General features: G+C 72.0%; 43 protein-coding genes, 3 tRNA genes and 1 pseudogene (1 of these 47 running past the window's edge). 22 read left to right on the top strand and 25 right to left on the bottom strand.

The window, feature by feature from the left end:
• Nucleotides 1-854, bottom strand: the 5' portion of a protein-coding gene (locus tag C3488_RS06020; protein WP_103838257.1) for an MFS transporter. The gene continues 592 nt to the left of window position 1, outside the view; 854 of the gene's 1,446 nt are visible here — the first part of the coding sequence; its start codon is at nucleotides 852-854; its stop codon lies beyond the left edge, outside the window.
• Nucleotides 855-935: 81 nt separating this feature from the next.
• Here C3488_RS06020 and dusB point away from each other — a divergent pair, with 81 nt between their 5' ends.
• Nucleotides 936-2,078, top strand: coding sequence for a tRNA dihydrouridine synthase DusB (gene dusB / locus C3488_RS06015; protein ID WP_103838256.1), 1,143 nt, complete (start codon nucleotides 936-938; stop codon nucleotides 2,076-2,078).
• A gap of 21 nt (nucleotides 2,079-2,099) precedes the next feature.
• On the opposite strand, the gene C3488_RS06010 is transcribed toward dusB, so the two are convergent.
• The 3 genes from C3488_RS06010 to C3488_RS06000 all read right to left on the bottom strand — a co-directional run bounded on the left by C3488_RS06010 (nucleotide 2,100) and on the right by C3488_RS06000 (nucleotide 7,929).
• Nucleotides 2,100-4,070, bottom strand: a complete 1,971-nt coding sequence (locus C3488_RS06010; RefSeq protein ID WP_374955400.1) for a CDP-alcohol phosphatidyltransferase — start codon at nucleotides 4,068-4,070, stop codon at nucleotides 2,100-2,102.
• 296 nt (nucleotides 4,071-4,366) lie between these two features.
• The gene (locus tag C3488_RS06005; RefSeq protein WP_103838255.1) at nucleotides 4,367-6,304 is read right to left on the bottom strand and encodes a glycogen debranching N-terminal domain-containing protein; all 1,938 of its coding nucleotides are present in this window, start codon (nucleotides 6,302-6,304) and stop codon (nucleotides 4,367-4,369) included.
• Nucleotides 6,301-7,929: a hypothetical protein gene (locus C3488_RS06000; protein ID WP_103838254.1), complete on the bottom strand. Its 1,629-nt coding sequence runs from the start codon at nucleotides 7,927-7,929 to the stop codon at nucleotides 6,301-6,303. Before C3488_RS06000 ends, C3488_RS06005 begins: the two co-directional genes overlap by 4 nt.
• Before the next feature lie 130 nt (nucleotides 7,930-8,059).
• On the opposite strand from C3488_RS06000, the gene C3488_RS05995 reads away from it, so the two are divergent.
• Both C3488_RS05995 and ppdK read left to right on the top strand, forming a co-directional pair.
• The gene (locus C3488_RS05995) at nucleotides 8,060-9,280 is read left to right on the top strand and encodes an ROK family protein (protein ID WP_181138895.1); all 1,221 of its coding nucleotides are present in this window, start codon (nucleotides 8,060-8,062) and stop codon (nucleotides 9,278-9,280) included.
• Nucleotides 9,281-9,795: 515 nt separating this feature from the next.
• On the top strand, nucleotides 9,796-12,489 hold the full coding sequence (gene ppdK, locus C3488_RS05990) for a pyruvate, phosphate dikinase (RefSeq protein ID WP_103838252.1): 2,694 nt from the start codon (nucleotides 9,796-9,798) through the stop codon (nucleotides 12,487-12,489).
• Nucleotides 12,490-12,619: 130 nt separating this feature from the next.
• Here the strand turns inward: ppdK and C3488_RS05985 are convergent, their stop codons facing one another.
• On the bottom strand, nucleotides 12,620-13,234 hold the full coding sequence (locus tag C3488_RS05985) for a hypothetical protein (protein ID WP_103838326.1): 615 nt from the start codon (nucleotides 13,232-13,234) through the stop codon (nucleotides 12,620-12,622).
• Nucleotides 13,235-13,614: 380 nt separating this feature from the next.
• On the opposite strand from C3488_RS05985, the gene C3488_RS05980 reads away from it, so the two are divergent.
• From C3488_RS05980 to C3488_RS05965, 4 genes are all read left to right on the top strand, one after another.
• Entirely contained in the window at nucleotides 13,615-14,832 is a 1,218-nt protein-coding gene (locus tag C3488_RS05980; protein ID WP_103838251.1) for an NAD(P)/FAD-dependent oxidoreductase, read from the top strand.
• Nucleotides 14,832-17,423: a nitrite reductase large subunit NirB gene (gene nirB / locus C3488_RS05975; protein ID WP_103838250.1), complete on the top strand. Its 2,592-nt coding sequence runs from the start codon at nucleotides 14,832-14,834 to the stop codon at nucleotides 17,421-17,423. The genes C3488_RS05980 and nirB overlap by 1 nt, the downstream gene beginning before the upstream one ends.
• Nucleotides 17,420-17,773: a nitrite reductase small subunit NirD gene (gene nirD, locus C3488_RS05970; protein ID WP_103838249.1), complete on the top strand. Its 354-nt coding sequence runs from the start codon at nucleotides 17,420-17,422 to the stop codon at nucleotides 17,771-17,773. Before nirB ends, nirD begins: the two co-directional genes overlap by 4 nt.
• A 150-nt stretch (nucleotides 17,774-17,923) precedes the next feature.
• Complete coding sequence (locus C3488_RS05965) at nucleotides 17,924-18,706, top strand: TSUP family transporter (RefSeq protein ID WP_103838248.1); 783 nt, start codon at nucleotides 17,924-17,926, stop codon at nucleotides 18,704-18,706.
• Nucleotides 18,707-18,740: 34 nt separating this feature from the next.
• Here C3488_RS05965 and C3488_RS05960 read toward each other — a convergent pair whose 3' ends face one another.
• The 3 genes from C3488_RS05960 to C3488_RS05950 form a co-directional block, all read right to left on the bottom strand.
• On the bottom strand, nucleotides 18,741-19,361 hold the full coding sequence (locus tag C3488_RS05960) for a class F sortase (protein ID WP_103838247.1): 621 nt from the start codon (nucleotides 19,359-19,361) through the stop codon (nucleotides 18,741-18,743).
• A gap of 115 nt (nucleotides 19,362-19,476) precedes the next feature.
• Nucleotides 19,477-20,001 carry a hypothetical protein gene (locus C3488_RS05955; protein ID WP_103838246.1) on the bottom strand — a complete coding sequence of 175 codons (525 nt, stop codon included), beginning with the start codon at nucleotides 19,999-20,001 and terminating at the stop codon, nucleotides 19,477-19,479.
• Between the two features lie 481 nt (nucleotides 20,002-20,482).
• Nucleotides 20,483-22,135, bottom strand: a complete 1,653-nt coding sequence (locus C3488_RS05950) for a M4 family metallopeptidase (protein WP_103838245.1) — start codon at nucleotides 22,133-22,135, stop codon at nucleotides 20,483-20,485.
• Between the two features lie 142 nt (nucleotides 22,136-22,277).
• On the opposite strand from C3488_RS05950, the gene C3488_RS05945 reads away from it, so the two are divergent.
• Together C3488_RS05945 and C3488_RS05940 are read left to right on the top strand one after the other, a co-directional pair.
• Entirely contained in the window at nucleotides 22,278-22,709 is a 432-nt protein-coding gene (locus C3488_RS05945; RefSeq protein ID WP_103838244.1) for a gamma-glutamylcyclotransferase family protein, read from the top strand.
• Between the two features lie 385 nt (nucleotides 22,710-23,094).
• Nucleotides 23,095-24,036, top strand: a complete 942-nt coding sequence (locus C3488_RS05940) for an intradiol ring-cleavage dioxygenase (protein WP_258053301.1) — start codon at nucleotides 23,095-23,097, stop codon at nucleotides 24,034-24,036.
• On the opposite strand, the gene C3488_RS05935 is transcribed toward C3488_RS05940, so the two are convergent.
• The 3 genes from C3488_RS05935 to C3488_RS05925 form a co-directional block, all read right to left on the bottom strand.
• The gene (locus C3488_RS05935) at nucleotides 23,984-26,239 is read right to left on the bottom strand and encodes a molybdopterin oxidoreductase family protein (protein WP_103838242.1); all 2,256 of its coding nucleotides are present in this window, start codon (nucleotides 26,237-26,239) and stop codon (nucleotides 23,984-23,986) included. The genes C3488_RS05940 and C3488_RS05935 overlap by 53 nt on opposite strands.
• Before the next feature lie 113 nt (nucleotides 26,240-26,352).
• Entirely contained in the window at nucleotides 26,353-27,822 is a 1,470-nt protein-coding gene (locus tag C3488_RS05930; protein WP_103838241.1) for a membrane-associated oxidoreductase, read from the bottom strand.
• A 2-nt stretch (nucleotides 27,823-27,824) separates the two neighbouring features.
• On the bottom strand, nucleotides 27,825-28,514 hold the full coding sequence (locus C3488_RS05925; protein WP_103838240.1) for a vancomycin high temperature exclusion protein: 690 nt from the start codon (nucleotides 28,512-28,514) through the stop codon (nucleotides 27,825-27,827).
• Between the two features lie 149 nt (nucleotides 28,515-28,663).
• Here C3488_RS05925 and C3488_RS05920 point away from each other — a divergent pair, with 149 nt between their 5' ends.
• The 5 genes from C3488_RS05920 (at nucleotide 28,664) to C3488_RS05900 (ending at nucleotide 35,766) form a co-directional block, all read left to right on the top strand.
• Complete coding sequence (locus C3488_RS05920; RefSeq protein WP_103838239.1) at nucleotides 28,664-29,566, top strand: sirohydrochlorin chelatase; 903 nt, start codon at nucleotides 28,664-28,666, stop codon at nucleotides 29,564-29,566.
• A 73-nt stretch (nucleotides 29,567-29,639) separates the two neighbouring features.
• Nucleotides 29,640-30,968, top strand: a complete 1,329-nt coding sequence (locus C3488_RS05915) for a deoxyguanosinetriphosphate triphosphohydrolase (RefSeq protein ID WP_103838238.1) — start codon at nucleotides 29,640-29,642, stop codon at nucleotides 30,966-30,968.
• Between the two features lie 152 nt (nucleotides 30,969-31,120).
• Entirely contained in the window at nucleotides 31,121-32,386 is a 1,266-nt protein-coding gene (locus C3488_RS05910; protein WP_103838237.1) for an NAD(P)/FAD-dependent oxidoreductase, read from the top strand.
• Nucleotides 32,387-32,484: 98 nt separating this feature from the next.
• Nucleotides 32,485-34,389: a DNA primase gene (gene dnaG, locus C3488_RS05905; RefSeq protein WP_103838236.1), complete on the top strand. Its 1,905-nt coding sequence runs from the start codon at nucleotides 32,485-32,487 to the stop codon at nucleotides 34,387-34,389.
• A gap of 237 nt (nucleotides 34,390-34,626) precedes the next feature.
• Nucleotides 34,627-35,766 (top strand): RNA polymerase sigma factor, encoded by a 1,140-nt coding sequence (locus C3488_RS05900; protein WP_103838235.1) that lies wholly within the window; start codon nucleotides 34,627-34,629, stop codon nucleotides 35,764-35,766.
• A 139-nt stretch (nucleotides 35,767-35,905) separates the two neighbouring features.
• Here C3488_RS05900 and C3488_RS05895 read toward each other — a convergent pair whose 3' ends face one another.
• The 4 genes from C3488_RS05895 to C3488_RS05880 all read right to left on the bottom strand — a co-directional run bounded on the left by C3488_RS05895 (nucleotide 35,906) and on the right by C3488_RS05880 (nucleotide 41,714).
• The gene (locus C3488_RS05895; protein ID WP_103838234.1) at nucleotides 35,906-37,834 is read right to left on the bottom strand and encodes an ABC transporter ATP-binding protein; all 1,929 of its coding nucleotides are present in this window, start codon (nucleotides 37,832-37,834) and stop codon (nucleotides 35,906-35,908) included.
• Nucleotides 37,834-39,567 carry an ABC transporter ATP-binding protein gene (locus tag C3488_RS05890; protein ID WP_103838233.1) on the bottom strand — a complete coding sequence of 578 codons (1,734 nt, stop codon included), beginning with the start codon at nucleotides 39,565-39,567 and terminating at the stop codon, nucleotides 37,834-37,836. Before C3488_RS05890 ends, C3488_RS05895 begins: the two co-directional genes overlap by 1 nt.
• A 248-nt stretch (nucleotides 39,568-39,815) precedes the next feature.
• Complete coding sequence (locus C3488_RS05885) at nucleotides 39,816-41,306, bottom strand: FGGY-family carbohydrate kinase (protein ID WP_103838232.1); 1,491 nt, start codon at nucleotides 41,304-41,306, stop codon at nucleotides 39,816-39,818.
• A 93-nt stretch (nucleotides 41,307-41,399) separates the two neighbouring features.
• Nucleotides 41,400-41,714 (bottom strand): hypothetical protein, encoded by a 315-nt coding sequence (locus C3488_RS05880; protein ID WP_103838231.1) that lies wholly within the window; start codon nucleotides 41,712-41,714, stop codon nucleotides 41,400-41,402.
• A gap of 155 nt (nucleotides 41,715-41,869) precedes the next feature.
• On the opposite strand from C3488_RS05880, the gene C3488_RS05875 reads away from it, so the two are divergent.
• The 3 genes from C3488_RS05875 to C3488_RS05865 all read left to right on the top strand — a co-directional run bounded on the left by C3488_RS05875 (nucleotide 41,870) and on the right by C3488_RS05865 (nucleotide 42,273).
• Nucleotides 41,870-41,942 (top strand) — tRNA-Asn (locus C3488_RS05875).
• Nucleotides 41,943-41,947: 5 nt separating this feature from the next.
• A tRNA-Asn gene (locus C3488_RS05870) sits at nucleotides 41,948-42,020 on the top strand.
• A gap of 176 nt (nucleotides 42,021-42,196) precedes the next feature.
• A tRNA-Ile gene (locus tag C3488_RS05865) sits at nucleotides 42,197-42,273 on the top strand.
• 549 nt (nucleotides 42,274-42,822) lie between these two features.
• Here the strand turns inward: C3488_RS05865 and C3488_RS05860 are convergent.
• Nucleotides 42,823-43,722: a LysR family transcriptional regulator gene (locus C3488_RS05860; protein ID WP_103838230.1), complete on the bottom strand. Its 900-nt coding sequence runs from the start codon at nucleotides 43,720-43,722 to the stop codon at nucleotides 42,823-42,825.
• A gap of 106 nt (nucleotides 43,723-43,828) precedes the next feature.
• Here C3488_RS05860 and C3488_RS05855 point away from each other — a divergent pair, with 106 nt between their 5' ends.
• Nucleotides 43,829-44,566, top strand: a complete 738-nt coding sequence (locus C3488_RS05855; RefSeq protein WP_103838229.1) for an SDR family NAD(P)-dependent oxidoreductase — start codon at nucleotides 43,829-43,831, stop codon at nucleotides 44,564-44,566.
• 34 nt (nucleotides 44,567-44,600) lie between these two features.
• Entirely contained in the window at nucleotides 44,601-44,882 is a 282-nt protein-coding gene (locus tag C3488_RS05850; protein ID WP_103838228.1) for a nuclear transport factor 2 family protein, read from the top strand.
• A 58-nt stretch (nucleotides 44,883-44,940) separates the two neighbouring features.
• Here the strand turns inward: C3488_RS05850 and C3488_RS05845 are convergent, their stop codons facing one another.
• Nucleotides 44,941-46,101 (bottom strand): hypothetical protein, encoded by a 1,161-nt coding sequence (locus tag C3488_RS05845; protein ID WP_103838227.1) that lies wholly within the window; start codon nucleotides 46,099-46,101, stop codon nucleotides 44,941-44,943.
• 441 nt (nucleotides 46,102-46,542) lie between these two features.
• On the opposite strand from C3488_RS05845, the gene C3488_RS05840 reads away from it, so the two are divergent.
• Nucleotides 46,543-46,944, top strand: coding sequence for a hypothetical protein (locus C3488_RS05840; protein ID WP_258053300.1), 402 nt, complete (start codon nucleotides 46,543-46,545; stop codon nucleotides 46,942-46,944).
• 75 nt (nucleotides 46,945-47,019) lie between these two features.
• Here the strand turns inward: C3488_RS05840 and C3488_RS05835 are convergent, their stop codons facing one another.
• Both C3488_RS05835 and C3488_RS05830 read right to left on the bottom strand, forming a co-directional pair.
• A complete protein-coding gene (locus C3488_RS05835) occupies nucleotides 47,020-49,737 on the bottom strand; it encodes a tetratricopeptide repeat protein (protein ID WP_103838225.1) in 2,718 nt (905 codons plus the stop codon).
• A gap of 309 nt (nucleotides 49,738-50,046) precedes the next feature.
• Nucleotides 50,047-50,586 carry a hypothetical protein gene (locus tag C3488_RS05830; RefSeq protein WP_103838224.1) on the bottom strand — a complete coding sequence of 180 codons (540 nt, stop codon included), beginning with the start codon at nucleotides 50,584-50,586 and terminating at the stop codon, nucleotides 50,047-50,049.
• A 613-nt stretch (nucleotides 50,587-51,199) separates the two neighbouring features.
• Here C3488_RS05830 and C3488_RS05825 point away from each other — a divergent pair.
• A complete protein-coding gene (locus C3488_RS05825) occupies nucleotides 51,200-51,418 on the top strand; it encodes a hypothetical protein (protein ID WP_103838223.1) in 219 nt (72 codons plus the stop codon).
• Nucleotides 51,419-51,497: 79 nt separating this feature from the next.
• Here the strand turns inward: C3488_RS05825 and C3488_RS05820 are convergent, their stop codons facing one another.
• A complete protein-coding gene (locus C3488_RS05820; protein ID WP_103838222.1) occupies nucleotides 51,498-52,091 on the bottom strand; it encodes an NADPH-dependent FMN reductase in 594 nt (197 codons plus the stop codon).
• Nucleotides 52,092-52,204: 113 nt separating this feature from the next.
• Here C3488_RS05820 and C3488_RS05815 point away from each other — a divergent pair, with 113 nt between their 5' ends.
• On the top strand, nucleotides 52,205-53,056 hold the full coding sequence (locus tag C3488_RS05815; protein WP_103838221.1) for a helix-turn-helix transcriptional regulator: 852 nt from the start codon (nucleotides 52,205-52,207) through the stop codon (nucleotides 53,054-53,056).
• 112 nt (nucleotides 53,057-53,168) lie between these two features.
• On the opposite strand, the gene C3488_RS05810 is transcribed toward C3488_RS05815, so the two are convergent.
• The 5 genes and pseudogenes from C3488_RS05810 to C3488_RS05790 form a co-directional block, all read right to left on the bottom strand.
• Complete coding sequence (locus C3488_RS05810) at nucleotides 53,169-53,858, bottom strand: DUF305 domain-containing protein (protein WP_103838220.1); 690 nt, start codon at nucleotides 53,856-53,858, stop codon at nucleotides 53,169-53,171.
• A gap of 105 nt (nucleotides 53,859-53,963) precedes the next feature.
• The gene (locus C3488_RS05805) at nucleotides 53,964-54,392 is read right to left on the bottom strand and encodes a DUF6153 family protein (RefSeq protein ID WP_103838325.1); all 429 of its coding nucleotides are present in this window, start codon (nucleotides 54,390-54,392) and stop codon (nucleotides 53,964-53,966) included.
• Between the two features lie 74 nt (nucleotides 54,393-54,466).
• Complete coding sequence (locus C3488_RS05800) at nucleotides 54,467-55,504, bottom strand: rod shape-determining protein (protein ID WP_103838219.1); 1,038 nt, start codon at nucleotides 55,502-55,504, stop codon at nucleotides 54,467-54,469.
• A gap of 157 nt (nucleotides 55,505-55,661) precedes the next feature.
• The gene (locus C3488_RS05795; protein WP_103838218.1) at nucleotides 55,662-57,014 is read right to left on the bottom strand and encodes a carboxyl transferase domain-containing protein; all 1,353 of its coding nucleotides are present in this window, start codon (nucleotides 57,012-57,014) and stop codon (nucleotides 55,662-55,664) included.
• Nucleotides 57,007-57,671, bottom strand: a pseudogene (locus C3488_RS05790) (AMP-binding protein); the annotation flags it as partial. The pseudogene C3488_RS05790 and the gene C3488_RS05795, both read right to left, overlap by 8 nt.

The following is a 57,671-nucleotide window of genomic DNA, read 5'->3' as shown; positions in this document are numbered from 1 at the left end:
GACAGGAACAGGAAGCCGCCGAGGGCCGCGAACGCGCTGATGGCGATCACCGTGGCCCCGCTGAACGGCGCCGAGTGGAAGAAGCGCAGGTCGATGAGCGGTTCGGCGCGGCGCGGCTCGTACCAGAGCAGGCCGAGCAGGGCCGCGAACGCGACCACGGCGAACGGCACGATCCTCGCGGCACTCGCGTCCGGGGCCTCGATGATCGTGTACGTCAGGCAGCCGAACAGGGCGATCACCAGCAGCTGGCCGACCGGGTCCGGGCGACGCGCCTTGGGCGCGCGGGACTCGGGGACGAAGCGCAGGGTGAGCAGGAGCGCGGCCAGCCCCACCGGGAGGTTGACCCAGAAGATCGACCGCCAGCCGACCGACTCGACCAGCAGCCCGCCGACCAGCGGGCCGGCGGCCATGGATATGCCGACCACGGCACCCCACACACCGATCGCGCGGGCGCGCTCACGGGCGTCGGTGAACGTGTTGGTGATGATCGACATCGCGACCGGGTTGAGCATCGAACCGCCCACCGCCTGCACCATGCGGAACACGACCAGCAGTTCGAGGTTCGGCGCGAGCGAGCACAGCAGGGAGCCGACGCTGAAGACGATCAGGCCCGCCATGAAGACCCGCTTGCGGCCGATCCGGTCGGCCGTCGAACCCGCGAGCATCAGCAGCGAGGCCAGGACCAGCGTGTACGCGTCGATCGTCCACTGCAGGCCGGACACGCTCGCATGCAGTTCCCGCTGCATCGAGGGCAGCGCCACGTTCAGGACGGTGTTGTCGAGGCTCACGATCAGCAGGCTCATGCAGCAGATCGCGAGCACCAGCAGACGTCGGCGGTGGCTGAGCTCGGGCATGGGCCCATGGTACGCCGACATTGATAGTGCGTCTAACTAATGAGTGATACATGATCATTGGCGATACGCGACAATGGGGCAATGCCCATGACCGAGTCCCTCTTGCAGATCGGCCCGCACACCGTCCGGCCGCCCGTCGTGCTCGCGCCCATGGCCGGGATCACGAACGCGCCGTTCCGCACGCTGTGCCGAGAGTTCAGTGGCGGCAAGGGCCTGTTCGTGAGCGAGATGATCACGACGCGGGCGCTGGTCGAGCGCAACGAGAAGACCATGCAGCTGATCAAGTTCGACGTGAGCGAGCGCCCTCGGTCGATCCAGCTGTACGGCGTGGACCCGGCGACCGTCGGCAAGGCCGTCCGCATGATCGCGGAGGAGGACCTCGCCGACCACATCGACCTCAACTTCGGCTGCCCGGTGCCGAAGGTGACCCGCAAGGGCGGCGGCTCCGCGCTGCCCTACAAGCGGAACCTGCTGCGGGCGATCCTGCGCGAGGCGGTCAGCGGCGCGGGCGACCTCCCGGTCACCATGAAGATGCGCAAGGGCATCGACGACGACCACATCACCTACCTCGACGCCGGGCGGATCGCCGTCGAGGAGGGCGTGACGGCCATCGCGCTGCACGGACGTACGGCCGCCCAGCACTACGGCGGCACGGCGGACTGGGACGCCATCGCGCGGCTGAAGGAGCATGTGCCTCAGATCCCGGTGCTGGGCAACGGCGACATCTGGTCCGCCGAGGACGCGCTGCGCATGGTGGGCGAGACGGGCTGCGACGGGGTGGTCGTGGGGCGCGGCTGCCTGGGGCGGCCGTGGCTGTTCGCGGACCTGGTGGCGGCTTTCGAGGGGCGGACGGAGGACATCGCCAGGCCGGCCCTCCGCGAGGTCGCCGACGTCATGGTCCGGCACGCCACCCTGCTCGGCGAGTGGCTCGGCGACGAGTCGCGCGGTGTCATCGACTTCCGCAAGCACGTGGCCTGGTACCTGAAGGGCTTCGCGGTCGGCTCCGAGATGCGCAAGCGGCTCGCGATCACCTCCTCCCTTCAGGAACTGCGGGCCGGCCTCGACGAGCTGGACCTCGACCAGCCCTGGCCGTCCGGCGCCGACGGGCCCCGGGGCCGTACGTCAGGCAACAACCGGGTGGTGCTGCCGGACGGCTGGCTGAAGGACCCGTACGACTGCGCGGGGGTCGGCGAGGACGCGGAGCTCGACACCTCCGGAGGCTGACTCGACACCTCCGGAGGCTGATCAGTCCTCGGACGGGTGCGGCGTGGAGCCGTACGCCGTCAGGAAGCGGTCGCGGAACGAACTCATCTTCCACACGGGTGCGTTGTGCGCGGGCCGCAGGCCGTCCGTCCAGCCCCAGCTCGCGATCCTGTCGAGGACCTTCGGGTCCTTGGCGACGATCGCGCAGGGCACGTCATGGCTGGCGTGGTCGCCGCTGACGTGGGCGTTCGCCTGGTGGTCGCCGAGGAAGACGAGCACGGTGTCGTCGGTGCCGTAGCGCTGGAGGAACTGGGTGAGGGCGGTCACCGAGTACTGGACGGACTTGCCGTACTCCTCCTTGGAGTGGATGTCGCTGGTGTAGGTGTAGTCGGGCTTGTTGCCCGCCTTCTGGATGGCGTCGAAGACCGAGCCGTCGCCCAGCTGGTTCCAGCCGACCATCTTGGGGATGGGGGCCCAGGGGGTGTGGCTGGAGGTCAGGATGATCTCCGACATCAGCGGCTTGTCGCGCTGCCTGCCGTGCTCCAGGCGCTGGAACGCCTCGAGCGCGTACTGGTCGGGCATGGTGGACCAGCTGAACTTCGGGCCCTTGTAGCCCATCTCGAAGGCGTTGTAGACCTTGTCGAGGCCGTAGAACCTCTGCTCCGGCCAGCCCTTCTGCACGCCGGGCATGATGCCGACGGTGTCCCAGGCGCCGGTCTTCTTGAACGCCTTGGTGAGGCTGAGGTGGTCGCTGGTGGTGACGGTGCGGTAGCGGTTCTGGTTGTCGATCCACAGGCCCGACAGGAACGTCGAGTGGCCGAGCCAGCTGCTGCCGCCGTACGTCGCCGAGGTCAGCCAGCCGCTCTTGGCGTGGAAGCCGGCCTCGGCGAGGGCCTGGGTGCTGGTGTCGAGGGTCTTGTCGACGCCGGGTGCCATGATCGGGTCCTCGATGGCGCTGCGGCCGTAGCTCTCGATGAACGTGAAGATCATGTCCTTGCCCCGCAGGCCGGGCACGAGCTGCGAGCCCGGGGTGGCGCCGAAGGCGTCGACCCTGGCGGTCTTCGCGAAGTCCCGCTCGTCCCTGAGGGTCTGACGGATGAGGTCGGAGCGGACCTTGAGCATCGTGACGGTGCGCTCGGCTGCCAGCGGCACACCGCCGAACTGGAGGCCGAGGACCGTGCACGTCATCCACACCATGCTGAGCACGAGGACGGTACGGGTGGCGGTGGCGCGGTGCCGGGCCATGACGTTGCCGAGCCGCACGACCGAGAGTGCCGACACGGCGAGGACGACGAGGACGATGACGACGGCCGCGAGCAGGACTCCCAGGGCGCCCGCCCCGCCGAGGGTGTCCTGGAGGTAGGAGTAGGCGTCGCTGAGGAGGGGCCAGTCGAGGACGGCGTTGAAGTCGCGGCCGAGGTACTGGTAGAAGCCGGCGTCCAGCAGGTTGAGCATGGTCTGCACGCCGAGCGCGACACCGCCGACCCAGGCGACGACCAGCCGCGGCCGTCGGGGCAGGGCGGTCAGCACGACGCCGCCTATCAGCACCTCCACCGGGATCCGCGTGAACATGGCCGGCCGGAAGCTCCCGAGCCTGTTGGGCATGACGAGCGAGACGACGAGGAGGACACCGGCGAGCACGGAGACCGTGACACCGAGGACGCGGGCGGCGAGCGGGTGGTCGGCCCGCCAGGTGCGCAGGCGGAAGCGGGGACGGGGGCCGTCGGCTATGCCGGCCCGGTTCTCCGCGGCCTCGCTTTCGGTGGCTTCGGCTTCGGTTTCCGTGGTCTTGGTTTCCGCGGCTTCGGTTTCGGCGGCATCGGCTTCCGCCGTCTCGTGCTCGGCCGTGGGGCCGTCCTCGGTGTCCGGCTCCGTCGTACGGTCGGCGGGCCCGTCCGCAGCGGCGGATGCCGCCTGCGACACCGGTCGCTCGTCCTCCTCCGCCGGCATGACCCCGTCGGTGGCCGCCCCCGCCTTGCTCGTCGTGTGTGGTGCGCGCGTGTTGAGAGGCAACCCGAGGGTCCTTCCGTGCGAAGCCCGTGGTGGAGGGCGGGCCGCACTGGGGAGGCCGGCCCGCCGTCATCCCGTACGGGTGGCCGGGTACATGCGTTCACCACGACGTCCCAGCGCCCGGCAAACACCCGGCAAATCCCAGGTCAACCAGTCCGGGAGCGCGTCGGGTCGCACACGCGGTCGCACACGCGAGGCGTCGGGAGCAAGTCGCCCCGGGGCCGCGCGCCGCCCGCCCATTGGCTCCGCGCGGTCCCGGGTGTCCGTGGGGCTACGTCCTGCTCACCGCAGGAGCCGGACTACGCCCCGCCCACCGCCGTGAGCAGGGCGAGCGGTGTCGCCGCCGAGCGGGACTCGCGGACGCAGGCGTGCGGGTACGGCACCGGCTCCGGGTGGTTGTCGCGGCCGTACCCGGCGAGCACCTCCGGCAGCCGGTGGCCCGTCGCCGTCGCCGCGTCGACCAGGGCGTGGGCGACCGCACGGGCCTCGTCGTGCAGGCCGTAGCGGGCGAGGCCCAGCGTGATCAGCGCGTTGTCGTGCGGCCAGACCGAGCCGCGGTGGTACGACATCGGGTGGTACGCCGCCTGGTCCGCGGCCAGCGTGCGGACGCCCCAGCCCGAGAAGAAGTCGGGTTCCAGGAGGCGGCGGCCCACCAGTTCGCCGTACTCCTTGTCCAGCAGGCCCGACCACAGCAGATGCCCCGCGTCCGAGGCCAGCGCGTCCACCTGACGGCCCTCGCCGTCCAGCGCCAGCGCCGGGAACGCCCGGTCGTCCATCCAGAAGTCCCGCTGGAAGCGGTCACGCAGATCCGCGGCCGCCTGTTCCAGCAGCGCCGCGTACACCTCGTCCTCCCACACCGTGCGCGCCAGGTGCGCCGTGCGGCGCAACGCGTCGTACGCGTACCCCTGCGCGCCCGCCGCCATCACCGGCCCGGTGGGGCGGCTCCCGTCGGCGGAGCAGATCGCGCCGGGGGAGTCCTTCCAGTTCTGGTTGGCGAGTCCGCCCTGGTCGGCGCGGTAGACCAGGTAGCCGCGCGAGGTGAGGCCGCCGTGGTCCAGCATCCAGCCGATGGCCGCGCGGGCGTGGGGCTCCAGGCGGCGAGCCATCGCCGTGTCCCCGGTCTGCTCGACGTAGGCCCCGAGCAGCACCAGGAAGAGCGGTGTCGCGTCGACCGAGCCGTAGTAGCGCCCGTACGGCACCTGCCCGAAGTGTGCCAGCTCCCCGTGCCGCACCTCGTGCACGATCTTCCCCGGCTGGGCGACCGAGCCGGTGGCGACCTCGGTCGCCTGGGTCGCGGCGAGGGCGGGCAGGGTGGCCGCCGCCGGCTCGGGGCGGTAGGGGAGCAGGAAGAGGGAGGTCAGGAGTGCGTCGCGGGCGAGGAGCGTGAGGAACCAGGGCGCGCCGGCCGCCGGGACGCGCAGCTCCTCGCGGTCGGGGCCCGTCGCCGGGACCTGGAGCGAGGCGAGGTCGGACAGGCCCCGCGCACAGGCCGCGGCCAGCTCGGGCCAGCCGGTGGGGAAGGCGATGCCTTCCATGAACTCGCCCTCCAGGCGGAGGAGCCGGTGGTTGGCGGCGGCCGGGGACGCGGGGACCGGGGGAGCCTGCGCCGCCCCGTGCGGCCGGGCGGCGACCCGCAGGGACAGTTCCGCCGAGCCGTGCGGCTCCAGCTCCAGTGTCCACACCAGGCGCCGGGCCCCCGTGCCCGTCTCCTCGACACCGTCCGGCGCGGGCTCCGCCGTGACCCTCGTGCAGGAGCGCCACTCGCCGCGCCGGTAGCCGAACTCCACGCCGTCCTCGAGCACCCGGCGGAAGCGCACGGCCCCCGTCTTGGCGTACGTACGGTGGTCGGAGCGCAGCTCGAACTGGTCCGTGAAATCGGCGTCCGCGGTGACGGCGACACGGACCGTGGTCGGCACCGGGCGGTTGCTGGTGACGCGCAGCGACTCCACGAACGCACCGTCGACGACGGCCTGTTCGCGGAAGAGCGTGTGGGCGGGCGGCTCCTGGCGGCCTCCGCGCGGCACGAGGACGCAGCGCGCCGTGTCTCCGTCGGCGACCGGCGTGAGCGTCTCGGGCACCGCGCCGTTCACCGTCAGCTGCCAGCGACTCAGATGGCGTGCGTCCCGCACGAACAACCCGGACGGGGAGGTGACGCCCCGAACCCCGCTGATGTCCCCGCTGTCGCTCACGGCGGCGAACGTCCCGCCGCACACGAGCAGATGATGCCGGTCCGTCATCCCCGGCCCCCTCCCTTGTCGCTCCTGTCGAACGTGCCGATGCCCGTCGGGGACACGCCCTGTCCGGGGTGGTCGTGGAGCAGGTCGAGCGTGAGGGCGGCGGTCCAGCCGAAGCCGACCGCTCCGCACGCCTCACCGGTGTACGGATCGACGTACTCCGCGAAGTCGGAGGTGCCCGCGGTCTCCAGCAGGGCCTCGCGCAGCGCGTCGGCGTCCGCCCGCTCGCCGTGCACGCGCAGGCCGCGCTCCAGCAGCCAGCCGGTGTTGAACCAGGCGGGCCCGCGCCAGTACCGGTGGGGATCGAAGGACTCGCCGAGCAGGTCGTAGCTGGGTACGAGCCGGGTGTTGTCGCCGAGCGAGAAGTGCGGCCCGCGCAGGGTGCGGACGAGGGCGGTGGCGATGTCGCGCGGGAGCGTGGGCAGCAGCAGGGGGATGAGGCCGGAGACGGTGCGCTCGGGGACGAGGGTGCCGGTGGGGGAGCGGCGCTCTTGTCCGAGAGCGCTGCTTCCAAAGCGCCGATCTCGATCGAGAGCACCGCTCTCCCGCGCCTCGCCCCCATAGACGTCCCGGCAGAAGAACATCCCCTCCACCGGGTCCCAGAGCCGGTCGATCAGAGCCTCCGTCAGGCGCTCCGCGCGGGCGTGCCGTGCCGTCCCCGGTGCGCCCAGCTCCTGTGCGATCCGGGCCAGCGCGTGCTCCGACGCGATCAGCAGAGCGTTGAACGCCGGGTCCTCCACCGCGAAGCGGCCCACCCGTCTCCCACCAACCTCAACCGAGGCCCTACGGGCCGCCCCCTTGTCTGCTCCGTCGGCGTATCCGCCGTCGCGGTACTCCGTCGCCAGTCGTACGTACCGCCCGTAGTCCAGATCCGTCGGCCGGTCCTCCGCCGCGCCGTGGGCCAGGTCGGCGCGGCGGAACGAGCGGGCCGGGGCCGGGGTGATCCGGGACAGCGGAGCGTCCCAGGCGGGGCTGTTGTCCATGCCCTGCTCCCAGGGGTGCACCACCGAGGCCAGCCCGCCGCCGCCCAGGTCACGGCGGTGCAGCAGATAGCGGTGCCAGGCCGCCAGGCGCGGGTGGACCCGGGCGAGGAAGCCGCGCGCCAGGGACAGCCCCGGGTCGGCCAGATGCACCAGCCAGGCCGCGAGCGCGTGTACCGGTGGCTGCACGATGCCCGAGGTCTGTACGGTGCGCGGGGCGCCCGCGGCGCGCCCGGCCGTGGAGGAGCGCCAGAAGTCGGGGCTCGGGAAGTACGCGTCGAAGGGCACGGAGGGGTTGAACACGATGTGCGGGATCCGCCCGTCCGCCCACTGTGCGTCCAGCAGCGTCTCGAGCTCGGTCTGCGCCCGTAACGGGGAGATGTGGCGCAGCCCGATCGCGATGAACGCCGAGTCCCAGGACCACTGGTGCGGGTACAGCCCGCGCGAGGGCACCGTGGACGTCCCCGTCCAGTTGGCGTCGAGTACCTGCGCCGCCCTGACGTGCAGCGATCCGGGAACGTCCGGTTCGTATACACGTGTTCCGGAAGGGGTGGCCTCACGGGGGCGGGACGTGGTCGGTGAGCTCGAGTGGCGGGCGGGAGGTGCCGGTTCCGTGCGGCGGGCGGTGAGTTGGGTCGTGCGCTCCACTCAGGTCTCCCCGTAAGACGTGTGGCCGAAGGGTTCGGCGCGGTTCGGCAGCGGCTACCGTAGGGTTACGTCTATTTAACACGCAAAACTCAATATGTAATGCAAGGTTGGTGAACGCAAGGGGGTGTGCATGAGGGGAAGACCCGGAAAGCCGGGCGCGTCGGCCGGCGCCGGAGATCTGCTCGAACTGGTGCGCAGTGGCCGCGCCACGACCCGGGGTGCCCTGCAGCAGGCCACCGGCCTGTCCCGGGCCACGGTCGGCCAGCGCCTGGACCGGCTGTTCCGGGCCGGGTGGCTGCGCGAGGGTGCGGGCGGACCGGTCGACTCGCCGCTGGGCGGACGCCCCTCGATCACGCTCGAGTTCGACGACGCCCATGCCGTGGTGCTCGCCGCCGACCTCGACACCCGGCACGCCCGCGCGGCCGTCCTCACCCTGGCCGGGGAGATCCTGGCCGAGCGCAGCGGCGTCCTGCTCCTGGAGGAGGGCCCGGACGCCGTCCTCGGCGAACTGGGCCGCTGGTTCGCCGGACTCCTCGACAAGGCGGGCCATCAGGCGCACGAGGTCTGCGGGATCGGCCTCGCGGTACCGGGCCCCGTCGACAGCGACACCGGCCGGGTCGTGCAGCCGCCGATCATGCCGGGCTGGGACGGCTACGACATAACGGGGCGCCTCGCCCGCGCCTTCACCGAGCACGCGCGCGGCGCCGCCGACGTCCCCGTCCTGGTCGACAACGACGCGAACCTGATGGCCTACGGCGAGCAGCGCACCGCACACCAGGACTGCCGGGCGTTCGCGCTGGTCAAGGTCTCGACCGGGATCGGCGCGGGCGTGGTCGTGGACGGCCGGATCTACCGCGGCATCGACGGGGGCGCCGGCGACATCGGGCACATCCGGGTCCCCGAGGGCGCCGACGCGCTGTGCCGCTGCGGGTCCTACGGCTGCCTGGCCGCCGTCGCGAGCGGTGGTGCCGTGGCGCGCCGGCTGGCTCAGGCGGGGGTGCCGGCCGCCTCGGGCTCGGACGTGCGGGACCTGCTGGCCGCGGGGCACCCGGAGGCCGTCGCGCTCGCCCGGGAGGCCGGGCGGAGGGTCGGGGAGGTGCTGGCGACCGTGGTGACCCTGCTGAACCCGGGGGTGCTGATGATCGCGGGCGACCTGGCCGGGACGCCGTTCCTGACGGGCGTACGGGAACTGCTGTACCAGCGGGCGCTGCCCCGCTCCACCGCGCATCTGGACGTGGTGGTCTCGCGGCTCGGGGAGCGGGCGGGGCTGGTGGGTGCGGGCGCGTTGGTCGTCGAGCACCTGTACGCACCGGAGCGCGTGGAGGAGCGGCTGACGGCACTGGGTGTCTAAGTCCCCACCATCCGCCGCCCGCGCCCGAAAGACCTTGCCCCCCGTTCTTGTCGTGTGCGTGACAGTCGCATTTCGGCCCGGATCGGCGTCCGCATGGTGAAATCGGGCGACCTCGGTTAGCGTGATTCTCGCCACCCCTGATAGGGGTTGCGCTCAGATGAGCGGATCTTGAGCGGTTGCACTTCCTCAAGGGGTGGCACTGAGTGTCATCCCTTGATCGTTCATCGATCGAAAATCAGAAGTGTCGAGAGCTGCTCATGTGAGCATCAAACCCCCTCTACGGGCGTTGATGCCTTCAAGAAGTGAAAACATCGCCCGGTCGCCACTTGCCAAGGTTTGACTTTCGATCCGGTGGTGGGCGAGTGGTTACGGGCGCATGACGCGCAAGTGGACGTACCCAGACGCCTTTGATCTGGGTATGTTCCTCGCCGTCAGGGCAGCCACCGCGTCCTCGAGGAGTCGAGACCGTGTCGGAAAACAAAGATCGCCACGTAACAGAGAACGGCGTCGAGGGCATGAAGTTCGTTTACGACTTCACCGAAGGCAACAAGGACCTCAAGGATTTTCTCGGCGGCAAGGGCGCGAACCTCGCCGAGATGACCAACCTGGGCCTGCCGGTCCCTCCGGGCTTCACCATCACCACCGAGGCCTGCAAGGTCTACCTGGACAGCGGCGAGGAACCCCCGGCACTGCGTGACGAGGTGAGTGCGCACCTCGAGGCCCTCGAGAAGAAGATGGGCAAGAAGCTCGGCCAGCCCGACAACCCTCTGCTCGTCTCCGTCCGCTCCGGGGCCAAGTTCTCCATGCCCGGCATGATGGACACCGTCCTGAACATCGGGCTCTCCGACAAGTCCGTGCAGGGCCTGGCGAAGCAGGCCGGCGACGACCGCTTCGCGTGGGACTCCTACCGCCGGCTCATCCAGATGTTCGGCAAGACGGTCCTCGGCGTCGACGGCGAGCTCTTCGAGGACGCGCTGGAGGCGGCCAAGGAGGCCAAGAAGGTCGCCGACGACACCCAGCTCGACGCGGCCGACCTGAAGAAGCTGGTCACCAAGTTCAAGAAGATCGTCAAGACCGAGGCCGGGCGCGACTTCCCGCAGGACCCGCGCGAGCAGATGGACCTCGCCATCAAGGCGGTCTTCGACTCCTGGAACGGCGACCGCGCCAAGCTCTACCGCCGCCAGGAGCGCATCCCGCACGACCTCGGCACCGCGGTCAACGTCTGCTCGATGGTCTTCGGCAACCTCGGCCCCGACTCCGGCACGGGCGTCGCCTTCACCCGCGACCCCGCCTCCGGCCACCAGGGCGTCTACGGCGACTACCTGCAGAACGCGCAGGGCGAGGACGTGGTCGCGGGCATCCGCAACACCGTCCCGCTCGCGGAGCTGGAGAACATCGACAAGAAGTCGTACGACCAGCTGATGCAGATCATGGAGACGCTGGAGAACCACTACAAGGATCTCTGCGACATCGAGTTCACCATCGAGCGCGGCAAGCTGTGGATGCTGCAGACCCGCGTCGGCAAGCGCACGGCGGCCGCGGCCTTCCGTATCGCCACCCAGCTGGTGGACCAGGGTCTGATCGACGAGGCCGAGGCGCTGCAGCGGGTGACGGGCGCGCAGCTCGCGCAGCTGATGTTCCCCCGGTTCGACGAGAAGGCGAAGGTCCAGCAGGTCGCCCGCGGTATCGCGGCCTCGCCGGGCGCGGCGGTCGGCAAGGCGGTCTTCGACTCGTACACCGCGGTGAAGTGGTCCCGCTCCGGCGAGAAGGTCATCCTGGTCCGCCGCGAGACCAACCCCGACGACCTGGACGGCATGATCGCGGCCGAGGGCATCCTGACCTCGCGCGGCGGCAAGACCTCCCACGCGGCCGTCGTCGCGCGCGGCATGGGCAAGACCTGTGTGTGCGGTGCGGAGGAGCTGGAGGTCGACACCAAGCGCCGCCGGATGACGGTGCCGGGCGGGCAGGTCGTCGAGGAGGGCGACCTGATCTCCATCGACGGCTCGAGCGGCAAGGTGTACCTGGGTGAGGTCCCGGTCGTCCCGTCCCCGGTCGTGGAGTACTTCGAGGGGCGGATGCACGCGGGCGCCGACGACGCCGACGAGCTGGTCGAGGCGGTCCACCGGATCATGGCCTTCGCGGACCGCAAGCGCCGCCTGCGCGTCCGGGCCAACGCCGACAACGCCGAGGACGCGTTGCGCGCACGGCGCTTCGGCGCCCAGGGCATCGGTCTGTGCCGTACCGAGCACATGTTCCTCGGCGACCGGCGTGAGCTGGTGGAACGCCTGATCCTGGCGGACACGGAGGCGGAGCGCGAGGAGTCGCTCAAGCAGCTGCTGCCGCTGCAGAAGCAGGACTTCGTGGAACTCTTCGAGGCGATGGACGGCCTCCCGGTCACGGTCCGCCTGCTGGACCCGCCGCTGCACGAGTTCCTGCCGGACATCACCGAGCTGTCGGTCCGCGTGGCCCTCGCCGAGTCCCGTCAGGAGCCGCACGAGAACGAGCTGCGCCTGCTCCAGGCCGTGCACCGGCTGCACGAGCAGAACCCGATGCTCGGCCTGCGCGGCGTACGTCTCGGCCTGGTCATCCCCGGCCTGTTCACCATGCAGGTCCGGGCGATCGCGGAGGCGGCGGCCGAGCGCAAGGCGGCCAAGGGCGACCCGCGCGCCGAGGTCATGATCCCGCTCGTCGGCACGGTCCAGGAGCTGGAGATCGTCCGCGAGGAGGCCGACAAGGTCATCGCGGAGGTCGAGTCGGCGACGGGCACGGAGCTGAAGCTCGCGATCGGCACCATGATCGAGCTGCCCCGCGCCGCGCTGACGGCCGGTCAGATCGCGGAGGCCGCAGAGTTCTTCTCCTTCGGCACCAACGACCTCACGCAGACGGTGTGGGGCTTCAGCCGGGACGACGTGGAGGCGAGCTTCTTCACGGCATACCTGGAGAAGGGCATCTTCGGCGTCTCCCCGTTCGAGACGATCGACAAGGACGGCGTGGGCAAGCTGGTCCGCGACGCCGCGAAGGCGGGCCGCGCCACCCGCCCCGACCTCAAGCTCGGCGTCTGCGGCGAGCACGGCGGTGACCCGGAGTCGGTGCACTTCTTCCACGAGGTGGGCCTGGACTACGTCTCCTGCTCCCCCTTCCGCATCCCCGTGGCCCGCCTGGAGGCCGGCCGGGCGGCGTCGCAGTCGCAGGGAAGCGACCACCGGTAAGGCTTCGGACGGACCTTCGCCGAACGCCGGAACCACTGTCGGTCACCCCGACCCTCACCGACAGGGCAGCGGTTCCGGAGCACGGAGAGAGGGCGGCACCCCTGTGCGGGGGGTGCCGCCCTCTCGCGTGTCAGTAGAGGAAACGGTGCAGCGGAGCGGACTCGGTCAGCAGCATGGTCACGCGGTGGGCGAGCCGCTGCCATGCCTCCTCCTGGGCGTAGGAGAGCCGCACGTCGTCGCCCGTCCCGTCGCCGGCCGCCTCCAGCGCGGCGAGGAGGACGTCGGTGTCGGCGTCGGGCGTGAGGTCCACCATCGACAGCACACGCGCCAACGCACCGACCAGGCCGGCCGCGGACTCGCCCTCGGCGGACACGTCGCTGAGGAACGCGGCGACGCCGCCCGACTGCTGCGGTGATGCGACGAGGGCCCCGGACAGCTCACGCAGCAGTGCGTACAACAGGTCCGTCTCTTCGGTGGGCAGCCGGACGACGCGCAGACCCTCGTGCTCCCAGCGGCCGTTCGGCGTCCACACCCGCGGTCCGCGCGCCACCGCTTCGGCCAATGCCGCCCGGACGCGCCGGAAGGCGGCGAGTCCGCCCGCGAACAGCGCGTGATCACACCCGTCACGGGGAGCCCCGACCAGGGGGGTCAGCAAGTGCTGCTCCACCCGCTCGCATTGAGCGTCCAGTTCCGGATCCACGACGACGAGGCGAACTGACGTGCGCTGCTGGTGCTCCTGCTCCATGTCGAACACTCTGCCAGTCGGCTCTGACAACGGTCGTGGGGCGTCCCGCGGACTCGGCGCCCGGCGCAGTCCTCGTGGCCGGGCTGTGCGCGCGGCAGCGGCTGCATGACGCGTCCGCAGGTGCGACACATGTCCCAGATGTGTCGCAGTCCGCCGGTACGCCACCTGTGTGGGCGCGCCCGGTTCCTCGCGACGCGAGGAAGGCGGAGCCGGAGAAAAGGCGTCGCGCACGTGCCGTCCTTCCGCGCCCCGTCTCACACCGCGCCCCCACCCCGCCCCCGGAACCCTCACACCCACCCCCCGCCCCCGCTGAGGGCAGCGTTCCCCGTGGGAAACAGACGTGATGCGGCCGGGTAACGTCGGCACCGCACGCTCGACACATGACCTCGAATACGCGTGTGGTGGTGATCGGCGCCGGGCTCGCGGGCGTCCGTCTCGCCCGGCGGCTGGGCGAGCTGGGTGTGCCCGCCCTGGTCGTCGGCGAGGAGGAGCACCCCCCGTACAACCGCGTCCTGCTCGCGGACGTACTGGCCGGCCGCTACGCGCCCGAGGTGATCTCCCTCCCGGCCCCCGAGCGCCTCGTCCGTGCCCGGGTCACCCGGATCGACCGGGCGGCCCGCGAGATCCACTGCGCGGACGGCGCGGTGATCGCATACGACACGCTCGTCCTCGCCACCGGCTCGAACCCCGTCCTGCCGCCCCTGCGCGGCCTGCTCACCCCGGACCGGCCCGAGCTGCCCGAGGGCGTCCACGCGTTCCGCACGATGGACGACTGCCTGGGCCTCGCCAAGGCCGTCCGCGCGGGTCTGCGCGCGGTCGTCATCGGCGGCGGGCTCCTCGGTGTCTCCGCCGCCCGCGCGCTCGCCGCCCGTGGCGCCCAGGTCGTCCTGGCCCAGCAGGCCGAGCGACTGATGGAGCGCCAGCTCGACCCGTCGGCGTCCAAGCTGGTGCGCCGCCACCTCACCGACCTCGGCGTCGAGGTCCACACCGAGACCCGGGTGCGCGGCGTGTGCACCCTCGGCGGCGCCGTCCGCACCGTCGAGATGGCCGACGGCTACGCCCTCGACACCGACCTCGTCGTCCTGGCCTGCGGCGTCCACCCCCGGGTGGGCCTCGCCCAGGACGCGGGCCTCGCCGTCCACAAGGGCATCCTCGTCGACGACGAACTGCGCACCTCCGACCCGCACATCCGGGCCATCGGCGACTGCGCCCAGCACGACGGCACGGTGTACGGACTCGCCACCCCCGCTCTCGAACAGGCCGAGGCGCTGGCCGAGTCCCTGGCCGGAGACCCGGACTCCCGCTACACCGGCACCCGCTCCCTGACCCGGCTCACCCTGGCCGGGCACGACTTCCTCGACCTCGCCGCCTTCGGCGAGACCGAGCCCCGCCCCGGCGACGACGTCGTTCAGCTCACCGACGCCACCCGCGGCACCTACAGGAAGGTCGTCGTCCGCGACGACCGCCTGGTCGGCGGCGTACTCGTCGGCGAACTCGGCACCGTCGGCGCGCTCGCCCGCGCCTGGGAGGGAGCAGAGCCGCTCCCCACGGACGGTGCCCCGCTGCTCCACCTGCTCACCAATGATGGAGGCTCCTGATGTCCACGGACACCACCCCCACGATCGTGCTCGTCGGCCATGGCATGGTCGGCCAGCGCTTCCTCGAAGCGCTCGCCGAGCGCGGCCTGACCGCCACGCACCGGGTGGTCGTGCTGTGCGAGGAGCCTCGCCCCGCCTACGACCGTGTCCAGCTCACCTCGTACTTCTCGGGCACCACGCCCGACGAGCTGTCCATGACCGACATGGAGTTCATCGCCACGCACGGCATCGAACTGCACATCGGCGACCCGGCCGAGACCATCGACCGAGAGGGGAAGACGGTCACCGCCCGCTCCGGACTGACGGTCGCGTACGACACCCTCGTCCTCGCCACCGGCTCCTACCCCTTCGTCCCGCCGGTCCCCGGCAAGGACGCCGAAGGCTGTTTCGTCTACCGCACCATCGAGGACCTTCTCGCCATCGAGGAGTACGCGAAGACGAAGGCGACGACGGGCGCGGTGGTCGGCGGCGGCCTGCTCGGTCTCGAAGCGGCCGGCGCGCTCAAGGGCCTCGGTCTGAACACGCACATCGTGGAGTTCGCGCCGCGTCTGATGCCCGTGCAGGTCGACGAGGGCGGCGGCGCCGCGCTGCTGCGCACGATCGAGGACATGGGCCTGACCGTGCACACCGGCACGGGCACCCAGGAGATCGTGGTCGGTGAGGACGGCTCCGTCACCGGCATGAAGCTCTCCGACGGCTCCGAACTCGCCACGGACATGGTGGTGTTCTCGGCCGGTGTCCGCCCCCGCGACCAGCTCGCCCGCGACTGCGGTCTGGCGGTCGGCGAGCGTGGCGGCATCACCGTCGACGAGCAGTGCCGCACGGTCACCGACCCGCACGTGTTCGCCATCGGCGAGTGCGCGCTCGCGGCGGACGGCCGGGTGTACGGCCTCGTCGCCCCCGGTTACGAGCAGGCCGAGACGGCAGCCGCGACGATCGCCGCCGACGAGGCGGAGTTCACCGGCGCCGACCTGTCCACCAAGCTGAAGCTGCTCGGCGTCGATGTGGCCTCCTTCGGCGACGCACACGGCACCACCGAGGACTGCCTCGACGTCGTCTACTCCGACTCGCGCTCGGGTCTGTACAAGAAGCTGGTCATCGGCCGCGACGGCACGCTGCTCGGCGGCATCCTGGTCGGCGACGCGGAGGCGTACGGCACGCTGAAGGCCTTCACCGGTTCGGTCCCGCCCGTCTCGCCCGAGTCGCTGGTGCTGCCCGCAGGCGCCGGGGAGTCCGCCCAGCTCGGCCCGACCGCGCTGCCGGACGACGCGATCATCTGCTCCTGCAACAACGTCACCAAGGGCACGATCCGCGGCGCGGTCACCGAGCACAAGTGCACCACCGTTCCCGAGGTGAAGAAGTGCACCAAGGCCGGAACGACGTGCGGCAGTTGTGTCAAGGTGCTGGGCCAGCTGGTCGACGCCGAACTCGAGGCGAGCGGCGTCGAGGTCGACAAGGGCCTGTGCGGCTGCTTCTCGCAGACCCGCGAGGAGCTGTACGAGATCGTCCTCGCCCTGCGCATCAACACCTACCAGGACCTGCTCGACCGCTACGGCCGCGAGGAGGCCCGGGGCGGCGACGGCTGCGAGGTCTGCAAGCCCGCCGTCGCCTCGATCATCGCCTCCCTCGCCCCGACGATCGGCGCGAGCGGCTACGTCCTGGACGGGGAGCAGGCCGCGCTGCAGGACAGCAACGACCACTTCCTGGCCAACCTGCAGAAGAACGGCTCCTACTCGGTCGTGCCGCGCATCCCCGGCGGTGAGATCACCCCGGAGAAGCTGATCGTGATCGGCGAGATCGCCCGGGACTTCGGCCTGTACACGAAGATCACCGGCGGTCAGCGGATCGACCTGTTCGGTGCGCGCGTCGAGCAGCTCCCGCTGATCTGGGCGCGGCTGGTGGACGCCGGCTTCGAGTCCGGCCACGCCTACGGCAAGGCGCTGCGCACGGTGAAGTCCTGCGTGGGCTCCACCTGGTGCCGCTACGGCGTCCAGGACTCCGTCCGCATGGCGATCGACCTGGAGCTGCGCTACCGGGGCCTGCGCTCCCCGCACAAGCTGAAGTCGGCCGTCTCCGGCTGCGCCCGCGAGTGCGCCGAGGCCCAGTCGAAGGACTTCGGCGTCATCGCCACCGCGAACGGCTGGAACCTCTACGTCGGCGGCAACGGCGGCGCCACCCCGCGCCACGCGGACCTCCTCGCCCAGGACCTGTCCGACGCCGAGCTGATCCGCCTCATCGACCGGTTCCTGATGTTCTACATCCGCACCGCCGACCGTCTGGAGCGCACCTCGGTGTGGCTGGAGCGGATCCCCGGCGGCCTGGACCACGTGCGCGACGTGGTCGTCCACGACTCGCTCGGCATCTGCGACGAACTGGAGGCCCTGATGGCCGCGCACGTCGCGAACTACCGCGACGAGTGGGCCGAGACCATCAACGACCCCGAGAAGCTGGCCCGGTTCGTGTCCTTCGTCAACGCGCCGGACACCCCCGACCCGGTCGTCGGCTTCGTCCCCGAGCGCGACCAGATCAAGCCCGACCTGCCGCTGCTCACCATCGGCACGCGACCCCTGGAAGGAAGCGCCCAGCGATGACCCTGGCACTCGAGACCACCGACCTGAAGATCGAGCTCCGTATCGACGAGGACACCTGGCTCCCGGTCTGCGACATGAGCACGCTGACCCCGGGCCGTGGCGTCGCGGCGCTGCTGCCGGACGGCCGCCAGGTCGCGCTCTTCCGGGACCGCTCGGGCCGGCTGTACGGCATCGACAACCGGGACCCCTTCGGCGGCGCCGCGGTCCTCTCCCGGGGCCTGACCGGCACCCACCAGGGCCGCGCCTTCGTCGCCTCGCCGCTGTTGAAGCAGCGCTTCGACCTGGAGTCCGGCCAGTGCCTGGACGACGAGACGGTCCGGGTGACGGCATACGAGGTACGGGCCGCCTGAGGACGGCGCCGAGGAACCCTGCCGCTGTCCGCCGGGCCGGTCACAGGCCCGGCGGCGGCGCCGTCGGCAACCTCGGCAGACCCTCGTGCAACCTCAGAAGACCCTCATATGGATGGACGGGCCACCGACCCCGTCCCTAGGGTCACGATCATGCCCGACATCTCGCTGACCTTGGTCGCCGCCCTGTGCCTCGCCGCGCTCGCGGCCGGCTGGATCGACGCCGTGGTCGGAGGTGGCGGGCTGCTGCTGCTTCCCGTACTGCTGCTGGGGCTGCCCGCCGGCACCCCGGCGTCGTACGCGCTCGGCACCAACAAGGCCGTCGCGATCGTCGGGACGACGGGGGCGGCCGTGACGTACGCGCGCCGGACACCGGTCGACGTGGGCACGGCCGTACGGATCGGGCTCGCGGCGCTCGCCGGGTCCACGGCCGGGGCGTTCGTGGCCGCCGGGCTGAGCACCGACGTCCTCAAGCCGGTCGTCATGGTGGTGCTGCTCGGCGTCGGCGCCTTCGTGCTCCTGCGCCCCGCCTTCGGCACCGCCCCCTCCACCGCGCCGGTCTCCGCACGCCGGGTGCTCGCCGCGATCGGGCTCGCGGGCCTCGGCATCGGCTTCTACGACGGCCTCATCGGCCCCGGCACCGGCACCTTCCTCGTCCTGGCGCTCACCGCGGTGCTGCACCTGGACCTGGTGACCGCCTCCGCCACCGCGAAGATCGTCAACTGCTGCACCAACGCGGGCGCGCTCGCCACGTTCGCGTGGAAGGGCACGGTGTTCTGGCAGCTGGCGGTGGTGATGGCCGGCTTCAACCTGGTCGGCGGCATGATCGGGGCGCGGACGGCGCTGAAGCGGGGCAGCGGGTTCGTGCGGATCGTGCTGCTGACGGTGGTGTTCGCCCTGGTCGCGAACCTGGCGTACGAGCAGTGGCTGGCCTGAGTGAGCGGTGGGTGCGGCAGATGGCCCGGGCGGTTCAGCGGCTGCCCGTCAGGTGGGCGAAGACGACCACGTTGCCCTGGTAGCCCGTCGCCTTCGAGTAGCCGCCGCCGCACGTGATCACCCGTAGCTCCGGGCGCCCCGCCGCGCCGTACACCTTGTCGTCGGGGAAGTTCCGCGCGGCGTAGACCTCGACCGCGTCCACGGTGAAGACGGCGGTCGAGCCGTCGCGGCGGCCGATCTCGATCGTGCTGCCCTTGCTCAGTGCGCCGAGGTCGTAGAAGACCGCCGGGCCCCGGGTGTTGTCGACGTGCCCGGCGACGATCGCGGTGCCGGTCTCGCCGGGCATGGTGCCCGCCTCGTACCAGCCGGCGAGGTTCTTGTCGTCGGCGGGCGGGACGTCCAGGCTGCCCGCACCGGTCAGCCTCAGGCCCATCAGCGGGGCGTCCACATGGATCGAGGGTATGCGGATGCGGTCGGGCGGGGAGGGCGGCAGCGCGGGCGCGGCGGAGCCCTCGCGGTCCGGGTCCAGGGCGCCCTGGGCGGCCGAGGGCTGAGGCGGAGCGTCGCTCTTGTAGGCGCTGTGCAGCAGCCAGGCGCCGGAGCAGAGGGAGACCACCGTGACGGACGCTATCGCCGCGTTACCGACCTTGTGCACACCAAGCTCCTTCCGGGAGGGCGGGACCCCCGGACCCCCTCCGGGCCGCGAGGGGCAGTCGGACCCGGAGAGGGATGGGGAGGGCGGTACCGGCGACGGACAGCGGAGGTGTCCGTCACATCCCGTCGCCTCTCAGTCGGCGATGCAGGAGCCAGGTACCGCCCGCGGCGGCGACGGCGAGTGCCGTCACACCGGCCGCGGTCCGCATGGGGTCGGGGCCGAGTGCGCCGCCGACCCCCGTCTTCACGCTTCCTCGCGGACGCGTCTGATCCTTGGCCGCGCTGAGGGTGACCGTCAGGTCGCCGGTCACCCTGGCCCGCCGGCCTGCGGAGCACGTGGCGACGATCTCGTACGTCCCCGGCTGCGCGCCGGGCGGCACCCGGAACCGGCCGATCGCGTCCTGCTCGTGCGTACTGGGCGCGAGCGTGAACGTGCCGCCGCCGACCGCCGTGGCGTCGCCCGCCGCGGAGCCGTCCGCGCCGCACGCCGCCGTGTTGACGGTGACCTCGCTCCCGGGCACGGCCATGGAGGGGAAGACCTCCAGCCTCCCGGTCTCACCGCCGTACGCGGGCGCCGCGGCGAGCCCCGCGACGGCGAGGGCGAGCGCGGTGCCGGTCAGCGAACGGGCCGTACGTCGCATCGTGGTGCTCCTCGGGCGGGACACGGCCCGCGGCATCACCGGCGTGCCGCTGTGTCGGTCGTGTCCCCGCACTGTCGAGGAAAAGGGCGGCGGGCCGCCACCGCTCGCTGACGATGCGTCAGAAATACGGTGAACGGGTGCCGGACGAGGGCGGCAGCGGCGGCATGTGGCCAGGTCAGGGGCGCAGAGGCGGCGAGTGCGGGAAGAACACCCGAGGGTGAACGGGGGTGGTGAACAGGGGTGGTGAACGGGTGACCGGTCCGGTACATGGCGTTGTCCGTCCTGGCGGACGGACGGCACCTCGGTGACCGGCAGCCCGGCCCCCTCGGGGAACTGCCCGGCGACCGGCCGGCGCACCGGCGCGGTGTCCACGTCCAGTTCGTCGGCGTGTATCTTCGCGGCGGGCATCGCTCCCCGGCGGGGGACGGCGGTCGGGTGCCGCAGCGTGGGCAGGGCGGCACCCGACCGCCGCCGTGTTTCCTCAGCCGACGTTCACGGCGCTCCAGGCCGCCGCCACCGCGTTGTACTCCGTGCTGCCCGCCCCGTACAGGTCCTTCGCCGCGTTCAGCGTCGCCGTGCGGGCGCCCGCGTAGTTCGTGGAGGACGTCATGTAGACCGTCAGCGCCCGGTACCAGATCTTGCCGAGCTTGTCCCGGCCGATGCCCGTCACCGTGGAGCCGTCGCAGGTGGGGGAGTCGTAGCCGACGCCGTTGAGGGTCTTGGCGCCGCTGCCCTCCGCGAGGAGGTACGCGAAGTGGTTCGCGACGCCGGACGAGTAGTGCACGTCCAGCTTGCCCACCGAACTGCTCCAGCAGTCCGCCGAGTTGCCGTCCTTGGACGGCTTGTCCATGTAGCGCAGCGCCGACTTGCCGAAGCCCGAGCGGACGATCTTCTCGCCGATCAGGTAGTCGCCGGGGTCGGAGGCGTTGTTCGCGTACCACTCCACCAGCGTCCCGAAAATGTCGGACGTGGCCTCGTTCAGCCCACCCGACTCCCCGGAGTACGCCAGCGCCGCCGTCTTCGACGTCACGCCGTGCGTCATCTCGTGCCCGGCCACGTCCAGCGCCACCAGCGGCCCGAGCGTCGTGCCGTCACCGTCGCCGTACGTCATGCAGAAGCAGTTGTCGTCCCAGAAGGCGTTGTTGTAGTTCGTGCCGTAGTGGACGCGGTTGTAGGAGCCCTTTCCGTCACCCGCGATGCCGCTGCGGCCGTGCACGTTCTTGTAGTAGTCCCAGGTCACGTCGGTGCCGTACTGCGCGTCCACCGCCGCCGAGGAGCGGTCCGACACCGTGCCCGAACCCCAGTGGTTGTCGGAGTCGGTGAAGAGGGTCGCGGGGGCGCGGCTGACGCAGACGGTGGTGAGGAAGCACAGGTCGGTCTTGTTCTCGGCGTCACCGGTGTACGTGTCGCCCCTCGTGGGGTCCTTGAGCTGGTACGCCGACCCGGACTGCGTCGTCTGAAGCGGAACCGTGCCGCTGTAGAGGGACTTGCCGTCACCGGTCGCCGTCTCGATGCTGTCCCATGCGTCGATCTGCCGCCCGGTGCCGGCGTCCGTGACCACGGTGCGCGCGACCGGGTTGCCGAGCGTGTCCTGCCCGGTGACCTGGGTGCGCCAGGCCAGCCGTGGCGCGCCGTGCAGCGCGTCGACGACCAGCTGCGGCCTGGCGGTCAGGTGCTTGAGCAACTCCCCGGCGTTGGCGGCCCGCAGCGCGGCGGTGGCGAGGTCGGCGGCCTCGGGGGCCTTCACGGCCGGAGTGACGGTCGGCAGGGAAACGGCGCGCCGGGTGGCCCGGTCGGCGCTGCGGTACGACCCGTCGGGCGCCAGATGGAGCACGAAGTCCCCGCCGAGAACGGGTAGCTGACGGTACGTCCGGTCGTAGCGCACATGCCGGCTGCCGTCCGGGTCCACGACGACGTCTCGTACGCTCGTGCCCTGTGCCGGTGTCAGGCCCAGGCGGGCGGCCTCGCGCACCAGCACCGCCGCGGCGTCGCGGATCACGGTGGACCGGCCGGGTCTGGCGGCCGCGTCGGCGGCGGGGGCCGGGGCGAGCGCCGCGGCCAACAGGGCGGCGGCGGTCGCGGCGGTGCCGGCCGCGGTGAGACGGGAACCTCGGGCAGGCCGTATCCGGCTCATCGGTCTCCTAGGGAAGGCGCCCGGGGGCGCGTGGGGAGGGCAGGGGCGGGGAACCCCCTGGCGTCCCTCTGATTGAAGGGTTCAGGACATGTCATGTCCATGGGGCCGCTGGGGAGATGTGTGAGGGGGAAGAATCGGTTCTGTGAGACTGCCGTTCTTCGTCTACGGGACGCTGCGCCCGGGGGAGCACAACCACGCCCTCTTCCTGCGCGGCCGCACCGGCTCCGAGGAGCCGGGCCGGCTGCGCGGCGCGGTGCTGTACGAAGGGCCCGGCTACCCCTACGCGGTGGCGGACGAGGACGGCGGCACGGTCACCGGCGAGATCGTCACCCCGCGGCCCGGGGCGTACGACGATCTGCTCATGCTGCTGGACCGCCTCGAGGAGTTCGTGCCGGGGGATCCGCGCAGCCTGTACGAGCGGGTGCAGCGGGAGGTGACCGCCGCGGACGGCAGGACCGTATGGGCCTGGGTGTACCTGGCCGCACCCGCCGTCGCGGCCCGGCTGCGGAGGCGGGGCAAGCTGATCGAGAGCGGGGACTGGCTGAGTCGTCGGACTCCGGAAACGTCGGGCTGAGGACCCGCAGTCCACGGTGAGTCGGGTACGCCGCGGGAGCGCCGTGCGGGCCCTGGCATACCAGCGGTTCGTGAAGCCGGAACTGGGGCGCTGTCACGCGGGACGCGGGCCGTGATCCTCGTGCTGCCGATGCCGTTGGTGCATTGCCGCCGGTGGTTCGAGGCGGCCCGCGCGGGCTGCCGGGTAGGCGGTGCACTCGGTGCGACAGTTCTCGGCAAACCGTCGCACTGTGCGCCCGGGTGGCCCACGGGGCGCCCAGAAGACAGCCGCTGCGCCGCGCTCGACCGTCGGGAGCACCCTGACACGCAGCCGTGCGTCGCTCGTGTGGGCGACCGCCCCGTGCGCCCCCACTCACCGGCGCGCCGCCGCGCCTAGGGTCCCGGCCATGACCGACAGCGACCTCACCCGACGGCGTGCGCTCGCGCTGGGCGGTGCCGCCGCCAGTGCCGTTCTCGGACTGGGGACCAGCGCCTGCTCCTCGCGGCACCGACACGCGCCGGACGCCCACAAGGCACCCGATGCCGAACTGTGCGTGCTCAACCCGAGCGTCACACAAGGGCCGTACCACCTCGCCGACGCGCCCTTCCGCAAGGACATCACGGAGGGCAAGGAAGGGGTCCCGCTCACCGTACGGCTCACCGTGCGCGACCAGCCCCACGCCTGCGCCCTCCTGAAGGACGCCGCCGTCGAGATCTGGCAGTGCGACGCCTGGGGCTACCACTCCGGCTTCCCCCACGTGCCCCCGGGCGGTAGCGCACCCGCCGAGAGCCACGTCAGCGGCATCGCCCCCATGACGTACCTGCGCGGCTTCCAGACCACCGGTGCCGACGGCGTCGCCGAGTTCACGACGATCTTCCCCGGCTGGTACACGGGGCGCGCCCCGCACCTCCACGTCAGGGTGCACACCGGCGGCAAGAAGACCGCCGGCACCTACAAGGGCGGCAGGGTCAACTGGACCGGGCAGCTCTTCCTCCCCGACAGCGACGCCGACGCGGTGTACGCGAAGGCCCCGTACACCCGGCACACCGGCACCCGGACCCGGCTCGCGCACGACCCGGTCTACCGCGGGGGAGGCGCCAGGGACGGGCTGATGACGGTCACCGGGGACGCCGGGACGGGCCTCGTGGCGACCCTGACCGTCGGTATCGACTCCACCCGGGAGGACCCCGGAGCGGGCGGCTCACCCGCCTCCCCCCTGCCGGGCAGCGCGTCGGCCGACGGCTCGCCACCGCCGGACAGCGCGGCGAGCGCATCCCGTACGCCCACCTCCGACCTCACTCCGCGGAGCCCTGACCCAAGCGCTCCAGCCGTACCGCGCACACCTTGAACTCGGGCATGCGGGAGGTGGGATCGAGGGCCGGGTTGGTCAGCGTGTTGGCGCGGCCCTCGCCCGGCCAGTGGAACGGCATGAAGACGGTGTCGGGCCGAATGGCACGGCTGATCCGGGCGGGCGCGACGGCCCGGCCCCGCCGCGACACCACCGCGACCGCGTCGCCCTCCGCCGCGCCGAGCCGCTCCGCCAACCGCGGGTGCATCTCCACGAAAGGCCCGGGCGCGGCGGCGTTCAGCTCCGCGACGCGCCGCGTCTGCGCCCCGGACTGGTACTGCGCCACGACCCGTCCGGTGGTCAGCAGTACCGGGTACGCGTCGTCGGGCTCCTCGGCGACCGCCCGGTAGGACACGGCGGCGAACCGGGCCCGGCCGTCCTCCGTGGCGAAACGGTCGAGGAAGAGACGGGGGGTGCCGGGGTGGACGCCGGGCGCCCGTTCGCCGGAGGGGTCCGCCGGGACCTCATGGTCCGCCGGGTCGTCGGGGAGCACGCCCAGCGAGGCTTCGGGCCTCCGCGCTCCCCCAAGCTCTTCGAGCAGGGGGGACCCCCACACCCCCTCGTCACCGGCGCGCCCCTCCGGCTCCGCGCTGTCGGCCGATGCCGGACACGGCCAGAACACCCCGTTCTCGTCCGCCAGCCTGCGGTAGGTGATGCCCGAGTAGTCCGCCGGACCGCCCGCGCTGGCGCGGCGCAGCTCCTCGAAGACCTCTTCCGGGTCCGTGGGGAAACCCTTCTCCACGCCCAGGCGGGCGGCCAGTTCGCCCAGGACCTCCAGGTCGCTGCGCACCCCGGGCGGCGGGGCCAGCGCGCGGCGGCGCAGCAGGACCCGGCCCTCCAGGTTGGTCGTCGTGCCCGTCTCCTCCGCCCACTGCGTCACCGGCAGTACCACGTCCGCCAGCTCCGCCGTCTCGGAGAGGACCACATCGCACACCGCGAGGAAGTCCAGCGAGCGCAGCCGGTCCTCGATGTGCGCGGCGCGCGGGGCCGACACCACCGGGTTGGAGCCCATGAGCAGCAGCGTGCGGATGTCCGTGCCGAGGGCGTCGAGGAGTTCGTAGGCGCTGCGGCCCGGGCCCGGCAGCGAGTCCGGGTCCACGCCCCACACCGCCGCCACGTGCCGGCGCGCCGCCGGGTCGGTCAGCTTGCGGTAGCCGGGCAGCTGGTCGGCCTTCTGGCCGTGCTCCCGGCCGCCCTGCCCGTTGCCCTGTCCGGTCAGACACCCGTAGCCGGACAGGGGACGGCCCGCGCGGCCGGTGGCCAGGCACAGGTTGATCCACGCGCTCACCGTGTCCGTGCCCTTGGACTGCTGCTCGGGCCCGCGCGCGGTCAGCACCATCGCGTTCTCCGGCGCGCAGAACAGCCGCACGGCCTCCCGGAGCTGCGGAACGGACACCCCCGTGATCCGCTCCACATACTCCGGCCAGTGCGCCATCGCCGCCGCCCGCGCCTCCTCCCAGCCGCTGGTGCGCTCCCGGATGTATTCCTCGTCCGTGCGCCCCTCGGCGACCACCAGGTGCAGCAGACCGAGCGCCAGCGCGAGGTCCGTGCCCGGGCGCGGCGCCAGGTGCAGATCCGCCTGCTCGGCCGTCCGCGTCCGCCGCGGGTCGACGACGATCAGCGTCCCGCCGTTCTCCTTCAGCTCCGTCAGGTACCGCAGCGCCGGCGGCATCGTCTCGGCGAGGTTGGAGCCGACGAGGATCACGCATCCGGTCTTCGGGATGTCCTCCAGCGGGAACGGCAGCCCCCGGTCGAGCCCGAACGCCTTCGTCCCCGCGGCCGCCGCGGACGACATGCAGAACCGCCCGTTGTAGTCGATCTGCGAGGTGCCGAGCACCACCCGGGCGAACTTCCCGAGCGTGTACGCCTTCTCGTTCGTCAGCCCGCCCCCGCCGAACACGCCGAGCGCGTCCGGCCCGTGCTCCGCCCGCGCGCGCGACAACGCCCCGGCGATACGGTCCAGCGCCTCCTCCCAGGTGGCAGGCTTGAGCTCGCCCCCGGACCGCACGAGCGGCGACGTCAGCCGCACCCGTGAGGACAGCACCTCCGGCGCCGTACGGCCCTTGCCGCACAGAGCGCCCCGGTTCACCGGGAAGTCGGCACGCTCGGCCACCTCGACGCCTCCCTCGGGCGTGGGCTTGAGGTTCATCCCGCACTGCAGGGCGCAGTACGGGCAGTGCGTGGGCGTCGAGGTGGTCTGCATGCCGCTCAGCGTGCGTCGGGCGTGTTACACGGCGGGGCGCTGCCGGTTACACGGCCGGGACCAGGACCTCCCCGCCGGGCCCGGGGCGGCGTGAGGTCCGCAGACCGGCTCTGCTACTGCCGGTTCAGCGAGCGTGTCACGCCCGCCGCGATCGTCGTCGCCAGCACCCAGCCGGTGGCGATCAGCAGATACGACAGCCACTGGTACCAGCCGCGCGGTGCGTACGCCTGCTCCTGCCCGAAGTCGATGATCGGCAGCAGCAGGTCCAGGGTGTAGAACAGCGGGTTGAAGGCGGGCGCCTCGGAGGGCTTCAGCGCGGGCGGACGGTGCAGCGCGAAGGCGAGCGTGCCGGTGCACAGCAGCACCAGCAGCCAGGCCGCGGCCCGCATCGGGCGGAAGCCGTAGCCGACGGCGGCGTCCTGCACCCAGCCCCACAGCCGGGCGTACCGCGGCAGGGTGCGGCGGTGCCGGCGCAGTTTGGCCAGCTGGACGGTGCGCGCGGCGGCTTCGTCGCCCACCGTGCGGTAGGCCGTGGTCAACTGCTCGTACGGGTACGGGAGGTACCCCAGCTCCTCGCGTTCCAGCAGCGGCAGGCGCTGCTCGGCCGGAAGGTGCGGAGTCAGGACGCGATAGCTGCACGCGTCGAGCCTGACCCGGTCGGGCCACACCTCGGGCGGCACGTGCAGCAGCTCCAGCTGGGCCCCGCGCAGATTGACGGCGCCCTCGACGGGCGCCGCGTCGCGCAGCCACAGCTCGCCGACGACGCAGCTGCTGGCGCGCAGAGCCTGTCCGCCCGGGTTGGACAGACGGGCGTGGGCGAGGTTGAGCTGGCGCGGAATGCGGGCACCGGCGAGATTGACCCGGCCACGGGTGCGCAGCCGCATGGCGTGCAGGTCGGTCCCGACCGCCAGGACCTCGGCGTGCAGGGCGGTGGCGCCCGGGGCGTACAGCTGCGCGTCGTTCAGGTTGACCTGGCCGGCGACCGTGGCCCCGTTCATGTGCACCCGGCCGTGTGCGACCAGGCCGACGGCCAGGACGTCCGTGCCCACGTCCGCGTGGTTGAGCTGGAGGACGGGCTCCTCGGGGGTCTCCCCGGGGCGGCCCAGCTGCGCCGCGTTCGCGAAGAACGCCCCGGAGAGCTTCGCGCCGGCAAGCCGTACCGGACCGGTGATGCGGCAGCAGGTGATCCGTACGACGCCTTCGGCGCGCAGGCTCCCCGCGGTCAGCCCGGGCAGCACCGAGTCGTTCAGGACCAGGGCGCCGATGTGTGCCCCGTACAGGTCGGGCGCCTCCTCGAAGTGGCACTGCCGCAGCCGGACGGGGTGGCCGACCGTGCCGTACTTGAGGTCCAGCCGGCCGGTGACACGCGCGCCCCACACCTTCAGCCCGGCGATCCGCCCGTCCCGCACCGGCCCGTCCAGCAGCAGCGCCCGCAGCACCTCGGCCCGCAGCGTCCGCTCGGGACCCCATGAGCCGCCCTGCGCGGGATCGTCGTCGGGGTCCTCCCGGAAGTCGACCCCCTCACCGAGCGGGAAGGCCTCCCACACGCGGCGCTCGGCAGGCGTCAGATCCGTGATCTCCACGCTCACCCCCGGGCCCCCGCCAGCGCCTTCGCGACCCCCTGCTCCTTCGGTCCGAGGAACGTCGGGTCCGGGTGGAAGAGCGCGTCCAGGGCCGCCTTGCCCGCCGCGAAGACCTCCCGGGTGCCGCCGTAGTACCAGGTCACGTCGTGCTTGTCCTCCACCCCGACGCCGTACGACGTCACGCCCGCCGCCTGGCACAGGGCGACCGCGCGGCGGATGTGGAAGCCCTGGCTGACCAGGACGGCCCGGTCGACGCCGAAGATCTTCTTCGCCCGGACACAGGAGTCCCAGGTGTCGAAGCCGGCGTAGTCGGTCACGACCCGCTCGCGCGGTACGCCGTGCCGCGCAAGGTAGGCGCGCATCGCGTCCGGCTCGTCGTAGTCCTCGCGGCTGTTGTCCCCGGTGACCAGGACGACCTTGATCCGGCCCGCCCGGTACAGGCTTGCCGCCGCGTCCAGGCGATGGGCGAGGTACGGCGACGGCTCGCCGCCCCACAGGCCCGCGCCGAAGACGACGGCGACCTCGGTGCGCGGCACGTCCGCGGTGGTGCGCAGCCGGCCGGCCGTGGTCAGGTACAACCAGGTGGCCGGCAGCAGCGCCAGTACGCACAGCGCGGCCAGGACCTGAACGGCCCTGCGCTGTCCGGCGCGCGTGCGCGGCAGCCTCGGTCTGCGGATCTTCATGCCCGGCATGCCAAGAGGGACGCGGCGAACGGCCATCCGGTTCGCGCACCCCTCGCGATCCCCCTCACACCCTCCGCGCCCGCGCCGTGAAGCGACGGAAAACAACCCGGTCACGGCCGCGCAACGGCGCGGCAACCTGCTGCCGCCAGGATCGGTGCATGACGGCGTCGAACCTTCCACCCGACGAGTCCCCCCTGCGCCCCGGCGGCCGGCCGCCCGGTGGCGCCCACCTCGACAGTACGGCGCAGCTCATGAACCGGATCACCAGCCAGCTCGGCAGCCAGCTCAGCCTCGTCTCGCTCGACGGCAGCCGGCGTCCCGCCCCGCCCGCGCTCGTCCTCGTGGCGCACGGCAGCCGCGACCCGCGCGCCCTGGCGACGGTGCGGACCCTCATGGAACGGGTCCGCGAGCTGCGCCCGCACCTGCCGGTGCGCCTCGGGCACATCGAGCTGAACGAGCCGCTGCTGCCCGACACCCTCGCCTCCCTCGGCGACGCCGACGCCGTCCTCGTACCGCTGCTGCTCAGCCGCGGCTACCACGTCAAGCAGGACATCCCCGAGGCGGCGGCAGCGGCGCGTGCCCGCACGCGCGTGGCGGCCCCGCTCGGCCCGCACCCGCTCCTCGTGGAGACCCTGTACGCCAGGCTGGTCGAGGCGGGCTGGCCGGCCGGCATGAGCGACGCCCGGCGCCGCACCAGCGCGGTGGTGCTGGCCGCCGCCGGCTCCCGCGACCCCGAATCCGCCCTCGACACCCGCCGCACCGCCCAGCTCCTCGCCGAACGCCTCGGTGTCCCCGTCGTCCCCGCCTACGCCTCCGCCGCCGCGCCCACCGTGCCCCAGGCGGTCCGCGCGCTGGCCGCCCGCGGACGCCACCGGGTCGCCGTCGCCTCCTACTTCACCGCCCCCGGCCGCTTCCACACGGAGTGCGCCGAGGCCGCCCCCTGGATCGCGGCGGCCCCTCTCGGCGACCACGCGGCGATGGCCCGGCTGGTCCTGCACCGCTACGACCAGGCCCTCGCGGCCCCGGAGGCGGCCACGGAACCCGCGCTGGCATCGGCCTGAAGCCCGCCTGACGCTCCGGCGAGAAACGGACGACGGCATCCCGATTGTCCGTCGCTGCGATTACTGTCAGGTCATGGACGGGATCGCACCGAAGGCCCACGAGACCACCCCCACACGCTGCGAGAACGGCTCGGCGTACGACGCCTCGGACATCGAGCGCTGGGCCGCCGAGCCCGACAAACGCCCCGGCCGCACCGCCTTCCAGCGCGACCGCGCCCGCGTGCTGCACTCGGCCGCGCTGCGCCGTCTGGCGGGCAAGACCCAGGTCGTCACCCCCGGCACCAGGAGCGAAGCCTGGGACGCCAGCCCCCGCACCCGGCTCACCCACTCGCTGGAATGCGCCCAGGTCGGCCGGGAGCTCGGCGCCGCCCTCGGCTGCGACCCCGACCTGGTGGAGGCCGCCTGCCTCTCCCACGACCTCGGCCACCCGCCGTTCGGGCACAACGGCGAACAGGCGCTGAACGAGTTCGCTCACGACTGCGGGGGCTTCGAGGGCAACGCCCAGTCCCTGCGCCTGCTCGCCCGCATCGAGCCCAAGCGGTTCGTCCGCAGCGTCTGCACCGGCGAGGTCGTCAGCGTCGGCCTCAACCTCACCCGCGCCGTCCTCGACGCCGCCACCAAGTACCCCTGGCCGCGCGGCGCCCACCCCACCGACCCCGCCTCCGCGAAGTTCGGCGTCTACGAGGACGACCGCCCCGTCTTCGACTGGTTCCGCAAGGGCGCCCCCGGCCACCGCACCTGCTTCGAGGCCCAGGTCATGGACTGGTCCGACGACGTGGCCTACTCCGTGCACGACTTCGAGGACGGGCTGCACGCCGGGTACATCGCCCCCGGCAGCCTGCACGCCGAGCCGGAGCGGCAGGCGGTCTTCGCCGTCGCCCTCGGCCGGTACGTGCCCGCGGACAGCGACCCAGAGGAACTGGCCGAAGCCCTCGACCGGCTCCTCGCCCAGCAGTGGTGGCCACGCGAATACGACGGCTCCGCCATCGCCCAGGGCCGCCTCAAGGACGCCACCAGCCAGCTCATCGGCCGCTTCTGCCTGGCGGCGGAGGGCGCCACCCGGGCGGCGTACGGCAGCGGGCGCCTGACCAGATACGCCGCGGAGCTGGTCGTACCGCGCAGCACCCGCATGGAGTGCGCGGTCCTCAAGGCGGTCGCCGACCTGTACGTGATGCAGCGCGCCGAGCAGGAGCGGATCCGCGCCGACCAGCGCGTCGTCGTCGCCGAACTGGCCGAGGCGCTCACCGCCCGCGCGCCCGACGGGCTGGACCCGCAGTTCCGGGCGCTGTTCGACGAGGCCACCGACGACCGCGCCCGCAAGCGGGTGATCGTCGACCAGATCGCCTCGCTCACCGACGCCTCGGCCGGCCACCTGCACGCGCGGCTGACGGGGCGCGCATGACCCGCACACGGCCCCTCCATGACCGTACATGACGGGGGCACGTGACGGCCGGTCGTGCCCTTCCGTGGCCTGATCGGGGCACTCCCTCTTCCCGCAGCCCGCTTCCGTGCGGGAGGCTCGCAAGTGGCGACATCCTTACGAGGAGGCATCAAGTGGTCGACGCGGATCAGACATTCGTCATCGTCGGAGGAGGTCTCGCCGGCGCCAAGGCGGCCGAGACGCTCCGAGCGGAGGGCTTCAGCGGCCGCGTGATACTGATCTGCGACGAACGCGACCACCCGTACGAACGGCCTCCCCTCTCCAAGGGCTACCTGCTCGGCAAGGAGGAGCGCGACAGCGTCTTCGTCCACGAGCCCTCCTGGTACGCGCGCAACGACATCGAGCTGCACCTCGGTCAGAGCGTCGACGCCATCGACCGCGCCGCGAAGACGGTCCGCCTCGGCGACGACGGCACGCTCGTCCACTACGACAAGCTGCTCCTCGTGACCGGCGCCGAGCCCCGCCGCCTGGACATCCCCGGCACGGACCTCGCGGGCGTCCACCACCTGCGCCGGCTCGCCCACGCCGAGCGCCTCAAGGGCGTCCTCACCGCCCTCGGCCGGGACAACGGCCACATCGTGATCGCGGGCGCCGGCTGGATCGGTCTCGAGGTCGCGGCGGCGGCACGCGAGTACGGTGCGGAGGTCACCGTCATCCAGTCCGCGCCGACCCCGCTGCACCACGTCCTCGGCCCCGAGCTGGGCGAGCTGTTCGCGGAGCTGCACCGCGACCACGGGGTCCGCTTCCACTTCGGCGTGCGGCTCACCGAGATCATCGGCCAGGACGGCATGGTGCTGGCCGCCCGCACCGACGACGGCGAGGAGCACCCCGCGCACGACGTGCTCGCCGCGATCGGCGCGGCCCCCAGGGTCGCTCTCGCGGAGGCGGCCGGGCTGGAGCTGGCCGACCCCGCGCACGGAGGCGGTATCGCGGTGGACGCCGCTCTGCGCACCTCCGACCCCGACATCTACGCGGCCGGTGACGTGGCGTCCTTCCACCACCCCCTCTTCGGCACCCGGCTGCGCGTCGAACACTGGGCGAACGCCCTGAACGGCGGCCCGGCCGCCGCCCGCGCGATGCTCGGGCGCGAGGTGACGTACGACAGGGTGCCGTACTTCTTCTCCGACCAGTACGACGTGGGGATGGAGTACTCGGGGTGGGCGCCGCCCGGGACGTACGACGAGGTGGTCATCCGCGGCGACGCAGGCAAGCGGCACTTCATCGCCTTCTGGCTGAAGGAGGGCAGGGTGCTGGCCGGGATGAACGTCAATGTGTGGGATGTCACGGACCGCATCCAGAAGCTGATCCGGGAGCGGACCGTGGTGGACCCGGAGGCGTTGTCGGACCCGGGGGTGCCGCTGGAGAGCCTGGCCCCGTGAGACGACGGGCGCCGTCCACTGTCCGGCGGTCCGGACCCCCGGCCGGGTCCGGGCCGGCTCGCCCCAGGCGTGTCGGTTCTGCCCCGTAGAATTCACGCGTGGCAGGACGGATCAACGACGAGGACGTGAAAGCGGTACGGGACGCCGTCCCGATCGACGCCGTCGTGTCCGAGTACCTCCAGCTGCGCAACGCCGGCGGGGGAAACCTGAAGGGGCTGTGCCCCTTCCATGACGAGAAGTCGCCGTCCTTCCAGGTCAGCCCCGCCAAGGGGCTGTTCCACTGCTTCGGCTGCCAGGAGGGCGGCGACACCATCACCTTCGTGATGAAGGTCGACCACCTCTCGTTCTCGGAGGCGGTCGAGCGCCTGGCCGCCCGGGCCGGTATCACGCTGCGGTACGAGGAGGGCGGGTACAACCCCACCCACCAGCGCGGCGAACGCATCCGCCTGGTGGAGGCCCACCAGCTGGCCGCCCAGTGGTACGCCGAGCAGCTCGACGCGAGCCCGGAGGCCGAGGCGGGGCGGAAGTTCCTGGCCGAGCGCGGCTTCGACCAGGCCGCCGCCGTGCACTTCGGCGTCGGCTACAGCCCGCAGGGCTGGGACCATCTCACCCGCTACCTGCGCGGCAAGGGCTTCAGCGACAAGGAGCTGATCCTCTCCGGCCTGTCGCAGGAGGGCCGCCGGGGCCCCATCGACCGCTTCCGCGGCCGGCTGATGTGGCCGATCCGGGACATCGGCGGCGACGTGGTCGGTTTCGGCGCCCGCAAGCTCTACGAGGCGGACACCGGACCGAAGTACCTGAACACCCCCGAAACGGCGATCTACCGGAAGTCCCAGGTGCTGTACGGCATCGACCTGGCCAAGAAGGAGATCGCGAAGACCAGCCGGGCCGTGGTCGTCGAGGGCTACACGGACGTCATGGCCTGCCACCTCGCGGGCGTCACCACGGCCATCGCGACCTGCGGCACGGCCTTCGGCGGCGAGCACATCAAGATCCTGCGGCGGCTGCTGATGGACAACGGCAGCGCGCGTGTCATCTTCACCTTCGACGGCGACGCGGCCGGCCAGAAGGCGGCCCTGCGCGCCTTCGAGGACGACCAGAAGTTCGCCGCCGAGACGTACATCGCGATCGCGCCGGACGGCATGGACCCCTGCGACCTGCGGCTCGCCAAGGGCGACGAGGCGGTCGCGGACCTGGCGGAGCCGCGTACGCCGCTCTTCGAGTTCGCGCTGCGCCAGATCGTCGGCCGCTACGACCTGGAGACCCCGGCGGGCCGGGCGGCCGCGCTGGACGAGGCGGCGCCGGTCGTGGCCCGCATCAAGAACACCGGCGCACAGCACGAGGTGGCGGTCCAGCTCGCAGGCATGCTCGGCATCCTGGACACGCAGTTCGTGGTCAAGCGGGTGGCGCAGCTGGCCCGTTGGGCGCGCGACCGGGGCGGCAGGGGCCCGGCGCCGACGGGACCGCGCCCGGCGGAGCGCTACGAGGCGGCGCCCCGCCCGGCCGCCTCCGGCCCGGCGCTCACCCTTCGCAACCCGGTCTACGCGACCGAGCGTGAGCTGCTGAAACTCGCCCTCCAGCGGCCGGAGTTGGTGTCACCCGCGTTCGACGCCTACGGGGTCGACGAGTTCACGGCGGCGCCGTACGCGGCCGTACGGCAGGCGATCATGGAGGCGGGCGGGGCGGAGTGGGGCGCGCAGGACCCGCAGGAGTACCTGGTCCGGGTCCGCGAGGCGGCGCCCGACGACACGGTGCGCGCGATGGTCACGGAACTGGCCGTCGAGGCGATCATGCGCAGGACGGTGGACGAGGTGTACGCGGGCATGGTCCTGGTCACGGTCCGCCGCCGCGCGGTCGAACGCCGGATCCGCGACATCCAGTCCACCCTGACCCGCCTGGGCACGCACGGCGATCCCGCCCAACTGGCCGCCGTGCAGAACGAGCTGTGGGTACTCCAGCAGTACGACCAGGCGCTGCGGGAGCGAGGGGCGGCCGCACTGTAGGCGGCGTACCGCACACCCGTGCGGCAGCGTAACCACCCGGTCACGGACCGGACTCAAAAAGTGGGCGCACAACCCTCGTGGCGGTGATGTGTCGTACTCCACACTGGGTTCCGGTGCCTGAGTCCTCGGAGCGCGGCCGGCCCGCCCACGGCGGCGGGTCCGACACCCCCGCGGTTCCGCTCACCGACGTACCGCTGCCGCACGCCTGAAGCAGCGACATCCCTGGAGGTCGCCCCCGTGCAGACCCAGACCCTCACCCAACCGGACATCCTGAACGACGAGCCGGACGCGGAGGCCGACGTCCTCCCGGCGGTCCCGCCGCAGAACCGGCTCGCCCACCACCCCGAGACGGAGGCCGAGCCCGAGCCACCGGGACCGTCCGAGCTCGAGGAGCCGCTCGAACCCGTCGAAGCAGCTGAACCCGCTGAACCCGTCGAAGCCCTGCGCGACCGTGCCGACACCGGTGGCCCCTCATCCGATCTGTTCCGCCAGTATCTGCGCGAGATCGGCCGCATCCCGCTGCTGACGGCCGCCGAGGAGGTCGAACTCGCCCGCCGCGTCGAAGCCGGCCTGTTCGCCGAGGAGAAGCTCCTCAACACCCCCGACCTGGACACCCGGCTCGCGCTCGACCTGGACCGGCTCGTCGTCATGGGGCGCATGGCCAAGCGGCGGCTGATCGAGGCCAATCTGCGTCTCGTCGTCTCCGTCGCCAAGCGGTACGTCGGCCGCGGGCTGACCATGCTGGACCTCGTGCAGGAGGGGAACCTCGGTCTGATCAGGGCCGTCGAGAAGTTCGACTACGCCCGCGGCTACAAGTTCTCCACGTACGCGACCTGGTGGATCCGACAGGCCATGTCCCGCGCCCTCGCCGACCAGGCCCGCACCATCCGTGTCCCGGTCCACGTCGTCGAGCTGATCAACCGGGTCATCCGCGTCCAGCGCCGCATGCTCCAGGAACGCGGCTACGAGCCGACCCCGGAAGAGGTCGCGGCACATCTGGAGCTGCCCGGCGAGCGGGTCAGCGAGGTGCTGCGGCTCGCCCAGGAGCCCGTCTCCCTGCACGCCCCCGTGGGCGAGGAGGACGATGTGGCCCTCGGCGACCTCATCGAGGACGGCGACGCCACCAGCCCGGTGGAGTCCGCTGCGTTCCTGCTGCTCAGGGAGCACCTGGAAGCGGTCCTGTCCACGCTGGGGGAGAGGGAGCGCAAGGTCGTGCAGCTGCGGTACGGACTCGTCGACGGCCGCCCCCGCACCCTGGAGGAGATAGGGCGGATCTTCGGCGTCACCCGCGAACGCATCCGCCAGATCGAGTCCAAGACGCTGAACAAGCTCCGGGACCACGCCTTCGCGGACCAGCTGAGGGGCTACCTGGACTAGGACCTGTCTCTCGGATCAGCTCGGCGTCGCGGGCCCTGGCACCTGCGTCTGCGGCGGTGCCGTCGCTCGCCGACTCCCCCTGATCCGAAAGACAGGCCCTGGAGCCGCCCGTGCGGGCGGCCCCCGGGGGGTACCGGGATCAGTCGACCTCGGCGACAGCCTGCGCGAACTGCGCCTTGTACAGGCGTGCGTACGCCCCGTCCGCCGCCAGCAGCTCCGTGTGCGAGCCCTGTTCGACGATGGAGCCGTTCTCCATCACGAGGATCGTGTCGGCGTCCCGGATCGTCGACAGCCGGTGCGCGATCACGAACGACGTCCGTCCGTGCGCCAGCTTCGCCATCGCCTTCTGGATCAGCACCTCGGTCCGCGTGTCCACGGAACTCGTCGCCTCGTCCAGCACCAGGATCACCGGGTCCGACAGGAAGGCCCGCGCGATCGTGATGAGCTGCTTCTCACCCGCGCTGACCCCCGTCCCCTCGTCGTCGATCACGGTGTCGTAGCCGTCCGGCAGCGTACGGATGAACCGGTCCGCGTGGGCCGCCCGCGCCGCCGCCTCGATCTCGCCGCGCGTGACCTTCCGGGAGGCGCCGTAGGCGATGTTCTCCGCGATGGTGCCGCCGAACAGCCAGGTGTCCTGCAGCACCATCCCGATCGAGGACCGCAGTTCGTCCCGGGACATCTTCGCGATGTCGACCCCGTCGAGCGTGATCCGCCCGCCGGTGACATCGTAGAACCGCATCAGCAGGTTGACGAGCGTGGTCTTGCCGGCTCCCGTGGGGCCGACGATCGCGACCGTCTGGCCCGGCTCCACCTTCAGCGACAGGTTCTCGATGAGGGGCTTCTCCGGGTCGTAGCGGAACGACACGTTCTCCAGCGCGACCCGCCCGCGCAGCTCCTCCGGGCGCAGCCCGCGCTCGGGGTCGGCCCCCTGCTCCTCCGCGTCCAGCAGGTCGAAGATCCGCTCCGCCGACGCCACACCCGACTGCACCAGGTTCGCCATCGACGCGACCTGCGTGAGCGGCATCGAGAACTGCCGCGAGTACTGGATGAAGGCCTGCACGTCACCGATCGACAGGGCGCCCGACGCGACCCGGAGACCGCCGACCACCGCGACCAGCACATAGTTCAGGTTGGACACGAACATCATCAGCGGCTGCATCACACCGCTGTTGAACTGCGCCCGGAACCCCGCCTCGTACAGCGCCTCGTTCTGCTCCGCGAACTGCCCGGCCGACTCCTCCTGCCGACCGAACACCTTCACCAGCGTGTGCCCGGTGTACATCTCCTCGATGTGGGCGTTCAGCTTGCCGGTGGTGCGCCACTGCTGCACGAAGTGCGGCTGCGACCGCTTGCCGACGCGGGTCGCGACGAAGAAGGACAGCGGCACGGTCACCAGGGCGACCAGCGCCAGCAGCCACGACACCCAGAACATCACCGCCAGCACGCCGACGATCGTCAGCAGCGAGTTGATGAGCTGGCCCATCGACTGCGACAGCGTCTGCTGGATGTTGTCGATGTCGTTGGTCGCACGGCTGAGCACCTCACCGCGCTGCCGCTGGTCGAAGTACGACAGCGGAAGCCGCGACAGCTTCGCCTGCACATCCTCGCGGATGCGGTAGATCGTCCTGTTGATGGCCCGGTTGGAGAGCCTCGTCGAGACCGCCATCAGCAGGCCGGCCACCAGGAACGCGCACAGCGCGAGCAGCAGGACGTTCCCCACGGCACCGAAGTCGATGCCCTTGCCCGGCGTGAAGTCCGTGCCGGAGAGCATGTCGGCGACGCCGCCCTGGCCCCGCTTCCGCATGGAGTCCAGGACCTGCTCCTTGCTCAGGCCCGCCGGCATCTGACGGCCGATGATCCCGGCGAAGACGAGGTCCGTCGCCCTGCCGAGGATCTTCGGTCCGATCACGGACAACCCGACGCTCAGCACACCGCAGAGCAGCATCGCGATCATGGTGGGACGTTCGGGTGCGAACCGGGTGAGGAGCCGTTTCCCGGACCCCTTGAAGTCCATCGAGCGCTGGTCGGGGCCGCCCCCGCCCATCATCCCCCGCATGGGCCCGGCCATCAGGCAGCCTCCGCTTCCGTGAGCTGGGAGAGCACGATCTCCCGGTAGGTCTCGTTGCCCGCCATCAACTCGTGATGGCGGCCGGTGCCGACGACACGGCCCTCGTCCAGGACGACGATCCGGTCGGCGTCCCGGATGGTCGCCACCCGCTGGGCGACGATGACGACGGTCGCCTCGGCGGTCTCCCGGGCGAGCGCCGCCCGCAGGGCCGCGTCGGTGGCGTAGTCGAGCGCGGAGAAGGAGTCGTCGAAGAGGTAGATCTCCGGGCGCTGCACCAGAGTGCGGGCGATCGCGAGGCGCTGCCGCTGGCCACCGGAGACGTTGGTGCCGCCCTGCGCGATGGGGGAGTCGAGGCCGTTCTCCAGCTTGGAGACGAAGTCCTTGGCCTGCGCCACCTCCAGCGCGTGCCACAGCTCCTCGTCGGTGGCGTCCGGATTGCCGTAGCGCAGGTTCGTGGCGACCGTGCCCGCGAAGAGGTACGGCTTCTGCGGTACCAGCCCGACCGTCTTGGCCAGCAGCTTCGGCTCGATCTCCCGCACGTTCACGCCGTCCACGAGGACCTCGCCCTCGGTGGCGTCGAACAGGCGGGGGATCAGCCCGAGCAGGGTGGACTTGCCGCTGCCGGTGGACCCGATGACGGCCGTGATCTCGCCGGGCCGCGCCACCAGGTCGATGGCCTTGAGCACCGGCTCCTCGGCACCCGGATAGCGGAACCCGGCGTCCCGGATCTCCAGATGGCCGTGCCGGCGCAGTTCGGTGACGGGCGCGGTGGGCGGTACGACGCTGGAGGAGGTGCCGAGGACGTCCTGGATGCGCTCGGCGCAGACCTCCGCGCGCGGCACCATCATGAACATGAAGGTGGCCATCATCACGGACATGACGATCTGCATGAGGTAGGCGAGGAACGCCGTCAGGTCGCCGATCTGCATGCCGCCGCTGTCGATGCGGTGCGCGCCGAACCAGACCACGGCGATCGAGGAGAGGTTCACCACGGTCATCACGATGGGGAACATCAGAGCCAGCGTGCGGCCGGTGGCGAGGGCCACATCGGTGAGCTCGGTGTTCGAGCCCTTGAAGCGCTCCTTCTCGTAGTCGTCGCGGACGAAGGCGCGGATGACCCGGTTGCCGGAGATCTGCTCGCGCAGCACCCGGTTCACCGTGTCGAGGCGGACCTGCATCGTGCGGAACAGCGGTCGCAGCCGTCGCACGATCAAGGTCACACAGATGCCGAGCACGGGCACCACGGCGACCAGGACACCGGACAGCGGCACGTCCAGACCGAGCGCCAGGACGATGCCGCCCACGCACATGATCGGCGCCGACACCATCAGGGTGAACGTCATCAGGGCGAGCATCTGCACCTGCTGCACGTCGTTCGTGGTGCGGGTGATCAGCGTCGGCGCACCGAAGTGACCCAGCTCACGGGAGGAGAACGACTGCACCCGGTCGAAGACGGCCGCCCTGATGTCCCGGCCGACGGCCGACGCGGTCCGGGCTCCGAAGTAGACGGCGCCCATGTTGCACACGACCTGGCCCATCGAGACCCCGATCATGAGGCCGCCGAAGGTCAGGATGTAGTTCGTGTCCCCCTTCACGACACCGTTGTCGATGATGTGCGCGTTCAGGGTGGGCAGATACAGCGTGGCGCAGGTCTGCAGGAACTGCAGCAGCACCAGCAGGGCTATCGGTTTCTTGTACGGACCCAGATGGGTCCTCAGAAGTCGTATGAGCACGCGTGGTCTCTCGGAGTGGTGGACGAAAAGGCAGGCGGTCGGTGGTGCACCACGCCCTATCGTCGGACACTCCACCCGCGTTACCTCAACCGATTAAGCCGACAGCGGTCATACGACCGAGCGGACTCGGCCTTCGGATGTAGTTCTGAAGGGTGGTGACGTGCGTCACCGCCGGGTGGTCACCGTGCGGGTGACGCCGTGTGAGATGGACGACATCCCCGTCTCCACGGCCGCATCGATCGGCGCGTCTACGGGCGGAACGCTCCCGGATGCGTCTGCTCGCGTACCGACACGTACTGCTGCCGTACGGCCTGGCCCACCGCGAGCTCCTCGCCCGGCTCCAGGACCTGGGCCGCCGCGCCCTGCCACGGGGGCGGGGTGCGCGGGTCGAGGGTGCCCTGGGAGACGCCGAGCGACCAGGCCGCCTGGCGGGCCGCGCCGATCGCCGCGTAGTCCGCCGGCTGGGGGACGACGACCTGCGCGCCGAACAGCGAGGGCGCCGCCGCCTGCACGGCGGGCAGCTCCGCGGCGGCGCCCAGCAGGAAGATCCGCCGGACCTCCACGCCGCGACCGCGCAGCACGTCCAGGGCGTCCGCGAGCCCGCACAGCATGCCCTCGAACGCGGCCCGCGCCAGGTGCTCCGGCTTCATCGACTCGCGCCGCAGCCCGGCCAGGGTGCCCGCGGTGTGCGGCAGGTTCGGGGTCCGCTCGCCCTCCAGGTAGGGAAGCAGGACGAGCCCGTGCGAGCCGGGCGTCGACTTCATCGCCAGGTCGGACAGCGACTCGAGGTCCGGCAGGCCCAGGAGTTCGGCGGTGCCGCGCAGGGTGCGCACGGCGTTGAGGGTGGTCACCACCGGCAGGTGCATGCCCGTGGCGTCCGCCAGCGAGGTGATCATCCCGGAGGAGTCGACGAGCGCCTCGGGATGGACGGCCATCACGGACCCGGAGGCCCCGAGCGAGACCACCGCGTCACCGAGCCCGATGCCCAGACCCAGCGCGGCGGCCATGGTCTCCCCGGTGCCGGCGGAGATCAGCAGCCCCTCCGGCGTCGTACCGGCCGCGTCGGAGGGGCCGATCACCTCCGGCACCATGGCCTGGTGGCCGAGGGCCAGTTCGACGAGGTCGCCGCGGTAGGTGCCGGTCGCCGCCGACCAGTACCCGGTCCCCGAGGCGCCGCCCCGGTCGGTGGTCCGTCGCACGGGACGGCCGAGCAGCTGCCACACCAGCCAGTCGTGCGCCTGCATCAGCACGGTGGTGCGCAGGGCGTTGTCGGGTTCCGTCTTGGCGAGCCAGCGCAGCTTGGTCACGGGCTGCGCAGCCTGCGGGACGCAGCCGACGGCCTCGGCCCAGGCCTGCCGGCCGCCGAGCGCGTCGATCAGGTCGGCCGCCGCGACCTGCGCCCGCTTGTCGCCGCCGACCAACGCGGGCCGCACGGTGGCGCCCTGCGTGTCGAGCGGGACCAGCGCGTTCGCCTGCGCGGAGACGCCGATGGCCTGCACGCCCTCCAGAAGCCCGCCGCCGGCCGCCTCCCCGAGTGACAGCAGCCAGGCCTGCGGGTCGATGTCCGAGGGACGGCCTCCCCCACGCTCGGCTCCGCTCGCGCGGGCGGTACCCCCATCCTCGGGGGTCTCCACCGGATGCGGCGCATACCCCTGCCTGAGCACGGCCCCCGTGTCCGTGTCGCAGACGACGATACGAGTGAAATCGGGCGAACTGTCCAGCCCGGCGACTATCCCCATGCCGGAAATTCTGCCGTACGGAGGGGGGCGGACGTGTCGTGCCGGGAGGAGCCGCGGGGCCCCTCCCGGCACGACACGTCGCCGTTCCGCGGATCAGCTGTCGCTGGTGCCCCAGTCGTCCGGGCCACTGCCGTTCGTGCCGCGTTCGCGCAGTGAGCGCACACGGTCGGCGACCGAGTCGGGCATGTGGTCGCCCACCTTGGCCCCCACCGCGTGGAGGGCCTTGCCGGCGATCTCGCGGCCCTGGTGGGCGGCGGTCTCGGCGGTGTTGCGCACGGCAGGGTTCTGCGCGACCTGCCGGGCGGATTTCTTCAACTGCTCGTAACGCTCGCGCCCGGCCCGTGTGCCCAGCACATAGCCCAGCACCAGCCCGGCGACGAACGTGAGCCGATAGCGCATGGCGGCCATCCTTCCCTTGCGTCTGCGTCGTCCCTTGCGTGGGCGCCGGTGTCGGGGAGTACCGGTTGGCGGAGCACCCCCCTGCTTGCGCTAATGTATGTGTCGCAGCGAGCGAGCGCCCCCTGGCGGATACCCGGGGAGGTACGTTCGATGCAACGAGGCATTCCTCCGTAGCTCAATTGGCAGAGCAGCCGGCTGTTAACCGGCAGGTTACTGGTTCGAGTCCAGTCGGGGGAGCTCGGTCCTCCGTAGCTCAATTGGCAGAGCAGCCGGCTGTTAACCGGCAGGTTACTGGTTCGAGTCCAGTCGGGGGAGCATGCTGAACGAGGACCCTTCGGGGTCCTTTTTCATGTCCGGGGGAACCGCCGCGTCCGCGGTGAAGTCCTCAAGGTCATGAACAGCCGCGGAAGACGACCATCCGAAGCAGGAGATCGTATGAGCGGCTATGCTGCGGCAGACGGCGCGCACACATGTACGCGACGCGCCGTGACGGGGCGGTAGCTCAGCCGGTTAGAGCAGCGGACTCATAATCCGTCGGCCGTGGGTTCGAGTCCCACCCGCCCCACCAGGCGCTACACGCGCAGAAGCGTTTCTATCTCGGGAGATGCAAGGGTGGGGGCCGCCACGCCAGCGTGGCGGTCCCTGTTCACCCCCTCAGACCTTTCGGGTCTGCCGCTGTGCTGTCGTTGCCGACGTGGAGCGCGCCCACCCGCCAGTGCGGGTCTCGTGGACACCTCGTCGCCGGCCGCGAACGTCCGGCGTTGTTCGCCAGTGGCCGTGCCGGCCGTGTGCACGGTGCCGCCGGCGCCTTTGAACGCGCGGCGCGCCCGGTGGCCCCTTCCACCCCCCGGGCCGCGGCCGAACCGCTGCTGATCAGTCCGCAGGTGCGCCGCGCCGGGAGTTGCGAACGGCGTGGCAGGCCCCGGCAAGGTGCAGGACCGGTCCGAGCAGCGGCGGCCGCCGGCCGGGCTCGCCGCGAAGCAGGTGGAGAGAGCGTGGCCACCCGTGGCCGCCTGGCGACGGACGGAGCCGTCTCACTGGTGGGTCTGCGGGCGACGGCGGACGCCTCCGGGACTTACGAGTTGGTCGTCCAGGGATGCCGGGGACCGATGCTCGGTCACGGGCGCGTGAGGTGGGTGGTCAGTTCATCGATGAACGTCTGCAGGTGGGGCTGATGGGGTTCCTGGCGGGTGGCGAGGTACCAGGTGCGGGCCATGGGGGTGGCGCCGATCTGGATCAGCGCGAGGTCGTGGGAGTCCGTGTACGGCATGGCCGCCCAGTTGGGGAGGACGGTTGCGCCCTGGCCGCCGGCGACCATCTCGATGACCAGGTCCGTGATGACGGGCATCGTGGTGATGCGGGCCGGTCGGGCCTGCGGTGGCAGGGGGAGCGGGATCGAGGGGATCCGGGTCTGGTCGTAGGTGTCGTAAAGGATCAGGTGGGCGTCTGTGAAGTCGTCGGCCGTGAGGTGGGGGCGTGCGGCCCAGGGGTGGTCGGAGGGGATCACGGCCACCATCTCGTCCTCGAAGAGGCGGGTCAGGCTGACCCGGTCCATCTGCGGGTCTGATTTGGTGACGAGCGCGACGTCCACGCGGTCGGTGAGGAGCGCGGGGACCGGTGCGTCGTCGGGGACGGATTCGATATGGACCTCGGCGTCCGGGTGCCGGTTGCGGAAGGCGCGGATGACCGGGGGCAGCCACTGGAAGGTGGTGCTGCACTGCGCGGTGAAGCGCACCCGGCGGTCGCGGCCTTCGCGCATCTCCTTCAGGTCGCGGGTCGCCGAGCGCAGCTCGTCCAGGACCTGGTGGGCCGCCACCAGCAGGCGACGGCCCGCGGCGTTGGGGACCAGTCTGCGGCCGGTGCGGTCGAAGAGCGGCATGCCGAGCCGGTCTTCGAGGCGGGTGAGGCGCTGGCTGAGCGCGGGCTGGCTGACGTAGAGGCGTTCCGCCGCTGCGGTGAGGGAGCCCGCTTCGGCGGTGGCGGCGAGGAGTTCGAGGTCGCGCAGATCCACGGTCATAAGCGTGGATTATTTCAGACTTCAAACTTGGACGTGGTGTTATCGATCGGTCGCTCCTAGGTTCGATGCGTCGGGATGGATGACTACGAATCAAGGAGTGGCCGGAATGTCTACGAACATCACCGCGGTGGTCACGGGGGCATCGAGCGGAATCGGGCTGGGGATCGCCCAGGCCTTCCTCGCCCGGGGTGCCAGTGTCGTGATCAACGGCCGGGACGCGGACCGGCTCGGAAAGGCCGCCGCACAGCTCGGGCACGGCGAGCGGGTCGCGCAGGTGGTGGGAAGCATCGGGGAAGCGGCGACGGGTGAGGCACTCGTACGGGCCGCCGTGGAGCGTTTCGGGGGCGTGGACGTGCTCGTGAACAACGCCGGCACCTTCGCGCCGAAGCCGTTCACCGATGTGACGGAGGAGGAGCTGGACGGATACCTGTCCGGCAACCTCAGGGGGACCTACCTGACCACCCAGGCAGTGGTACGCCGGATGCGGGACCAGGGCCGCGGCGGAAGCATCGTCAACATCGGTACGGTGCTGGTCGACCACGCGATCGCCGGCTTCCCCGCGTCGGCCCCGGTCATCAGCAAGGGCGGCGTGCACACGCTCACCACGAGCCTGGCCGCCGAACTCGCCGCGGACGGGATCCGCGTCAACCTGGTCGCGCCGGGCGTGATCCGGACCCCGCTGCACGAGGGATCGGACGTGGACTCCTTCGGCGGGCTCGCGCTGCTCAACCGTGTGGGCGAGATCTCCGAGATCGCGGACGCGGTCGTCTACCTCGCGGGCGCCGAGTTCATCACCGGCCACGCCCTGCGCGTGGACGGCGGTCATGTGACGGGGCGCTCGTGATGGCCGCACAGCACGACGTGGACAAGGTGCTCGGATCCTCTTCGACGGCCTCTACTACGGGAACACTGAGCTGCTGGGCCAGGTCTTCCACCCCGGTGCCCTATACGCCACCGCGACCGAGGGCGGCGGTGACGGCGAACTGCTGCGGCTGGACATGCACGAGTACTTCACCGTGGTCCGCCGCCGGGAACCGCCGGCCGCGAGAGGTGAGGCGCGGCGCGACCACGTCGTGTCGGTCGAGTTCGCCGGACCCGTGACGGCGCTGGCCCGGGTGGAGTCCTCGATGGGGCAGAGGCGTTACCGGGACTTGCTGTGATCAGGCGGCCGCCCCGGGAAGGCGCCGTGCTGGCTCCGTCCTTGGGACAGACACCGCGTCAGGGCCCGCCGTAGAGCCGGCCGTCGCCCGGGCGGGCGGCTTCGTCCAGGCTCGGCCCCAGCGTTTCGCGCAGGGCGGCCAGGGCGGGTCCGTCCAGTTCGGTCTGGATCAGTCGCCCGTCGTCCGTCGGTGTCAGGGTCGCGTAGTAGCCCAGGGACAAAGGGTTGAGCACCTCCTCGTAGAAGAGGTCGATCGTGTCGTCCGGGTACTCGTCCATGAACCCGCGGATCAGCGGGGCGAGTCGGTCGAGTCGGTCGTCGGACATGTCGTCGCCCGCGAACATGGCCACCACCCGGTCCGGAGCGACGCGCCAGACGCGCAGCTGCAGGTCGAGTCGCGCTTCGGTGCCGGGTGGCCAGGGGTCCTCGGTCCTCAGCAGCGGCGGGGGAGCCGAGGACGCCGTGTCCCCGCTGTCCGCCGTGGTGCCGGTGTCCGGCGACGGGAGCGCGCAGTCGATTCCGAAGGTGTTCTGGAACAACGCGATGGTGTGGTCGAGGTCCGCGACGAAGGCAGCGACCTGCTGCCGGGCCTGCGCGATCCGTTCGGTACGCCCTCGATCCAATTCGGCCTGTCGCGCCTGTAGCTGCGTCATTCGACGTGCGAGCCGCTGTCTGCCCCACGATGTGCGGGCGCGAGGTACCCGGGCCGTGATCGCCGCGATCCGCTGGGGCAGTCGGGCGAGCTCGGATGCGTCGGACAGTACGTCGTGGACGGCGCTGCGGGGTCCCTCCTGGGCCTTCGCCAGCAGTGGACGCAGAGGTGCCAGGGCCAGGGTGAAGGCGTCGTCGGCCGTGCCGTGACCCAGGGCTCGTGCATCCGTGGCGATGCGGGCCTCCTGCTCGAATGCGGTGATGTACATGTTCCGGCCGGTTTGTTCGAACGACAGCCGGGTGCTCAGCAGTTCGCCTGCCCGCTCGAAGTCCGGTGGGTCGTCCGCCACGGCCTCGGCGACCTGCCGCCAGGTCCGCTCACCGGCGGCGAGGATCCTGCCGAACCGCGCGACGTTTCCGGTGGCGCTCGCCTCGGCCGGGTCGTACCCCCGCAACCGGGCCATCGCGATGGCCGAGTCGAGGGCCGTTGCGATCGGCATCTTGTCCTCGCTTTCCGGGTCCACGACCCCGTACCACGCATCGTCGGTGACCGAAGGCACGTTCACCATGCCCGATACCGCACCGGCCCGAACCCGTCGCACGTCGGCGCCTCGGGCTCCTCGCCGTCCGACCGGCGTCTCCCGGATTCCCGGACCGGGCCGGAGCGGGCCGGAGCGGGGATCTGCTGTCCGGCGTCCGACCTGGGCCGACGCGCGCGCCGCAGGGTTCGACACGAGACGGCGGCCGAGCCTCGCGCCTAGGTTCTCCCACGTTCAGGTGCTGCCTGGGCACCTTCGGGAGCCCGCCGACAGGGAGGCGTCACGGCGGCGCCGCAGTGGTGAAGGGAGTGGTAGCGCGTGCACCCAGGTCAACAGGTGGAGTTCCATGGCTCGTGCGGGCACTTGATCCCGGCCCCGGCCGGCCGCGCCGGGCGCGACGTCAGCTGTCCCCAGTGCCACCAGGTGGTCCGAGTCCCGGCGCCCGGCGTTCCGTATGCTGCGCCCGACTCCGTGCCCGCCGGTGCCGTCGAGCCGGTCGCGCTGACCGCCCTCTACGTGATGGCGCTGTTCGGCGGCCTCGTGGGAGCCTGGCTCATCTACCTGGTCATGTTCGATGAGTTCTCGGAGTCCGACCTGGTCGCGATCACACCGCTGTGGTTCTTCCCGATCGTGTTCGGCCTGTACGGTCTCATCTCCCAGCGGCTGCTTCGTCGTAGCGCCACGCGACGCGCGGGAACCCTGGCCGAGGCAGCCCGTATGTCGATCACCGTTGCCGCTCCCTGGGCGCTCCTGCTGATCTTCCCGTTCCTGGTGCTGAAGTGGCGCAGTTCCCTGCTGGTGTCGCTGGTGGCGGTGGTCTTCTGGGCGGTGCTGCTGTGGCTCTTCTTCGAGCTGCTCTTCCCGATCCTCTGAACGCGGCCCCCGGGCCGAGTGAAGGGCGGAGCCGGTGACCGGGTCGACCGGTTCCACCGTGGTCCGGGGAAGGTGTCAGGACGCGGAGGTCCGTTTCTCGGACCAGTCGGCCAGCAGTTGCTCGGCCTCACGGGTACGTGGATGGTGGGCGCCCTGGACCCGCACCATGTCGTCCAGTACGGCGCCGAGTTGGGCCACTCCGGTGGCGTGGTCCCCGGCGCGGTACAGCAGTTCGGCGCTTTGCTGGCGTATGCGCAGGGAGCGTGGGTGGTCCGTGCCGAAGACCCGCTCGACCGTCCGCTGAAGCCGTTGGAGTTCTTCGACTGCCGCGGTGGTGTCCCCGGCGAGACCGCGCCAGAACGCCAGGTTCGTATGGATGGTCAGAGTGGTGGGGTGCTCGGAGCCCAACGCGAGTTCCGAATCGTCGGCGGCCGTGACGAACTGCTCGACCGCGAGGCCGTGGTCTCCCGCGATCCCGTGCCAGTAGGCGAGGTTGTGCCGGGCGACGAGGGTGTCGTGGTGCAGCCGGCCGAGGACGCGGACCAGTCCGTCCACTGCCTTCCGGTAGGTGGCGACGGCGGATCGCACGTCACCCGTCTCCCCGATCCACCGGCTGAGGTCGGAGAGAACCCGCAGCGTCGACGGGTGCCGGGGGCCGAGGCTGCCCTCCAGGTCCCGGGCGAGCGCGGCGTAGGCGTCGCGGGCGCCGTGGGCGTCCCCGGACAGGCCGCGGCACAGGGCGACGTGCTCCTCGGCTGCTGTCACCAAGGGGTCGTCCGCGGAGAGCGCCGCCCGTGCCTCGGCGGCCAGGGTGACGAAGTCGGCCAAGGCGGCGACGATCAGCCCCGACTCCATCCGCAGGCGGGCCTCGTGCAGCCGGATGGACAGCGTGTCCGGGTCGGCCGGACCGAGACCGTCCTCCGCCTCGCGTCGCAGGTCCGACAGCAGCTGTACGGCCTTGGCCGTGTTCCCCAGGTCGCCTTCGGCCTGGGCCACCTGAGCACGTAGCGTCAGCAGATCCCGATGGCCGGCAGGCAGCCGCCGCCGGGCCCGGTCGGCGAGCTGCCCGGCCATGGCCCGTGCCGCGTCATGGCGGCCCAGGCCGGCCAGGTGCGGACCCAGCCGACGGAGCAGCGGGTGCATGCCGCCGTCGTACCGGAGGTGATCGCCGGCTTGCGCCAGCAGTGTTTCGGCGCAGCGGTACAGCGCGGTCGTCGTCTCGGGGGCGCAGTCGGGTGCGGACCACACCTCTTCCAGGGCATCGGCTGCCGCAGTGGCGACTTCTGCACGGCGGTCCACCGGTACGCCGTCGCGGACCGCCCGCTGGACGAGGGAATGCACCTCGACGACCGGGCCGTACGGTCCTTGGTGGGTGACGAGACTCAGCCGGTGCAGGGCGCGCAATGCGAGCAGATCGCTGCGCGCCGGGAGTTCGCGCCTGCCGGACGGGCGGTCGCCGCCGAGCCAGGCGCGGGCCGCCGGGCCGAGCAGGACCGCTTCCGGAATGCCGTCGGGTGCCAGCACCGAGATCAACTCGAGCATGGCACGGGCAGCCCCGGGTGGAGCCAGTGACTCCGCTCGTACGAGGGCGAGTTCCAGGGTGCTCGTCACCGTACCGCGGTGCTCGTCGGCGGGGGACGACGACGGGAAGAGACCGGCGAGGCTCTCCCGCTCGTCGCTGAGGAGACTCAGGTAGGAGGGCAGGTCCATGCCGGTGTCGATGACGAAGGCCGCCGCCTGCGAGAGGGCGAGCGGAAAGCACCCGAGCGCCGTGGCGAGGGCGGCCAGGTCCTCCGGACGGTGCGCCGCCAAAGGCCGCTGCGGCCCGGCGGCGGGGTCCGGATCCAGCGACAGCCGGTCGGTCAGGTACCCGGTGGCCTCCTCGACGGTGAACACACCGACGGGGATCACCCGGACACCCGGGTGAATCAGCGAGGCATCCCGCCGACGGGTGGTGACGATGGTCCGGCCCGCGTCGCCCACCGGCCACAGCCCGGCCATTGCGCCGGGGTCGTCGACGTCGTCGAGGACCACGAGCCAGGATGTGCCGGCCGACCGCAGCCAGGCGAGGAACAGGTCGGCCTGAGTCTCGTCGTCGCTGCCGGGGCCCGTGCCGGGCGTGGCGCCGTCGCCGCTGACGCTCGCCCGCGAGAGCACGCGCCAGGCCCGGGCGTAACCGTCCAGGACGGACGCACGGTTGTCGGCGGTCACCCAGAGCAGCAGCTCGCACCACTGCTCGGCACGGTGGAACGCTGCCGCAGCCAGCTGCGACTTGCCCACGCCGCCGGCACCGGTGAGCAGAACCCGCCGTACGGAATCGTCCGCCAGGCCATCGTCGATGCGCTCGGCGAACTCGTCACGCCGGCGCAGTGCCGCGGCATCGCTCGGCGGACGCCCGACGACGATCGGCGTGCGCCGGTGCTGCGGCTGCACGCTGGTCCGCGGCGGCGATCCGGTGGCGGGGCGATCGCTTCGGTGATCGCGCGCGGCGCGCCACAGACCCTGCCAGCGTGCCATCGCGGTCCGGTCGGCCGCGGCTCCGCCGGTCGCCTGCTCGATGGTGCGCACCAAGGCCATGACAGCCTCGAACTGGCGGGGCACCGACTGTCCGCTGGTCCACTCGCCGAGCCGACGTGCGTTGACGGCCGCCCGGCGCCCGGAGGGCAGCACCATCGCGCTGGCCCGCCGGGCCAGGGCCTCGTCCGAAACGTCCGGCAGTCGGCGACGCAGCCGGGTGAGCTCCGCCGCGAAGGCGAGCCGGGGATCACCGGTTCCGGTTCCGTGTCCGGCCATCCATGACGCCCTTTCATCCGGGGCGGGGTGCCACTGGCGGGATCCTGCTGCCCTCCACCACCGCCCATCGCCTCCGAGGGGTCGACACGGCCGGCCAACGAATGCGAACGCCCGCGAGAATGCTACGGGCCCAGGCCGATGCGTGGAGTAGTACAGCTCTCCCTCTCGGCTCTCCCGAGTCGGAGCGCTCGGGCACGGCCGCCTCCGGCCCGAGCGGACCGCTCTCGCCGCACGGCCGCCTCCAGCCCGAGCGGACCGCTCTCGCCGCACGGGGCGCCGGGAGGCCCGGCCTCCTGCCGTATGACGGGACTACACGCCCTGGTCGGGGAAGTACAGCGATGCCTTCCGCAGGACGTGGCCCGTGAATCCCCCGCCCCACATGGTCCTTCCCCGGTACATGGTGATCCGGGCGCCGCCCGTGGCCGGTGTCTCCACCGTGATGGGACGGGACATCAGGCTCGTGCCGAGGAGCCTGGCGTCCATGGCCGCCCACTTCGCCGCGGCCGGCTGGACACTGGCACTGACGAGGGCGGGCAGGACCGTCGCCACGTTGCGAAAGCCCGGCAGACCGCTGCGGAGGCGCTTCGCGCGGTCCATGGCCCAACCGGTGAACTCGGTCATCGAGGCGGTGTCGACCTCCGGGACGGCGAGGGCGAAGACGAAGATTTCGGCCTTGGTGCCCATCCACCGTGCTCTGCGGTCGGATCGGGCGCCGACCAGCACCCGGTGACCGCCCAGGTCGGCCTCGGTCACCTTGCATCGGTCGGCCGCCAGCCGCTCGCGGAGCGCCTGTACGTAGGTGGCGGCCGCGTCGGTGGGCGGCGCCCCCTCGGCTCTCTGCTGGGTCATGGAGGAATCGTGGCCCACCACCGCGGCCCAGCGGAAGGCCGGAGCCGGATCCAGTCGGCCGGTGCCGGGTTGCGAGTCCGCCGGGGGATGCGGAAGGGGCTCTTCAGCGCGGTCGACCAGGCGAGTCGGGACACCCGCGTCCGGGATGGTACGTGACCCGTCGTCAGCGCGCAGCTCGGCGGGGTTTTTGCAGGCGCGTCCCCGGTGAACGCGATCCCGCACGTATCTGCACCGCGAATGCGCAACTACGGCACGACATGCCGGGGATCTCCACGCCGGCCGGCCGGGGCGCACGTCATTGGTGCGGAATGTCTTGTTCCGTATCGCGGGGGGAAGCGCCGGTCCCGTCGCCGCTTGGCGAGGCGTGTGGAGAAGCCGCTCCCAAGTCGTGCGCGAGCCTTTACATGTGCGTCGCTTGCGCGGCCAACCGCCCCGGTGGAAGCGCCGGTTGATTGGAGAGCCGGCGCACTCCGTGCTTTGATCTCCAGCGCCGCGGGGTCGTGCGAAGGGTGGCCGGTAACGGATGCCGCACGCCCGCGGTCGCGGCCCGCAACGTGTCCCCAGCGGGACGCTCCCCCCCTTGTGGAACACACATGCGAAGGGAAGTTCCATCATGAACTCCGCTCCCCAGGTTCACACCGCCGAGCTCTCGGACGCCGAGCTCGACACCGTCTCCGGCGGCCTGGCCCCGCACGCCAGCGCCAACGTCGGCCCGACGTCGGTCAGCGACGCGGACGTCCTGGCTCAGGTCGGCACCGTCGAGGGCGTGGCCCTGGGCACCGTCGGCACCCTCGGTACCTACCACCAGGCCGGCGTCAACGTCTCCTTCTGACCGGCAGCTCGGGAGGGGCCGTCCGCCCCGCGCTCCTGGCGCGGGCGGGCGGCCCCTTTCCCGTCGTGCTGCGTCCGGCTCACGCGGGGTAGGGGGCGGCCTCGCGTGCCGCCCGAAGTGCGCCCGCCCACCAGGTGAGTTGGTCCAGCAACGTCTTGGCGTACCCGGCGGCGTCGGGGTCGAGCGGCTGACCGTCCTGCCACGCCGTGAAGTAGTTCGGGAAGGCGAGACCGTCGCGGATCGTCACCGCGTGCAACTCGGTCAGGACGTTCTCCAGATGCAGTACGGCATGCCGGCCGCCTGCCGCACCGCCGTAGCTGACGAACGCGACCGGCTTGGCGGTCCAGTGGGTGAAGTGCCAGTCGATGGCCGCCTTCAACGACGCCGGATAGCTGTGGTTGTACTCCGGAGTGACGACGACGAACGCGTCCGCGCCGTCGAGAGCCGACGTGAGGGGTTCCATCCCGGCCGGACGGGGGTAGTCGTCGCCCGCGAACTTCGGCGACGCGGCGGGCAGGGCCAACGGCACCTCGACGTCGGCCAGATCGACGACCTGGACGTCGAATGCCCCGTGGGCACGGGCCTGATCGGCGACCCATGAGGCCACCACGGGACCGAACCGGCCCTCCCGGACGCTGCCAACGATGATCACCAGCTTGTGCGTGTTCTCCATGCCCACCACCCTCGGCCGGCGCGGCGGCCCCAACCAGGCCGGGCTCAGGCTGGCCCCCGCAGGGCCACCCTGAGCACTCCGCAACCGGGGACGCGCCACCATATGCTCACGACATGGGTACACCGTTGGGGGACTTCATCCGCACCAAGCGCGACAGTATCCAGCCGGACGAGTTGGGGATACCGGATCACGGCCGCCGCCGTTCGCCCGGTCTGCGACGCACGGACGTGGCCGTGCGGGCCGGCATCAGCGTCGAGTACCTGACCCGTATCGAGCAGGGCCGCGACCGCAACCCCTCCGCGGCGGTGGTGAACGCGCTCGCGGACGCCCTCGGTCTCGACCCCTCGGAGCGCAGCCACCTGCGCTACCTCGCGAAGATCACCGGCGGCGAGTGTGTCGCCCACCCCAGGCCGGCACCGCCTCGGCGCGAGGTCCGGCCGTCGGTGCTGGAGACCCTTCGCCTCCTGGAGCCGGGGATCGCCCTGGTGACGAACCGTCTGGGCGACGTCCTCGCCCACACCAGCGGCTACGCGTGGCTGATGGACGGAACCGGGTTGCTGGAGACCGGCGCACCGAACCTCACCCGCTATGTGTTCACCGACCCCCGCGCCCGCACCTTCTTCGCCGACTGGGACGACATCGCGGACCAGCAGGCCTTCGACCTGTGGCTCGGGCCGTCCGTCGAGAACTCGGAGTGGTTCACCGCGGAACTCGCGCCCCTCGCGGGCCCCGACTTCACACGGCGCCTGAACCGGCACATGGTCCCGAAGCGCGGCGTGCTGCGACTGAACCACCCCACCGCACACGCACTCCGGTTCCACCGCGAGACGCTCGAACTCTCCGCGGACGCGCAGCAACTGGTCGTTCACCTGCCGGCGGACGAGGAGACCGCCCGGAGCGTCGATCGGCTCCGCCACGAGTCCTCCGGCCACCGGCCCTACGGCAGGCTCCGCGCCGTCACCTGACGCTTCGCCGCCGCCGCGGGTGCGAAAGGACCCGGTTCGGGGCAGCGGACGTACCGCCACTCGCCCCGAACCGGTCCCTGGGCCTACTGCCTACGTGACCATCGCCTGCGGACTACCGCTCGCCGAGCATCTTCTGCATCTCCGTGATCTCGGCCGACTGCGAGGTGACGATCGACTTCGCCATCGTCCGCGCGGGACCGTAGGCGCCCCTGGACCCTTCGGTCCTCGCCATGGCGATCGCGCCCTCGTGGTGGCCGATCATCATCTGGAGGAAGGCCTTGTCGAAGGCGCCACCCGACAGGCCCTGAAGCTTCTTCATGTCCCGGTCCGACATCATGCCGGGCATCGACGAGCCGGAGTGGTCCCTGCCCGGCATGCTCTCCATGCCCGATCCGCTGTCGTCGGGGACCTTCTCGCCCCACGCCTTCAGCCAGCCCGACATGGTGGCGATCTCCGGGTCCTGTGCCTTCCGGATCCTCGCGGCGAGGTCCTTGACGTCCTGGGAGGCGGCCCGCGACGGGGCCAGACCGGCCATGGCCACGGCCTGGCGGTGGTGCGGGATCATCTCCTGCGCGAACGTCACGTCCTGCGCGTTGTGGCCGCCCCGCGCCGCGGGGGCCGTGCCCGAGGGGCCGGACGGGGACATCGTCCCCATGCCGTGGCCGGAGTGGCCCGACGAGGCGGAGGGCGAGGCGGAGGACGAGGCGGAGTCGCTGCCGCCGCAGGCGGTCAGCACCACCGCCGCCGTCGCGGCCGCGGCCAGCGCGGCGGTACGGCGGATCGGGGAACGGCGCAATGCCATGAGAAGTACAGCTCCTTGGGAAGACCCGCGCAGGCGCGCGGGAAGAACGGATCGTGAGACGGCCCGGAGCACGTCACCTGCAGGGGAGGTGTCGTGCGGGCGCCTCTAGATCCGCAGAAGCTGTAGTTCGGACAGGTCGGGCGGAGCCCGGCCGTCGGCCGTCCCCGCGACCGGGGGACCGTGGAAGGCCGCGGCGCACTCCCCGGGGACCGTGAGCGCGGGCGGCAGGGCGGGCGGGACGTAGGAGGCGGCGGTGCCTCCGGCCGCGCAGGTCCCGCCGGAGTGGTCCATGACCATCCCGCCATGACCGGCGTTCGACAGATGGCGGCACGCGCAGTCGTCCGCGTGAGCGGGCGCGGCTGCGGCCCGGTGGCCTTCCGTGCCCGGCGCCCCCACCATGACGTGCTGTCCCGCCGACGGCGTGCCGGACGGCGACAGCGCGTGCATGGCCAGCACCCCGGCAAGCACCGCCATCACCAGCAGCACCCAGCGGGCGCGGCTCACCCAGGAGCCAGTGCACACGCCGGACGTCATGGCGTCCATCGTACGGAACCGGCCGCCGCTCCCCGCGCAGGCCACCCGGACGCCGTCCCGTTCCCGCCCGAGGCTCAGGCCGCCAGCGGATCCAGCGTCAGCGGCTGGATCCTGCCCTCCAGCATCGCGCCCAGGCCCTGGACCGCGCAGATGTCGGGCCGTTCGGCGATGTGCACGGGCATGCCGGTCGCCTGACGCAGCATGTCGTCGAGCCCGGGCAGCAGCGCGCTGCCGCCGACCATCATGATCCCGCGGTCGGCGAGGTCGGCCACCAGATCGGGCGGGCAGTCCCGCAGCACCTTGCCGATGCCGTCGAGGACGGCGGTCAGCGGGGTCTGGATGGCGTTCCGCACGGCCGCCGTGTCGACCTTCACGGAGCGCGCGAGCCCGGTCGCCACGTCCCGCCCCATGATCTCGGTGGAGGCGGGCCCGTCCGAGGTGAACCCGCCCGCGCACAGGGCGAGCCGCAGCGGCCGTACGGACTGGCTCGGCAGCATCAGCGCGTGCTCGTGCCGCAGGTGTTGCACTATGGCGTGATCGACGGCCTCGCCGCCCACCGGGATGCGCTCGGCGGTCACGATGTTCCCCAGCGACAGCACCGCGATCTGCGTGGCGGCGGCCCCGCACACCATGATCATGGACGCCTCGGGCTGCTCGACGGGCAGCCCGCACCCCACGGCCGCAGCGACGAGCGTGTCCACCAGCTCCACCCTGCGCGCCCCCAGCCCGACCAGCGTCTCCACGGCCGCGCGCTGGGCCAGCGGGTCCGCGTCGTGCGGGGTGCAGGCGGCGGCCCGCAGCCGGGGCTTGCGGCGCAGGCTGCGGCGGAGCTTCTCGCCCAGCAGATGGCGCAGCATGCGCTGGGCCATCTCGATGTCGACGACGGTGCCGCCGGAGACGGGCCGTACGACTCGGATGTACGAGGGCGTGCGGCCCGTCATCTTCTCGGCGAACTCACCGACCGCGATCAGCGCGCCCGTGCGGGTGTTGACGGCCGCCGCACTGGGCTGGTCCACCACCAGGCCGGCGCCCTTGACGTAGACGCGGGTCCTCGCCGCGCCCAGGTCGACGGCGAAGTGGCAGCGGCGCAGCTGGTCCAGGCTGACGGTCATGGCGGTACCTCCCGAGAACGGACCGCGGGCGGGCCGCCGGGCGGCGGGCCTCTTCTCCGCATCCTCCGCCGCGGGGCGGCCCCGCGCCCCTCGGGGTGGTCCGGGCGGGTGGTCCTGGGCGCGTCGCGCGGGGAGGACCTTGTACGGGGTCCGCTCGTCACGTAGCGGTGCCGGCGATCCCCCGCACCACCCCCAGGTCGACCAGGTCCTGGGGGCGGACCCGGAGCTGGTCCGCCGTCTCCCGCACCTGCTCCGGCGGGCGCTTGAGTATCGCGGCGGCGAGCTCCGGGGCGATGACGGAGAAGTAGCTGTCCGGCGTGACCCACGTGTTGCCCGGCGCGGCCAGCGCGAGGGCGCCGCCTGAGCCGCCCTCGCCGATGACCAGCGTGGTGATCGGCGTACGGGCCGTGGCGACCGCGGCGAACAGGTCCGCGATCGCTGCGCCCGCCCCTTGCCGTTCGGCCTCGGCGTCGTTGGCGGCGCCCGGTGTGTCCACCAGCGTCAGCACCGGCAGGGACAGCCGGTCCGCGAGGCGGACCAGCCGGGCGGCCGTACGGAACCCGGCGGGCCGGGTCGCCGTGCCGGTCTGGGCGGCGTAGGCGATGGTCCGGCCGTCGTGGGTGCCGAAGCCGCACAGCATGCCGTCCGGGTCGGTGCCGCCGCACCGGTCGCCGCTGATGGCCGCCCGGCGGGTGAAGTAGGCGTCCAGGTAGGCGTGCGCGCGGGGACGCTTCGGGTCGCGGGCGCGCCGCACCGCGTCCCAGCCGGTGGCCGGGAGGTCCGCCCGGCCGAGTGCGCCGGGCACGGGCGCGGGCTCGGGTTCGGGACCGGGGCAGGAGGGTGCCGTCAGCAGCGCCAGCCACCGGCCCAGCGTCTCGCGCAGCTCTGCGGGCCGTACGACCGCGTCGACGGTGCCCGCTTCGAGCTGCGCCTGAGCGGTGTACGCCGCAGGGTCGGCGTCCGGTGGGCGCACCCGGGAGCCCGCGAAGCCGACCTGGGCGCCCGGCAGGGCCAGCACCACGTCGGCGCCCGCGCCCAGCGTGGCCCAGCCGCCGCCCGTCGTCGGGTCCCGCAACACCGCGAGCTGGGGCAGGCCGGCCGCGCGGGTGAGCGCCGACTGGCGGGCCACGCGCTGCAACTGGGTCAGCGCGAGCATGCCCTCCTGCATCCGGCTGCCGCCCGTCGCGACCAGCGAGACAACCGGCAGCCGCCGCTCACGGGCGTGGACGTGGGCCGCCTCCAGCCGGTCCCCGGTGCGTTCGCCCAGGGAGCCGCCCAGGAAGCCGAACTCGAACGCGATCAGCACGACCGGGGTGCCGGTGACGGTGGCGTACCCGCAGACGACCGACTCCTCCTCGCCGGTGTGCGTGGCGGCGCGGGCGAGGGAGGCGTCGTAGCCGGGCCAGGCCAACGGACCGTCGGACCTCCCGCCGCGCGCGGGGGAGGGGAGTTGGGCGAAGTCGTCGGTGACAAGGGCGAGGGCGTCCCGGGCGGACAGGCGCTCAGGCATCCCGCAGCGCCCGCTTCATGATCTTCCCCATGTCGTTGCGGGGCAGGGCGTCCAGGTACCGCACCACGCGCGGACGCTTGTGCGGGGCGAGACGGCGGGCCACGTGGCCGGCCAGCTCGTCGGCGCCGGGCGGCGCCGCGGGATCCGCGGGCACCACCCAGGCGACGATCCGCTCGCCCAGGTCGTCGTCGGGCTCCCCGGCGACGGCGGCCTCCCGGACACCCGGGTGCTCGAGAAGGGCGTTCTCGATCTCCCCGGCCCCGATCTTGTAGCCGCCGCTCTTGATGAGATCGGTCGCCTTGCGCCCCACGATCCGCACGTACCCGTCGGGCTCGCGGACCGCCATGTCCCCGGTGCGGAACCAGCCGTCAGGGGTGAACGCGGCGGCGGTGGCGTCGGGCCGGTTGAGGTACCCGGTGAACAGGTTCGGCCCGCGCACCTGGATCTCCCCGACGCTCTCCTCGTCGCAGGCGGCGATGACGGACCCGTCCTCCTCGACGAGCCGCAGCTCCACACCCGGCAGCGGAACCCCCACCGTCCCCGCGCGCGCCTCCCCGTCCACCCGCACGCTGGTGTTCATCAGCGTCTCGGTCATGCCGTACCGCTCGACGACTCTCCGGCCGGTCGCGGCGGCGAGTCCGCTCGTGGTCGTGCACC

Source organism: Streptomyces sp. Ru72 (assembly GCF_002920635.1).
Classification (GTDB): Bacteria; Actinomycetota; Actinomycetes; order Streptomycetales; family Streptomycetaceae; genus Streptomyces.
Note: the sequence above shows the minus strand (reverse complement) of the source record. Positions and strands in the feature narration are given on the sequence as shown.

Coding starts and splice junctions, on each gene's coding strand:
- dusB (WP_103838256.1), top strand. CDS start 936: ATGCCCATGACCGAGTCCCTCTTGCAGATCGGCCCGCACACCGTCCGG.
- C3488_RS06005 (WP_103838255.1), bottom strand. CDS start 6,304: ATGACGGACCGGCATCATCTGCTCGTGTGCGGCGGGACGTTCGCCGCC.
- C3488_RS05995 (WP_181138895.1), top strand. CDS start 8,060: ATGAGGGGAAGACCCGGAAAGCCGGGCGCGTCGGCCGGCGCCGGAGAT.
- ppdK (WP_103838252.1), top strand. CDS start 9,796: ATGAAGTTCGTTTACGACTTCACCGAAGGCAACAAGGACCTCAAGGAT.
- C3488_RS05985 (WP_103838326.1), bottom strand. CDS start 13,234: ATGGAGCAGGAGCACCAGCAGCGCACGTCAGTTCGCCTCGTCGTCGTG.
- C3488_RS05980 (WP_103838251.1), top strand. CDS start 13,615: ATGACCTCGAATACGCGTGTGGTGGTGATCGGCGCCGGGCTCGCGGGC.
- nirB (WP_103838250.1), top strand. CDS start 14,832: ATGTCCACGGACACCACCCCCACGATCGTGCTCGTCGGCCATGGCATG.
- nirD (WP_103838249.1), top strand. CDS start 17,420: ATGACCCTGGCACTCGAGACCACCGACCTGAAGATCGAGCTCCGTATC.
- C3488_RS05965 (WP_103838248.1), top strand. CDS start 17,924: ATGCCCGACATCTCGCTGACCTTGGTCGCCGCCCTGTGCCTCGCCGCG.
- C3488_RS05955 (WP_103838246.1), bottom strand. CDS start 20,001: ATGCGACGTACGGCCCGTTCGCTGACCGGCACCGCGCTCGCCCTCGCC.
- C3488_RS05950 (WP_103838245.1), bottom strand. CDS start 22,135: ATGAGCCGGATACGGCCTGCCCGAGGTTCCCGTCTCACCGCGGCCGGC.
- C3488_RS05940 (WP_258053301.1), top strand. CDS start 23,095: ATGACCGACAGCGACCTCACCCGACGGCGTGCGCTCGCGCTGGGCGGT.
- C3488_RS05935 (WP_103838242.1), bottom strand. CDS start 26,239: ATGCAGACCACCTCGACGCCCACGCACTGCCCGTACTGCGCCCTGCAG.
- C3488_RS05925 (WP_103838240.1), bottom strand. CDS start 28,514: ATGCCGGGCATGAAGATCCGCAGACCGAGGCTGCCGCGCACGCGCGCC.
- C3488_RS05920 (WP_103838239.1), top strand. CDS start 28,664: ATGACGGCGTCGAACCTTCCACCCGACGAGTCCCCCCTGCGCCCCGGC.
- C3488_RS05915 (WP_103838238.1), top strand. CDS start 29,640: ATGGACGGGATCGCACCGAAGGCCCACGAGACCACCCCCACACGCTGC.
- C3488_RS05895 (WP_103838234.1), bottom strand. CDS start 37,834: ATGGCCGGGCCCATGCGGGGGATGATGGGCGGGGGCGGCCCCGACCAG.
- C3488_RS05885 (WP_103838232.1), bottom strand. CDS start 41,306: ATGGGGATAGTCGCCGGGCTGGACAGTTCGCCCGATTTCACTCGTATC.
- C3488_RS05880 (WP_103838231.1), bottom strand. CDS start 41,714: ATGGCCGCCATGCGCTATCGGCTCACGTTCGTCGCCGGGCTGGTGCTG.
- C3488_RS05860 (WP_103838230.1), bottom strand. CDS start 43,722: ATGACCGTGGATCTGCGCGACCTCGAACTCCTCGCCGCCACCGCCGAA.
- C3488_RS05855 (WP_103838229.1), top strand. CDS start 43,829: ATGTCTACGAACATCACCGCGGTGGTCACGGGGGCATCGAGCGGAATC.
- C3488_RS05845 (WP_103838227.1), bottom strand. CDS start 46,101: ATGGTGAACGTGCCTTCGGTCACCGACGATGCGTGGTACGGGGTCGTG.
- C3488_RS05835 (WP_103838225.1), bottom strand. CDS start 49,737: ATGGCCGGACACGGAACCGGAACCGGTGATCCCCGGCTCGCCTTCGCG.
- C3488_RS05830 (WP_103838224.1), bottom strand. CDS start 50,586: ATGACCCAGCAGAGAGCCGAGGGGGCGCCGCCCACCGACGCGGCCGCC.
- C3488_RS05825 (WP_103838223.1), top strand. CDS start 51,200: ATGAACTCCGCTCCCCAGGTTCACACCGCCGAGCTCTCGGACGCCGAG.
- C3488_RS05820 (WP_103838222.1), bottom strand. CDS start 52,091: ATGGAGAACACGCACAAGCTGGTGATCATCGTTGGCAGCGTCCGGGAG.
- C3488_RS05815 (WP_103838221.1), top strand. CDS start 52,205: ATGGGTACACCGTTGGGGGACTTCATCCGCACCAAGCGCGACAGTATC.
- C3488_RS05810 (WP_103838220.1), bottom strand. CDS start 53,858: ATGGCATTGCGCCGTTCCCCGATCCGCCGTACCGCCGCGCTGGCCGCG.
- C3488_RS05805 (WP_103838325.1), bottom strand. CDS start 54,392: ATGACGTCCGGCGTGTGCACTGGCTCCTGGGTGAGCCGCGCCCGCTGG.
- C3488_RS05800 (WP_103838219.1), bottom strand. CDS start 55,504: ATGACCGTCAGCCTGGACCAGCTGCGCCGCTGCCACTTCGCCGTCGAC.
- C3488_RS05795 (WP_103838218.1), bottom strand. CDS start 57,014: ATGCCTGAGCGCCTGTCCGCCCGGGACGCCCTCGCCCTTGTCACCGAC.